Genomic DNA, 57,671 nt, shown 5'->3' with positions numbered 1-57,671 from the left:
ATGTGGAACTGCGTGTCCTGCGAGATGTGGAGTGCCTACAAGATGAAGATGAAGGGCCTGATCACCGCGGTGAAACGGGTGCTCAAGGTCGATGGCCGGTTCGTGGCGAACCCCCTGGTGATCACCGATCGCTACGTGGACGAGGGCGAGATCGTCTACGGTGAGTTCAAAGCCGGCGACGCGGCCCGCCAGGCCAAGACCCTGCTCAAGCAGGGGGAGATCGACTTCGAACTGCTCGACCGGGAGGTCGACTCGGTGGTCTGGCGACTGGCGAATCTCTTCCCCGGCTGCCTGATCAAGTCCATCGACGGTATCCGTTCGAAAAAGCGTTTCTTCTGGGACATGATGAAGGTCCCCAACCGTCACTGGCTGTCGGCGAACATGGCCAACGAAGCCCTGCTCGGGTTCAACGCCTTCAACACCCGTAAGCTCACCGGTACCGACACCATCGATTTCATCCGTTACCGTCAGCTCATCGCCGAGGGTCGCGAGATGGACGATGCGGTGTTCGCCGAGGTTCTGGGCAAGCCCCGCGAATAGCAGGCATCATCGAGGAAAAATCGAGGGAAAGAAAATGACTGCACGCCTGTCGGACAGGCAGATTCGGGAAATCGACGCCGTCATGGCCGATGCGATGGCGGAGGGGCGCGAGCGACTGCTGGAGCCCGAGGTCTACCGGATCCTCCAGGCCCTCGGTTTGCAGGTTCCGACCTGGCTTTTCCTGCGTGAGCCGGACGCCCTCCAGCCCGGCATGCTGGCCGAGTTCGGCACCGAGCGGCTGGTACTCAAGGTCGTCTCCTCGGATATCGCCCACAAGACCCGCGTGGGTGGCGTGCGCATCGTGCTGCGGGACCGGGAGCGTATCCGCGGAGCGATGCGCCGGATGCGGGAAGAGGTCGAAGCCCACCCTCACTTCGCCGGGGCGACGCCGCGCATCGAGGGCTTCCTGCTGACCTCATTCGTCGAGTACTCCAAGGACCTGGGCAACGAGGTGCTGATCGGCGCCAAGGTCTCGATGGCCTTCGGCCCGGTGATCTCCTTCAGCAAGGGAGGCACCGACGCCGAACACTTCGCCAAGTACTTCTCGGCGCCCAACGTGCGCCTGCTGCCCCTGGAGGAGGCGGCTTGCCGTGAGCTGCTCGAGACCACGGCCATCGCCCGCAAGTACCGGGAAGAGGGCAACAGCGGCCACATCGACCTGATCGCCGAGGCGATCTGTGCGATCAGCGCGCTCTTCGAGCATTATTCGAGCCTCAACCCGGCCCCGCCCCGGTTGTTGCTGTCGGAGTTCGAGGTCAATCCCTTCGTGGTCGATCACCAGGGTGAGCTGGTTGCCATCGACGGGCTGGCCCAGGTCTTCTCCGCCGAGCAGCGGCTGGACCTGCTCTCCGGTCCCCGTCCCGAGGGTCTCGACGCGCTGTTCTGGCCCGAGGGCATCGCCGTGGTGGGCGTTTCGGCCACCGACACCACCAAGACGGGCAACAACATCGCCACCCTGCTGCACAACCTGGGCCGGGAGGATCTCTACCTGGTCAACGTCAAGGGGGGCCGGGCGGTGATCGGCGGCAAGAGCTATCCGCTCCACAAGAGCCTCAAGGCGATAGGCAAGCCGGTGGACCTGGTGGTGGTCTGCGTGCCCGCGCCACTGGCCCCCGCGGTGGCCGAGGAGGCGCGCAAGATCGGGGCCCGGGGCCTGGTACTGATCCCCGGCGGCTTTTCGGAAGTGCAGACCGGCGCCACCCTCGAGCGGCAGATCCTCGACGTGGTCGCCGGGAGCGGGATGCGCATCGTGGGACCCAACTGCCTGGGCATTTTCCGCGCGCCGGTGAAAGACCGGCCCGGCCTGAACACCCTCTTCATCCCCGAAGAAAAGCTCGAGTATCGTCCGCGCAAACAGTCCAACGTGGCCCTGCTGACCCAGAGTGGGGCCCTGGGCGTCTCCGAGCTGGACAAGCTCAAGAGCGCGATCTACCCGCGGGTGGTGGTGAGCTACGGCAACCAGCTCGACGTGGATCCCGGCGACCTGGTGGCCTACTTCGACCGGGATCCCGCGATCGACGTGATCGGGGTTTACATCGAGGGGTTCAAGCCCTCGGGAGGGCGCAAATTCTTCGACGCGGTGCGCCGATCGGCCAAGCCCGTGATCGTCTACAAGGCCGGGCGCACCGACGCCGGCTCCCGCGCCGCGGCCTCCCACACGGCGTCGATGACCGGCGACTACAAGGTGGCCCTGGCGGCCATGGAGCAGGCCGGCGCCATCGTGGCCGACCACATTCTCGATCACAAGGATCTGCTCAAGACCTTCTCGCTGATGGGCGGCAAGAAGATCGGCGGAAGGCGGGTGGCAGGAGTCGTCAACGCGGGCTTCGAGAGCACCTACGCGGCGGACAACATCGGTCGGCTCGAACTGGTGGAGTTTTCCGGGGCCACCGCCCGGCAGCTCCGCCAGGCCCTGCCCCCCTTCGTCTCGGTCCAGCCCTTTCTCGACCTGACGCCGATGGCCGACGACGCCACCTTCGAGCGCTGTATCGAACTGACCCTCGAGGATCCCGGTGTGCATGCCCTGTTCATCTCGGTGGTACCTCACACCGTGGCCCTGCACACCAAGCCCGAGGAGATGGAGCGCGATCGCGAAAACCTGGCGATCCGCATCGTCCGCCAGGCCGGCCGGCACGACAAGCCCGTGGTGGTCTCGGTCAACGCCGGAACCATGTACAACGCCTTTGTCGAGGCCCTCGAGGAGGGGGGCGTGCCGACCTTCACCACCGCCGAGCGGGCCATGACCGCGTTGGGTCGACTGGTGGACCATCGGTTGCAGCGTATGGATGTCCAGGCGGAGTGAGAGCGGACTTCTTGGTCCGCCGGACCCATGATTGAGGTGGCCCGGGTGGGTCGGTACCGTTCTCGGTAGCGGCCTCCCGTGCCGCGCCGATGACTTCCGCCGTTCCCCGCACCGCGATCCCTCACGGTCCTGCGCGGGATGCATCTTCAGCAGCCCAGCGTCCCCGATCAAGCCCATCGTGATGTCATCGCACGGGGGGAAGTGTCCTGACCGAGAGACAAGTCTGTCTCAACCTAGAGGCGGCCGCAGGTTCCGACCGGGCTGAAGAAAGTGTCACCAGCCATCCCCCGGGGCCTGGCGGGAGTCGCGCGGGGGGGCGACTCGTGGCACGAGGCTTGCTCACCTGCTGCGTGACCGTTCTCGGCACGACCGGGCGGTGGCGGGGCCGTTGGGGGTTCCAGCCGTTGGTGGTTCACCGTCCGGGTCGTGGAGGCCAACCCCGTGCGAGCTGATGAGGGCGGGTGGTGGAGCCGGGCTCCGCACGAAGACACCGTCGCGTTTGCGACCGGAGGCATGGAGGGTGATATGAGGCAGTGCTCGAGGTTTTGGTTGGTGTTGTGGATCGGGGCCGCCATGGTCGGGGGATCGGTCTACGGGTTCCCTATCGCTGTGCATGGTACGGAGTGTCTTCGGATCAGTGTCGGCGGGACCGAGCCGATCATCGCGACGTATAGGGGCAACTCCGCCAGTTACAGCAACGACCTCTACCTGATGCTGGACGATGCCGGGAATCCTGCCGATGACGGCAACCCCGCCAACGATCGCTTCATTTTCAACAACCACACGTCACGAGTCGGGAGCGAAGTCAACCTTGGATCCTTTCCGGTTGGAACGGAACTCATTTTCCGCCTGCATGTTCGAAACACGAGCAAGGATTACTTGACGGGGCCAGCCAATCGCAATCCGGACGGCCGCTGTCATGCGCGCGCGCAAGCCGACTGGAAACCCGGCACGACGCTGGTGAGCTTTGAAGATCTCTACAACGGCCCTTTTCGCTACAATGACCTCAGTTTCTCATTCACCAACACGACCATTTCCTTGATCACGCTCTTGCCCGCCTCGGCGTCGAGTCCCGTCGGAACATCGCACAGCGTCACGGCGACGGTGCAGGATTCAGATGGTGTCGGCGTCGCCGGCCGGATCGTACAGTTCAATATCCTGTCCGGGCCGAACGCCGGGGCCGGGGGCACCTGCTCGATCCATGCGGATTGCACCACCGACTGGAATGGCGAGGTGACGTTCACCTATACCGGCGGTGACGCGGTGGGCATCGATGAAATCGTGGCTTGTTTCATGGACGATGACGGTGAGCAGCGGTGTTCCCAGACCGTGACGAAGGAGTGGTCTGGCTGCGGCCAGGACGGGGACCCCTGCGACGATGGAGACGCCTGTACCGCCGACGATGTCTGTCGGGATTCGGTTTGCGTCGGGGGGCCGCCTCCCGATTGCGACGACGGTGATGAGTGCACCGCGGATAGCTGCGAGAGTGAAGAGGGATGCGTCCATGTTTTTGAAGACCTTCAACCTCCGGTGGGCGGGATCACGTACCCCGAAGACGGATTCTGCACGCATGCCGGCGTGACGATCGTGGACGATTTCACCGATGCGTGCGATGAGAACCTGGAGAGGATCTATGATCCCGCCGGCGGGCCGCTGTACAGTGAACATGGCGATTATGCCGTGACGTTGACTGCTACAGACTCTTCGGGGAACTCCGCCTCGTCGCAACGCTTTTTCACAATCGACAGGGTTCCGCCGGTGGTGACGATCCTTGGGCCTGCGGCTCAATCCGCTTTCCCGCGGCTCGTCCCCTTTTCGAGCCTCTTCGACGCGTCCGATGCGGATGGGGCGACGGGAGGTGTCGTGTATGAGCGGGTTTCTGTCGATGGCTGCGTCGTGTATGACGGATTGGAATTCGGCAACGGCGATGGCCTGCTGTCGGATGAAAATGTGGAAGCTTCGGAGGACGAGTTGTGTCGTCTCGTCAGGCGCTGCGGCGTACGCGAGTGGCACTCTCCGGTGATCATGGTGGAAGTCAGCGACTGCGCGGGCAACACCCATGTTGCGACAAGGGTCGTGCCGGGCGATTTTCAGTTGACGCAGGAACGCTGTCCTTGAAGGGTGCTTGAAGGCCGGGAGCGGCGGAGAGGCCTCTCTTCGCCGCTCCCGCGCCAGTCCCGAGTCGCGAGGCGACGGGTGGTCCCTCGGCGAAAAGGGGGGCGCCCCGGAGGGCACCGGGTCGAGTCACGGCTACTTGTTGTGGCAGTGGAAGCAGAGTTCGGACTTGAGCATCGACTTGCGGAGCATGAAGCGGTCGCCGGTTTGAGTGTTGAGGGGGATGTCGTTGTGGGGCTCGTGGCAGCTTGGGCACTCGACCCGCCCGTCGAAAAAGGGGAGGGGCGAATCGAACATCTTGCCGCTGTGGGTGTTGTGGCAGTTGCTGCAGTTCAGGCCCGGTTCGTGACTCCAGGCGATGCTGATCGGGTGCGTGGCGCGGAGATCGGTGCCGATCAGGGCGCCGCCTTCCATGAAATGGGACCCCGTGTCGCCGTCGAAGGCGTCGACGGCGACGGTGCCGTCGTGACAGCACAGGCACTGCTTGGAAGCTGCGCGGGGCTGCTCCGGGGTGTTCTCCAGCAAGTTGCTGGAGTAGAGCTGGTAGGTGGCCTCGGAAAGCTGATGGTTCCAGAGCAGGCCGATCCGGCCCGTGTCGCGGCCATGGTCGTGGGGAATGTGGCAGATCCGGCAAATCTCGCCCCCCGGGTTCCAGGATTCGCTGGAAAAGTCGTGCTTGGAACCGCGGATCTTGTCGGCCAGCGGTACGGACAGCATCAGGGCACAGGCCGTGACGGCGGCGAGCATGCGCGCCGCGCGACGGACGTGGTTGCCTCTTGCTTTCGTGAACATGGCCACAAGATCCCCTGAGGACCGGGAATACACAAGGCGCAGAGAAAATTAATAGCTTGTTAATCTCGTCGCGTAATACACTTCTCCACCGGCATGGAACGCCGGTTTCTGCGGAATCGCCCCCGGTTTTAGGTAAGGTGTTCGGGATCCAACACTTAAGTCGATCTTCGGCGGCCGCGAAAAAAGGGGAGCGGGCCGGGCCCGCTCCCCTCGGGGTTCGTCGGTCGTGACGCTCAGGCGCGGCTGGAAGCGTCGGCTGTGCCGGGGGCGTCACTCTTGGCCGCCAACTCGCCGGCGAAGCTGTGGCCGGTGGCGATGCCGGTGATGAACCAGGCCATGGCCACGATGCCCACCGAAAAGATCACGTCCCCGAACACCCGCATCCAGCGCAGGTTGTCCATCAGGCCGGTCTGCATGAACTCGGCGCTGCGGGCCATCCACATGCCGTGGGAAATGCTGGCCCAGGTCTGGAGCAGGCCGATGGGCAACAGGCTCAGCAGCACCATCGCCGCCAGCCCGATGTTCAGCGACCAGAAGGCGATGGACAGCAGCTTTTCCTTCCACACGTAGCGGATGGTCATCGCCCGCAGGCTGAACAGCAGCAAGCCAAAGCCCAGCATGCCGTAGACGCCGAAGAGGGCGGAGTGCCCGTGGACCGGGGTGGTGTTCAGGCCCTGCACGTAGTAGAGGGCGATGGGCGGGTTGATCAGGAAGCCGAAGACTCCCGCACCCACCAGGTTCCAGAAGGAAACCGCGACGAAGAAGTAGATCGGCCAGCGGTAGTGAGTGACCCACGGCCGGCTCGTCGACAGGCGCAGGTTGCCCATCGCCTCGAAGCCGACGAAGACCAGCGGGACGATCTCGAGGGCCGAGAAGGTCGCGCCCAGGGCCATCACCGCGGTGGGTGTGCCGGCGAAATAGAGGTGATGCATGGTGCCGATGATCCCGCCGGTGAGGTAGATCGTGCTGGTGAAGAACGCGGCCGCCGTCGCGGTGCGGGCACGGATCAGGCCCATGCGGGAGAAGAGGAAGGCGATGGCCACGGTGGCGAAGACCTCGAAGAATCCCTCGACCCACAGGTGGACCACCCACCAGCGCCAGTACTCGGCGATGGAGAGGTGCGTGTGCTGACCCCACATCAGCCCCGCGCCGTAAAACAGGCCGATGGCGCCGGCGGCGATGGTGAACAGGCCCAGCAGCGGCCGACCTTCCTTCTCGCGGAAGGCCGGCGCCAGGGCCCGGACCACCAGGCCGAACCAGATCAGCAGTCCGACGAAGAGGAACAGCTGCCAGAAGCGCCCCAGGTCGACGTACTCGTAGCCCTGGTGGCCGAACCAGAAGTTCGTGGCATAGCCCAGCTTCTGGTGGATGCCGAGCCACTCGCCCAGCATGGAGCCGCCCACGATGGTCAGGATGCAGACGTAGAGGAAGTTGACCAGGAAACGCTGACCCTTGGGTTCGCGACCACCGATGGCCGGCGCGATGAACAGGCCGGTGGCCAGCCAGGCGGTGGCGATCCAGAAGATCCCGGCCTGGGTGTGCCAGGTGCGCACCACCGAGTAGGGCAGGAAGGACTGGATATCGATGCCGTAGAAGCCGTCACCTTCCACGCCGTAGTGGGCGGCGATGATGCCGAGCACCACCTGCACCACGGCCAGCAGGCCCACGGTCCAGAAGTATTTGTACGTGGCCTTCATCGAGGGCGTCGGCTGCAGGCCGAGGAAGGGATCCTTCGTGGGAGCGTCGGTGTTCTCTTCCTCGCCGCCTTTCCGGGCGAAGTGCCAGGCCAGCGCGCCGATGCCGAGAATCAGCACGAGGATGCTGATCAGCGACCAGCCCACGATGGAGGCGCTGGGCTGATTGCCCACCAGGGGTTCGGCGGGCCAGTTGTTGGTGTAGCTGACGGCCGCGCCGGGGCGCTCGGCGGCACAGGTCCAGCTCGCCCAGAAGAAGAAGGCCGTGAGCTTGTGGCGGCGCTCGGGGTCGGGGACCGCGCCGGGGGGAATGGCGTAGGCTTCGCGGAGTTCGGCCAGCGAAGCGTCGTCCGAGAACAGGGCGTCGTAGTGGGATGCGACCGCGGCGACCGCCCGGGCGCGAAGATCGGAAATCACCAGGACGTCTCGGTCCGGGTCATAACCGTTGTGCCGCATTTCAGCCTGCGTCTCGGCCCTGACCGCCGCCTGTTCCCCAAGGTCCAGGGCGTCGTAGGCCCGGCCGTAGCGCTGTCGAGCCAGGAGGTCGAGCAGGGTCGTGGCTTCCCGGTGGAGCCAGTCCGCACTCCAGTCCGGGGCGACGTAGGCGCCATGGCCCCAGATCGATCCCACCTGTTGACCGCCCATGGACTGCCAGACGTTCTGGCCGTCGAGCAGGTCCTGGTGGGTGAAGAGCACTTCACCGCTCTGGTTGACGATTTGCCGGGGACGGGGCGGTGCCTTCTGGTAGATCTCGAAGCCGAAACCGCCGAGTACGGCGAACGAGAGGACGATCACGAGCCCGAAGGCCCAGAAATACTTGCGGTAACTCACGGCCCGTTCCTCCTGTATCGAAGAACCGTCTGAATTCAGGATATGAAGGTCTTTTTATCCTTCACCAGGACGATACTGCGGCTATTCTGGACGTCAAGGTCTTCTATTGACTTGAGTCAACACAAAGGGATAAACTTGTCCGGAATTGCCGAGGAGGGCTCCCTCCGATGATTTCCCAGACCGCCGAGTACGCTCTTCGGGCGGTTGTCTGCCTGGCCGGGGACCCGGCCGGCCCCCTGACGACCCAGGAGATTGCGCTCCGCACCCAGGTTCCCGCGGGTTACCTGGCCAAGGTGTTGCAAGGGCTTGCAAAAGCGGGGCTTGTATCAGGCCAACGGGGGCCCTCGGGGGGCTTTACGCTCTCTCGGCCGCTGACAGAGATCACCGTTCTCGACGTGCTGGACGCGGTGGATCCTCTCAAGCGCATCCGTTCCTGCCCGCTGGGCATCCCCGCCCACCGGGAACACCTCTGCAGCCTCCACCGGCGCCTCGACGCGGCCATGGCCAGCGCGGAGGAGTCCTTCCGCAAGACCACCATCGCCGATCTGCTGGGCGACAGTGAGTCCCCCGTGCCCCTCCAGGGGTGAGTCCCGCTTTCGCCTGACTTGTCGCGATGACCCGGGGGCCGAGGGTGCCGACCCTCTTGACTCCGGGGCCTGTCCGCGTAATCTATCGAACGTTCGTTCGTCTCTTGGCGGCGTCGTCGCCGGGAAGGAGGACCCGTGGACCGTGCGAGCATCGTGGATTGGGCGACCGGGATCTATGAGGACCTGGAATTCGGTGCCGCGCGCCGCTGGCTCGAAGCCGAGCCCGGACGCAAGGCCGTGGGTTATCTGCCGGTTTACGTGCCGCGGGAGATCATCCATGCCTGCGGGATGCTTCCGGTGGGCATCCACGGGGGCGGTGATCGGCTGGAGATCATCCGCGGGGACGCCTTCTACCAGTCCTACATCTGCCACCTGCCCCGGTCGGTGATCGAACTCGGGCAGTCCGGTCGGCTGGACATGCTCGCGGCGACCCTCTTCCCCTCCACCTGCGACGTGATCCGCAACCTGTCGGGCATGTGGAAATTGCTCTACCCCGGGCAATACGTGCGTTACATCGACGTGCCCCAGGTGGCCGAGCCGGACCTGGCCATCGCCTTCTGGCGCCGGGAACTCCAGCAGCTCGCCCGGGACCTCGGCGAGCTGACCGGTGGCATGCCCGGTGACGATGCCCTGCGGGCGTCGATCGCCCTTTACAACAAGGCCCGGCGCGTGATCGCCGAACTCTTCGAACAGCGGCGCCGCGCTCCCTGGTCGGTCCCCACCGAGGAACTCTACGTTTTGATGCGGGCCGGTGAGGTGATCCCGGTGGAGCAGTTCATCGAGAAGGCCGCCGCCTACCTGCGCCTGGCCCGAGACAACCCGGGCCGCCGGCGGGACAACAGCCGGGTGGTGGTGGTGGGAGCTTTCTGCGAGCAGCCGCCCCTGGGCCTGATCAAGACCATCGAGCGGGCCGGCTGCTACATCGTCGAGGACGATTTCCTGCTCGGCAATCGTTTCATCGAAGACGATGTCAGTCTCGAGGGCGATCCCCTGACGGCCCTGGCGGCCGCCTTCACGCGCTCGGCGGTGCGTTCCTCGGTGGTCTATGAGCCGGACCCGCAGGGCAAGCGCCGCCTGATGAAGGAAAAAGTCGAAGCCGCGGGGGCCGATGGGATCATTTTCGCCGCTCCGAGTTTCTGCGACCCGGCCTTGCTGGACCGGCCGATGCTTCGCGCGGGGGCCGAGCAGGCCGGCATCCCCTGCATTGCCTTCAAGTACGCCGAGAACAGCGGCCAGTTCCAGCAGTTCCGCGAGCAGGCGGGGACCTTTTCCGATTCGATCAAGCTCTGGGGAGGTGTGGAGTGAGCGACAGGAAGACAGCCGACGGCGCGAGCAAGGATCGCTCGATGCTGCTGCAGAAGCAGATGATCGCCGAACACTACAAACGCCTCGAGCAGGCCCCCGAAACCGGCGAGCCGGTGGTCTACACCTTCGTTCCCGGCAACCTCACCGAGCTGGTGCGTTCTTTCGGCGCCCTGCCCCTGCTTCCGGAGATCAACGCCCTGCAGTCGGGGATGCGTCGGCGCAGCGGAGACTTCATCGCGGAGGCGGAGCGGGCGGGCCACTCCGAAGACGTCTGCACCTACGTCAAGTGCGACATCGGCATGATCAAGGCCGGGAACATCGGCCCTACCGGCACCCGCCTGCCCAAGCCGGACCTGCTGCTGCTCTCTTACACGGGTTGTTACACCTTCATGAAATGGTTCGAGTTGCTGCGGGAGGAGTACGACTGCCCAACGGTGTTCTTCCACGTGCCCTACCAGGGTGACGGGAAGATCGAACCGGAACATCGCGAGTACATGACCCGGCAGCTCGAGGAGAGCGTCATTCCGGCCCTCGAGAAGGTCACCGGCCGCAAGTACGACGAGGACCGGTTGCGCGAGCACCTGGTCCATGCGGCCCGGGCCGAGGAAGACCTGGTGGCCGTGCTGCAGGCGGCCAAGAATCGCCCCAGTCCCATCGACGCCTACTTCGGCGCCGTCTACTACGTGGGACCGATCTTCAGCGCCTTCCGCGGCACCCCCGAAGGGGTCGAGTACTACAAGGCTCTGCGCGCGGAAGTGGAGGCGCGGACGGCGGCGGGTCTCGGACCGGTGACCCCGGACGGCCCCCTCGAGCACGAAAAGTACCGGCTGGTGGTCGAGGGTCCCCCCAACTGGACCAGCTTCCGCGAGTTCTGGCGGATGTTCGCGGAGGAGGGGGCCGTGGTGGTGGCCTCGACCTACACCAAGGTGGGAGGCACCTATGATTTTGGTTTCCGCCACGACCCGGACGATCCGCTGGGCACCCAGGCCGACTACTGCGCCGGTTGCTACACCAACATCAACCTGCCCGGCCGGATCGACATGATGTGCGACTATCTCGAAGAGTACGGGGCCGATGGTTTCGTGATCAATTCGGTCAAATCCTGCAACTCTTTTTCCGCGGGGCAGCTGATGATGTTGCGGGAAGTGGAGAAACGCACCGGGATACCAGGGGCCTTCATCGAGTCGGACCTGGTGGATCCGCGTTACTTCTCCGCCGCCAACATCAAGAACCGCCTCGAGAGTTACCTGCAAATGATCGACGCCAGGCGGGCGGGGATGACGGCATGAAGTGCGTGATCGGCATCGACCTGGGCTCCACCACCACCAAGGCTGTGATTCTCGACGAGTCGGGGGGCATCCTCGGCCGGGGCATCACCAACTCGCGATCCAACTACGATCTGGCCGCCGCGGTGGCACGCTCGGAAGCCTACACCAGTGCCCGTTTCGACCTCCTCTCCCGCGCCGCCGAAGAGGACCAGGTCAAGCCTACCCTGATCGAGCGGCTGCTGCGCGCGTTTCGCCTCGAGCAGCGTTTGCATCAGCTCCGCAGGTTACGGGAACTGGTACTGGAGGAAGTGCACTCCGGTCGCCTCGGCGACCTGGCCGGACCCACCGAACAGAAGGTGGACATCATCTTCGAGCGTATCGAAAAGGAAGAAGAGCAGCGTTTCAGGGAACTCGATCCACCTCGACGCTCAGCCTTCTTTCGTGACGCCGCCGGCTCGGCTTACACCCGCATCGCCGAGGAGATCGGCGAGCCCGGTGGCGTGAGTTTCGACATTCTCGTGGGCCTCTACGACAAGTGCATCATCCGCGTCGAGAACGAGCCGCTCGAGTTGAGTTTCGAAGGGCACATTCGCTCGGCTCTCGGTCGGGTCGGCAAGCGGGAGACTCTCGAGCGGGCGGTGGAGGTGGCGGCCTCGACCGGGATCGAGGAGGTGGCCAGCGTGGGCACCGGCTATGGCCGGGCGCGGCTGCCCTTTCCCAGGGAGCAGATCCGCTCCGAAATCCTCTGCCACGGCCTGGGGGCCCACGCCATGTTCCCCGGTACCCGCACGGTCCTCGACATCGGGGGACAGGATACCAAGGCGATCCAGGTCGATGACCAGGGCATCGTCACCAGCTTCCAGATGAACGATCGCTGCGCGGCAGGCTGTGGGCGCTATCTCGGCTACATCGCCGACGAGATGAACATCGGCTTGCACGAGCTGGGACCGATGGCCGAGAAGTCCACCCGCTGCGTGAAGATCAATTCGACCTGTACGGTCTTCGCCGGTGCCGAGCTGCGGGAACGGCTGAGCCTGGGGGAAAAGCGTGAAGACATCCTCGCCGGTCTCCACCGGGCGATCATCCTGCGGGCGATGAGCCTGCTGGCCCGGTCCGGTGGCGTGGATGATGAATTCACCTTCACCGGGGGCGTGGCCAACAACCGGGCGGCGGTGACGGCGCTTCGCGACCTGGTGCGCGAGAACTACGGCCGGAAGACCCTCAACATCTCTCCGGACAGCATCTACACCGGCGCCCTGGGCGCGGCCCTCTTCGCTCACAGGATGGTGAACTGATGTGCATCACCGCAGGTATCGATGTCGGCAGCGGCGCCGTCAAGGGCGTGATCATGCATTGTCCCGCGCAGGGCGAAAGCGACATCCTGGCCAAGGTCTCGGCGCGGATCCGGCGCCGGGACATGGTCCAGGTGGTGGAGGAGGTGTGGACCACGGCGATCGCCGAGTCGGGGGTCCGTCGCATCCACTACGTGGCCAGCACCGGTGAAGGGGAGGACATTCCCTTCGCCACCGGCCATTTCTACGGTATGACCACCCATGCCCGGGGCGCGCTCTACCTCGAGCCTCGGGCTCGGGCGGTGTTGGACGTGGGCGCGCTGCACTCCCGGGCGGTGGCGATGGATCATCGGGGCAAGGTGCTGGGCTACAAGATGACCAGCCAGTGCGCCTCGGGATCGGGGCAATTCCTCGAGAATATCGCGCGCTACCTCGGAGTCTCCCAGGCCGAAGTGGGTTCGCTTTCCCTCGGCGCCAAGTCCCCGGAGAAGGTTTCCTCCATCTGCGCGGTGCTGGCGGAGACCGACGTGATCAACATGGTCTCCCGGGGCATCGCCACGGAGGACATCTTGCGCGGCATTCATGAGAGCATGGCGGGACGTTTCGCCCGGCTGCTACGCTCGCTGGAATTCGACGGCGCGGTTTTCGTCAGTGGAGGCCTGTCGGCGGACGAAGGGCTGCTCGGTGCCCTGCGGGACGAACTGGACAGGGCGGCGGCCAAAAACGGCCGGAAGATGGAGGTCACGACCCACCCCCTGGGTATCTTCGCGGGAGCCCTGGGGGCAGCCTTGTGGGGCGCGTTCCGGCACCGGAAGATCGGTGGAGGAGAGGCGGCATGGACGGCGTGAGGGAAAACGAGGAGTACTTGATTCGCTTCTTGCGGGCCGAGGACCTGCCGCGGCTGGTGAAGATGGACCAGGCCGCCAGCGGCCGCAACCGTCGGGCCTGGTACGAAGGCAAGCTGCGCCGGGCCCTCGAAGAGTCCGATGTGCGGATTTCCCTGGGAGCCGAGGTGGACGGCGTCCTGGTCGGTGCCCTGATGGGCTCGGTACAATACGGCGAGTTCGGACAGCCGGAGCCGGTGGCGATCCTCGACACGGTACTCGTCGACCGGAGCTTCGGCAGGCGAGGCATAGCCACGGCCATGCTCGGCCAGCTGCTGCAGAACCTGCGGGGGTTGCGCCTGGCCACCTTGCGCACCGAGCTGGCCTGGGACGAACTGGACCTGTTGGCCTTTTTCGGCAAGTCGGGTTTCCGCCCCGTGCCTCGCCTGGTGCTCGAGAAGAACGTGATGCAGGAAGGGGAGGAGTGATGGGCATTCCGGCCACTGGCAGCCGTTCCCGCGGCGTGGACTTCCTCGATCTGGGGGCGACCTACACCGAAGAAGAGCGGATGATCCGCGACAGCGTGCGGGCCTTCGTCAACGACAAGGTGCTGCCCATCATCGGCGACGCCTACCAGGAAGACCGCTTTCCCATGGAACTGGTGCCCCAGATGGCCGAGATGGGGCTCTTCGGGTCCTACCTCGAGGGTTATGGCTGTGCGGGAGCCAGCCGCACGGCCTACGGCCTGATCTGCCAGGAACTCGAACGGGGTGACAGCGGCGTGCGCTCCTTCGTTTCAGTGCAGACCTCCCTGGTGATGTTTCCGATCCACGCCTACGGTTCCGAGGAGCAGAAGCAGAAGTGGCTGCCCCGCCTGGCGTCCGGCGAGGCCATCGGCTGTTTCGGCCTGACCGAGCCGGACTACGGCTCGGATCCGGGGCGGATGATCACTCGTGCCGAGCGCACCGGGTCGGGATGGCGCCTGAATGGCGCGAAGATGTGGATCACCAACGGCTCGATCGCCGACGTGGCGGTGGTCTGGGCCCGTACCGAGGATGGCATTCGCGGATTCCTGGTGGAGAAAGACACGCCGGGCTACGAGACCCGCAAGCAGACCGGCAAGGCCTCCCTGCGCGCTTCGGTGACCTCCGAGCTGTACTTCGACAACTGCGAGCTGGGTGAAGACGCCCTGCTGCCCGGCAGTGGTGGACTCAAAAGCCCCCTGTCCTGCCTGAGTTCGGCCCGCTTCGGTATCGCCTGGGGGACGGTGGGCCTGGCCGCGGCCTGTTACGAGGAGGCCCTGGCCTATGCCGGCGAGCGACTCGTTTTCGGTAAGCCCATCGCCGCCCACCAGCTTCAGCAGGCCAAGTTCGCCGACATGCTGGCCGAGATCACCAAGTGCCAGGCTCTCAACCTGCGGGTCTCCCGCCTGCTCGAAGAAGGCAAGGCGGACTTCGCCCACGTTTCCCTGGCCAAACGCGAAGGCTGTCGCCTGGCCCGGCGGGCCGCCAGGGTCGCCCGTGAGATCTACGGCGCCAACGGCATCATGCACGAGTATCCCATCGCCCGGCACATGGCCAACGTGGAGTCGGTCTACACCTATGAAGGCACCGACGACATTCACACCCTGATTCTCGGCCAGCGCATCACGGGGCACTCGGCGTTCGAGTAGGTCGGCGGCTTCCGCCATTCCCGGATCACCGGGCGGACCGACCCGCGGAGACTGCCGGCCTTCGAGAGTACGGCCCGGATGGCGCCGATGATCGCCGCCCCGGGGCCCCGACGAGCGTGGTTTTCAGCGACCTTGGCGGCGTGCTGGCGGGTTCCTTCAGTCAGGCCGATGCCAAGCGCGCTGGAGCGCCAGCCACCGGGCGGAGTTCCCGGCCGACGGTTCGTGGAGGGGGCGACCGCTTCGCGAGCGCAGCCGCCAGGCAGGGCCATGCCGGCTCGCTCGTAGGGGTCGTGACTTCCAGCGTCACCCCTCGCGCGGTGAGCCGGGCGCCCGGACGCCGCCTGCCACGACGGAGCTGCGTCAGAGCGCCGTGCCCCCTTCGGTGTCGATCCTGGCGTCTTCGATCAGCACCGGGAAGAAGTATCCGGCGCCGAGGTCCACGTCGGTCTTCACCGTTCCGCTGACGACGACGGTGGTGCCTGCGAGGACCGGGCTTCGGGTCGTGACCACCAGGTCGTCGCTTCCCTTCGACCCGGTGCCGTCGGCCAGGTGGACCCAGGTCTTGCCCATGATGTTGGGGGAGACCTTCATCACCCGTCCGCGGATCTTGAGCGCCTTGCCCTTGTACTTGGAGGCGTTGCGGAACAGCTCCTCGACGGTCACGTCGGCCTTGGCTATCGAGCCGGCCTTGGGCGGCTCGACCTTGCCCGCCAACTTGGGCGCGCCGGGGACCCCGGCATGGGGGTCGTGAGCCAGGGGCCGGCTGCTTTTGGAGCCGAACCGACTGACGAAGAAGATACGCTCGAACTTGCGTTTCAGGCTCGGTGACTCGAATTCGCCCATTTCCATGCCCTGGCGGCACTCGAGGGTATCGCCCACCTTGAGCTGGGTTTGCGGGCCGGCCAGCCAGATCTTGCCTTCGTCGGCGGTGTCGAGCAGGACATAGGTGTATCCCCCGGAATTCATCGTCTCGATGATCTTGCCCTTGTGGTCGGCCAGGGCGGGGAGGGAGAGCATCAACAGGGCGCAGGCCGCGCCGACGGTCCAGGTTGTCTTGGCCATGGTGGTGTCCTTGGGGTAGGGGACGAGGCCGGGGGAGGGACCGCCCACGTCCAGCGCGGAAATCATACCCCGGATTCCACGTACCGCCCCCCGGGCGCGGTATGCTGATGCCTCAGCCGCCCGTGCACCGGGAAGGAGGCCCTCCGTCATGGTCCGGATTGCGTCAGCCGTCCTTGCATTTCTCCTGTTCGGCGCGAGCCTTGCGGCCGCCCCCTCGCACCTGATGCGCCATGCCGACGTCCACGGCGTGAAGATCGTCTTCACCTACGAGGGGGACCTGTGGCGGGTGTCGACGGAGGGCGGGGCCGCGCGGCGCATCACCCGCCACGCCGGGGTGGAGCGCTACGCCAGCTTCAGCCCGGACGGCGAGCGCCTGGCCTTCACCGCCGGTTACGACGGCGGGGTCGACGTTTACGTGATGCCCGCCGAGGGCGGCGAGCCCCGGCGCCTGACCTGGCACCCGGCGGCCGACCGGGTGATCGGCTGGACGCCTGCGGGAGACGAAGTGCTCTTCCGCTCACGGCGCGAGTACCCCTTCCGTGGTGAGCAGGTCTACGCGGTCAGCATCCGGGGCGGTCTGCCCCGCAAGCTGCCCGTGGACCGGGCGGGGTTGGCCTCCCTTTCACCCGACGGCACGAAGATCGCCTACAACCGCATCAGCCGGGAGGATCGCACCTGGAAGCGTCACCAGGGCGGCACGGCCCAGGAGATCTGGGTCGGTTCGCTCGATGAGCGGGACTACCGGCCGGTCACCGACTGGGAAGGCACCGACAACTACCCGATGTGGCACGGTCGCTTCATTTACTTTACGTCCGATCGTCGTCACGGGACGATGAACATTTTTCGTTATGACACGGAAAGCCGTGTGATCGAGGCGGTGACCGACTACGCCGACTATGACGTGAAATATCCTGCCTTGGGGCCGGAGAAGATCATCTTCCAGTATGCCGAGTCCCTGTGGCTGCTCGACCTGGCCACCGGTCAGGTGCGAGCGGTGCCCGTGGTACTGCCCAGCGATCGTACTCCCGTCCGCCGCTTTTGGACCGACGCTTCCCGGCGAACCGGCGCGTTCCGTCTCTCGCCGGACGGTTCCCGGCTGTTGCTCGATACCCGGGGCGAGATCGTCACCGTGCCCGTGGAAGAAGGCGAGGCGACCTTCCTCGCCATCGATTCCGGCAGCCGGGAGAAGAACCCCGCCTGGTCACCCGACGGGAAGCATGTCGCTTTCGTCTCCGACCGCAGCGGCGAAGAGGAGATCTATCTCGTACCCGCCGAAGGTGGCGAGGCGCGGCGCATCACCAGCCGCGGCGGAGGCTTCCTGTTGCCTCCCCTGTGGTCTCCCGACTCGCGTTACCTGCTCTTTGCCGACAAGCAGATGCGCCTGAACCTGCTCGAGGTGGCCAGCGGCGAGACGACCCTGGTCGACCAGGGAGACTATGATGACGCGTGGGAGCGCTGGGGAATTCAAGACTACGTCTTCTCTCCGGACAGTCGGTGGATCGCCTACTCGAAGATGGAGGCTTCGCTCAACGAGTCGATCTTTCTCTACTCGATCGAGGCCGGGCGAAGCTATCGTCTGACGGGTCCTGAGACCCCGGACTGGAGCCCCGTCTTCGACCCGGCGGGTCGTTACCTGTACTTCCTTTCCCAGCGTAGCTTCCACCCCATCATGGGGCGGGTGGATCAGAACCACGTCTTCCTCGATATGACCCTGCCCTACCTGGTGGTTCTCGAGTCCGGTCGGCCTTCTCCCTTCGTTCCGGCGGCGACCGAAGACCGGGAAGAAGACGCGGACGCAACGACCGTGAAGATCGATCTCGAGGGGCTGTCCGGGCGGATTCTGGCCGTGGATGGCGTGGATCCGGGCAACTACTTCCGCCTCGAAGCCCTCGAAGACGGTCTGCTGTTCCTCTCCCGTCCGAAGCCCGCCTTTCTCAAGTACCAGAACGTCACCGACGCCAGCCGGGAAGGCCTCGACCTGCTGTATTACGACTTGGAGGAGCAGAAAACCGAAAAGGTACTCGAGGGAGTGTACAACTATCACCTTTCGGCGAATGGGGAGAAGCTGGTCTACCAGGGTGCGAACGGCTTTGCGGTGGTCGACGCCGGCGCCGGGGCGCAGTCCGGTGAAGGTGCGGTGAACCTCGAGTCGGTTCGCTTCCAGGTCGACCGGGTCGCCGAATTCGAGCAGATTTTCGATGAGGCCTGGCGTGTCCAGAGAGATTGGTTCTTCGATCCGGGGCTCCATGGCGTCGATTGGGAAAAAATCCGCCGGAAATACCGGCGTTTTCTTCCCGACTGCGGCAACCGGGCGGATCTGAACTACCTGATCGGGGAGATGATCGGTGAACTGAACATCGGCCACACTTACATTTTCGGCGGTGACCTGGGAGCGGCGCCGCCCGCGGTGCCGGTGGGTCTTCTGGGCGTCGACTGGGAACGACCCGAGGGTGCGCGGCACCTTCGACTGGCCCATATCGTGGAGGGCTGGAACTGGGACCCGGCCCAGCGCTCGCCGCTGCGCGAGCCCGGCTGCGCGGCGCGTGACGGCCAGTGGCTGGTGGCCATCGACGGCCGGGCCGTCAGTGCCGACGACAACGTCCACCGCTTCCTCGAGAACAAGGTGGGACACCGGGTGGAGATCACCCTCGCCGCGGACGACTCCGGCCGCGATCCCCACACCTGCCGGATCGAACCCCTGGCCAGCGAGCGAACCCTGCGTTACCGGCAGTGGGTGGAAGAGAACCGTCGCCGGGTCGAGAGGCTCTCGGGCGGTCGGGTGGGCTATGTCCACATTCCCGACATGATGGAAGGAGGGTTGATCGAATTCGCCCGGTCCTGGTATCCCCAGTACGGTAAACGGGCGATGGTGATCGACGAGCGCTACAACGGCGGCGGATTCGTCGGCGACATGATCATCGACCGCCTCGAGCGGAAGCTGTGGGCGATGACCCAACCCCGGGAGGGCCGGCCGATTCCCGACCCGGAACGGGTCTTCCATGGTCACCTGGCCGTGCTGATCAACGAAGATACGGGTTCCAACGGCGAGTACTTCGCCCAGGCGATCAAGACCCGGGAGCTGGCGACCCTGATCGGCCGTCGCACCTGGGGAGGCGCCGTGGGTATCGAGCCGCACCAGGATCTGCTCGACGGCGCCACGACGACGCCGCCCCAGTTCGCGCCCTACGGCGCGGAAGGCTGGTTGATCGAGGGGCGGGGGGTCGAGCCCCACATCGACGTGCAGAACTGGCCGGAGGAGGTCCTGGCGGGCCAGGATCGCCAACTGGAAACCGCGGTGCGTTTTCTCCTCGGCCTGGTCGAAGAGGTGCCGCTGTCCGTGCCGGAACGGCCTTCCTTCCCGGACAGGAGCAAGCCCGGCGAGGGGCGCCGGCGGCGGGAGCGATAGGCCCCCGGCAGCGGGTGGCTCAATCCTCCGTCTCGAGCCAGGCGCGCACCATCGCCTGGGCCGTGATGCCGAGCTTGTCCTGGACCACCGGCCCCGGGGCCGACGCCCCGAAGCGATCCACCCCCAGGGCCCGGCCGCCCTCGCCGACGAGGCGATGCCAGCCGATGGTGCGGCCCGCCTCGATGGACACCCGCCGCCGCAGCCGCGGAGGCAGGACCTGGTCGCGGTACGCGGTGGGCTGCTCGTCGAAGAGTTCCAGGCAGGGCATGGAGACCACCCTCAGGCGATGGCCCTGTTCGGCCAGCAGGCGGCGGGCCTCGACGGCCAGGTGCACTTCGGAACCGCTGGCCATCAGCACCCCCTCGGGTTCGCCCCCTTCCGCCTCCGCCAGCACGTAGGCCCCTCGGGCCACTCCCTCCGCGGCGGCCTCGGCGGTGGACTCGAGTACCGGCAGCGCCTGGCGCGAGAGGATCAGCGCGGTGGGCCGGGCGCTCTCGAGGGCCCAGGCCCAGGCCGCGGCGGTCTCGTTGGCGTCAGCGGGTCGGATCACGGCCAGGTCGGGAATCGCCCGCAGGCAGAGCACCTGTTCGACGGGCTGGTGGGTGGGGCCATCCTCCCCCACGCCGATGGAATCGTGGGTCCAGACGAAAATCACCGGCAGCCGGTCGAGAGCCGCCAGGCGCACGGGTGTGCGCATGTAGTCACTGAAAGCCAGAAAGGTGGAGACGAAGGGCCGCAGTCCGCCGTGGCAGGCGATCCCGTTGGCGATCGCTCCCATGGCGTGCTCGCGGACCCCGTAGTGGATGTTGCGCCCCGTCCCTTCCCGGCCGTCGAAAGAGCCGCCACCGGGGATCGTCGTCTTGGTCGAGCAGGAAAGGTCGGCGTCGCCTCCGATCAGCTCCGGCAGATGGGCTGCCAGCGCGCCGATCACCTCGCCGCCGGCGGCCCGGGTCGCCAGGGCCTGTCCCGGCTGCCAGCGGGGAAGGGCGGCTTTCCAGCCTTCGGTCAGCGAGTTCTCCATCGCCCGCTCCAGGGCCCCGGCCGGCTCCGGGTGGGCCTGGCGATAGTCCTCGAGCATGCGCTGCCACTTTTCGTGGGCCCGGCGTCCCCGGCCGGCGGCCTGGGCGCAATGGGCCGTGACCCGCCGGGACACGTGAAACAGGGCCTTGGGGTCGAGCCCCAGGGCCTGCTTGGTCAGCACGGCCTCTTCGGGGCCCAGGGGGGAGCCGTGGGCGGCGGCTTTTCCCGCCTTGTTCGGCGAACCCCAGCCGATGGTGGTGTGGCAGACGACCAGGGTCGGGCGCTCGGTCTCGTCCCGGGCGGAGGCGAGGGCCCGCAGCAGGGCCGCCAGGTCCGTGTCCGCCCGCTCCACCTGCAAAACCTGCCAGCCGGCGGCCTCGAAACGGGCGGCCACATTTTCGCTGAAAGACAGGGAGAGCGGGCCATCGAGGGTGATGTCGTTGGCGTCGTAGACGAAGTTCAGCCGCCCCAGGCCCAGGTGTCCGGCCAGGGAGACGGCCTCCGCGGCGATGCCCTCCATCAGGTCACCGTCGGAGACCAGGGCCCAGGTGCGGTGATCGAAGACCGGAAAGCCGGGCCGGTTGAAGCGCCGGGCCAGGTGCCGCTCGGCGATGGCCATGCCCACGGCCAGGGCCGTCCCCTGGCCCAGGGGACCGGTGGTGGCCTCCACCCCGGGGGTGACCAGGCGCTCCGGATGGCCGGGGGTACGGCTGCCCCACTGCCGGAAGGCGCGCAGGTCGTCCTGCCCCAGGTCGTAGCCGTAGACATGGAGCAGCCCGTAGAGCAGCGCCGAGCCATGGCCGGGGGAGAGCACGAAACGGTCCCGGTCGGGCCATCGGGGCGCCGCGGGATCGAAGCGGAGCTGCGTTTGCCACAGGGCGTAGGCCACGGGCGCCGCGCCGAGGGGCAGCCCGGGGTGGCCCGAGCCGGCGGCCTCGACCGCGTCGATGGCCAGCCCCCGCAGGGTGTTGATCGTCAGCCAGGCTTCCTCGTAGGAGGTGCTCATCTCGTTCCCTCGCTCCGGATCGCGGATCCATCGGGTGCATATCCACCCGGGGCGCATGATATCCCCGAAGGGGGTTGCCTGAGGGCCGCCGGGCGCGGATCATTGTCGTGTGCGGCCCGGTTCGGGCCCGGTGGAGATTCCAGCGATGAGCGAACCCAAGCCCCTGTTCCGCACCTTTCACCAGGAGATCTGGGAGCAACTAGCGACCCATCTCGATGAATCCGGCGAGAAGTGGGACGGCACGAAGGTCACCGTGCAGCACGGGCCCTTCGCGGTCAGCCTCGATCTCCACGCGGAACTCGCCGGCTACGCCAGCCGCCTGGTGACCCGCCTGCGAGCCGCCTACATCAACAAGGACGGCTTCCGCTTCCGCCTCCGGCGTTCCGACTGGCTGTCCGACCTGGCGGTCATGCTGGGCACCCAGGACATCCAGCTCGGTGACGAGGCCTTCGACGAGGCTTTCGTGATTTCTGCGAACAACGAAGAAAAGGCCCGCTTCCTGCTGGCCGACCCGGCCCTCCGCCAGGCTCTGCTGGAGTCTCCCGCAGACCTGGTGGAGGTGCGGGACGACGAGGGAGACTTCGGTCCGGCCTTCCCCGAGGAGGTGGACGAACTCTATCTCCACTCTCGCCGCCGCATCACCGTCTGCTCGGAGCTGGAGCAGCTCTACGGCGTGTTCGCCGAACTGCTCAACCGGCTCTGCCACGCGGGTTCCGCCTACGAGGACGACCCGCACTTGCAGCTCTGAGCCGGTTCTCGCCGGGTGGAGCTGGCGCCCGGGGCCGGAGACGGTAGCCTTGAACCCCATGAAGAGCCTACCCCGCTACCAGCCCCGCCCCGACTCGCCCGCCGGCCGCGCCAGGCATGGCGGCCAGGAGGGTCCCAAGCCCTCCTGGCTCAAGATCCGTGTGCAGAGCGGGCCCACCTACAACCGGGTTCGTGGCCTGATGCGGCGGATGAAGCTGAACACCGTCTGCGAGGAGGCTCGTTGCCCCAACGTCTTCGAATGCTGGTCGGCGGGGACGGCCACCTTCATGATCCTGGGTGATGTCTGCACCCGGCGTTGCGGTTTCTGCGCGGTGAAAACCGGCCTGCCGCCCGCTCCGCCGGATCCCGGGGAGCCCGACCGCCTCGCCGCCTCGGTGGCGGAACTGGGCCTGCGGCACGTGGTGGTGACCTCCGTCGACCGGGACGACTTGCCCGACGGTGGCGCCGGACATTTCCGCAAGGTGATCGAGGCGATCCACCAGCGCTGCCCGAAGACGGCGGTGGAGGTGCTGACTCCCGACTTCAAGCAGGACCCCGAGGGAAGCCTCGATCTGGTGCTCGGTGCCCGGCCCGAGGTCTTTTCCCACAACATCGAGACGGTGCCCGAACTCTATCGGGTGGCCCGGCCCGGGTCGCGTTTCGAATCCTCCCTCGAGCTGTTGCGCCGGGCTTCGGCTCGCAAGGCCGACTTTGGGGGCAGGACGAAGACCGCCATGATGCTCGGGCTGGGGGAGACCGACGCGCAGGTGGAGGCGGTGCTGGCCCGGCTCGTGGAAGCCCGCGTCGACGTGCTGGCCCTCGGGCAGTACTTGCGGCCCTCGCCGGAGCAGATGGCCGTCGCGCGTTTCGTCGAACCCGCCGAATTCGAGCGCTGGCGCCGGCGGGGCCTCGAGATGGGCTTCGTCCACGTGGAGGCCGGGCCTCTCGTGCGCTCCTCCTACCACGCCCATGATCACCTCCCCGGGAGCCGGTAGCGTCCGTTTCCCGCGCCTCCCCCGCCTTCCCCGCTCAAACCGCAGCCGATCCGCAGTCTTTCCCCCCGGCGGGCCGTAACCCCGCTGACGCCGAGGGGGGGGGGCGGACGGCCCCTGGCGACGGGTTCTTCGACAATTCGTTCAACGAGAGGTGGCACGGGAGGCCTCATCGGCGGACCTTTCCGGCGGTTGCTCGGGCGCGGCGGGAGAAGGCCTTCTCACGCACTCGGACGCCGGGGAGAGAGAACGTGGGAAGCCGCCGCCATGCGCCTCGCGCGCTCGTGGTCGGGGCCGGTCTGACCGGCGCCGCCCTGGCCTGGACCGCCACCCGGGCGGGGCTGGAGGTCCACGTGGTTTCCGCCGAACGGCCCGCGAGCCAGGGCACCTCCCTGGCCCCCGGCATCGTTCACGGTCTCGGCCCCCCGGGGGGGATCCTGCGCTGGGCCGGTCTTTCCGACGCCGAACTGGAGGGCGAAGCCCGTCGCGTTCGCCAGGGCCACGAGATCCTGCGCGAAGTCTTGCTGGCGGCGCGAGCCCACTGTGGCTACCGCCGCCTGGGCCACCGCATGCTCCTGCCCCCGGGCCTCGAGCAGCGGGCGGGGGACCTGGCCGGCCGCCTTCGGCGCGCCGGTTTCGAGGTGGATGTGGAGTCGACGGAGCGGTCGGTGGTCCTCAGCAGCCGGCGGGAGGCGCTGGTCTCGCCGCGGCGACTGGTTTTCGAGCTGCTGGCCCAGGCCCGCGCGGGGGGAGCCGTGCTGCGCCAGGGGGGCGTTCGCCCCGCGCAACAGGCGGGAGACGGTGGCCAGGTGATCATCGGCGGGCGGATCGAGACCTTCGACAGGGTGTACTGGGCCACCGGGGGGCCGCCGCCGGGCGGAACGGGCGCCCAGGCGGCGTGCACGGGGCGCATGGTGCTCCGGCAGTCCTTCGCCGCCGGCGAGGCGGCCCTGGACGAGGTCCTGGTCGCCGAGGACGGTGACCTGGCCCTGGTTCCCGATCCCCAGGGGCGGTCGCGGGTGGTTCTCCTGCGTCGCGGCGTGGAGAGTCGCGATGCGGGGCTGTGCTGGCCCCAGCCTCCGGAGGCCTGGGGGCGCTGGATGGGGCCGGTGGTGCACCAGCGTCTGGCCGAGGCCTGGGCCCTCCCGATGGACCGCCTGGCCGGGGGCGCTCGCCCCCAGAACACGCTGACGGGTCTCGACGGGTGGCCGGTCTGCGCCGTCCTGGGGGCGGCCGGACAGCTCGTGGAGGGCGACTTACCCGTCCCTTCTGCTACTTAGCTGTCGATCGGGTATGCTGCGCAGCGCTTTGTGTCGCCGGAGCGGCAGCAAGCTAGAGGAGGAGTTCATGCACGTTCGTCTTCGTTTTGTCCTTTGTGTTCTGGCGGCGGCCTTGTTGTTCGCCGCGCCGTCCGCCCTGGCTTCGGGATTCGCGGTTTCCGAACAGGGGGCCAAGGCTTCCGGCCAGGCCGTGGCCTTCGTGGCCCGCGCGGACGATGCCTCGGCGGTCTGGTACAACCCCGCCGCCATCACCAAGCTGGAGGGCAACGCGGCCTCCCTGGGTTTCTCGCTGGTTTTTCTCGGGGACACGACCTTCACCTCCCGGATGGACGACGTCGACCCGGTTCTCTTTGAGGGCGGCAGGTTCGACATGATCGACAACACCGCCACGCCGGCCCACGCCTTTTTCGTCTATCACTTCGAGGACTCGCCCTGGTCGCTGGGTTTCGGTGTGACGACTCCTTTCGGCCTGGTGACCGAGTGGGGCGAGAGCTTCGACGGCCGCTTCTCGGCCCGGAAGTCGGATCTCGCGGTGCTGGTCTACAATCTCAACGCGGCGGTGGACGTGGGCGGTGGCTGGTCGCTGGCCTTCGGTCTCGACTACTACGACGCCACTCTCGAGGAGTTCTCTCGCAACATCTCTCTCGCCGAGCTCTATGAGTTCACCGAGCCGTTCGCCAACCTCAGCGGTGACGGCGATACGACGACCTGGAATGTGGCGGCCCACTTCCGCAACGATGACTGGGCCTTCGGCCTGAGCTATCGCAACGATGCCAGCATCGATATCGATGGCCGTTTCGCGGTGAGCAACGTGCCGGCGGGCGACTTGCCCTCGCCGCCATTTCCTGCCGGGGTGTCCTGGGCTTCCCAGCTCGCCACCATGCCGGCCGCGGGCGTGCTCGACCTGCCTGCGATCTGGCAGGTGGGCTTCGCCTGGCTCGGGACCGAGAACTGGGAGTTCGAGCTGGATTTCCAGATGATCTCCTGGTCCGATTTCCAGCGGCTGCCCGTCGATCTTGCCGACCGGACGTTATTGATGGATGACTTCGTCGTGCGTGAGGACTGGAAGGACACGACCACCGTCCGCCTGGGCGGCTCCTACACCTTCAACGAGCAGCACCAGCTGCGCTTCGGGATCTATACCGACGAGACCGCGGTGCCGACCCATCGCTTGCGCCCGTCGATTCCCGACTCCGATCGAGTCGGCTACACCCTGGGCTACGGATTCACCAGCGCTTCGAAAAAGTTCGGCCTCGACTTCTACTGGCTGCGTATCGAAGCGGATACCGTCTCGACGGGCCCCTCTGACTTTGACGGCGATGTGAGTGCCATGCTCGACGAGGGTGTGCTGTGGGGCACCTACGAGACCTCCATCGACCTGGTCGGCCTGACGGCCAACTGGCGTTTCGGCGACTGATCCGGCGACTGTAGCGACGACTCCGAGGGGCGGCCCGCTGGCCGCCCCTTTGCTTCGCCCGTCTGGAGATGGGGTGTTACGGGCCGGAACCGCGGACCTCGCGGGTCGTGACGCGGATCTGCCGGACACCTCGCGGGATGCGGTAGACGAAGGCCTTGGGCAGGGTGAAGAGTTGGGTGCACATCTGCCCCTTGCCCGGGTAGATCTCCTCCACCGTGACCGTGGCCTCGGCACCCGTGACGTCGACCTCCACCACCCGGGTTTTGCGGCAGCCGTTCTGCCGCGGGCGGCCGGTGACCACCAGGACCTGGTGCGTGTTGAAATCGACCTCCGGGCCACGCTTGCCGGCGCCCAGGCGGGCGAGGGCGGCCCGGTAGGTTTTCGCGTCGTCGAGGATCTCTCCCCCCGGGTCGTGATCCCACGAGCCTTGAAGGAGCAGGGCCGGCCCGTCGGGCTCGGCGGTCTGACGGGCTTCCGAGCAAGGCACCACCACGTCGGTGATCTGGGTACGGGCTCGGCGCACGACCCGGGCCACGGTCAGCAGCCAGGCGCGGGGCGGGCGGGCGGGCCCCGAACAGGGGCAGTCCGCGGCGGGGACGCGCTGCTCGAGTTCCACGGTGGCGGTGAGATTGCGGGTCGACACCGACTTGAGCACCGTGTCGTGACAGGCGTCGGGACGTGGACGGCCGACGATCCGGAGCACCGTGAGCTTGCGCATGTCCGGCCGCTGCGCGCCGAAGCCCGGGTCGAGGAGATCGATGGCCCGGTCGAAGTCTTCGGCGCGGCGGATGACGAGCACGCCCTCCCCCAGGCCGGGGGCGGACCCCTCGTAGATCAACTGCGGCTCGGGGACATCGAAAAGGCCGGCGTCGGCGGCGGGCAGGAGCAGGGTGCAGGCAACGACGCACGAGAGCAGGCGGGGCAGGGCCATGGTTTCCTCCGTGACGATTGTGCCATGTTCGGGCGGATTCGCGCCGGTGTGTCAGAATCTCCTTCCATGCTGAAGAAGTTCTTGCAGGACACCCTGGACCTGGTGCTCGACCTGCTGGCCGCCCTGGGCCTGTTGCGGGGTGGATCGACCTGGTACAAGGCGCGCCTGGCCAGGCGACTTCAAAACACCGGTCGCCGGGCCGAGAACCTGCGCCGCGCGGCGAGCACACCGCACCGCATGTGCCCGGCTTGCCGGTCCCTGGTCGCCGCCCGCGAGTCGATCTGCCCGACCTGCGGCGAGAGCCTGCGCGCGGTGCCCCGTCCGGGAGTGGGCCGCGTCCTGCGGTCGGTCGTCCCGAGCTTCGGCTCGGTGTCCACCACCCTGATGGGGCTGATCGCCGCGATCTACCTCGCGGGCGCCGTGGTCGCTCCCGCGCCGGGGTCGATGCTGGCGCCCTCGGGGGAGATGCTCAATCGCCTGGGGGCGATGCATCCCTACTGGCTGATCTACGAGGGGCAGTGGTGGCGCCTGGTCAACCCGATCTTCCTTCACGGTGGCCTGCTGCACGTGGGTTTCAACTGCTACGTGCTGTCGGCCATCGGACCGTTGATCGAGGCGGCCACCGGCCGGCGCCGCTTTCTGGTGCTTTTCGTGGGGACGGGGATCGCCTCCTTCGTCTTCTCCGCGGCCTGGGCCCTGGTGTCCCGGCACTGGAGCCTGGGGGCCTCGGGGGCGCTCTTCGGCCTGATCGGCTACGGCATCGTGGCGGGTTTTCGCGCCCGCGGGGGCTTTCTCCGGCAGGTGGCTCCACGCCTGGCCATGTGGGCCCTGATCAACTTCCTGCTCGGCCTGGGGCTCGGCTTCGTCGACAACGCCGCGCACCTCGGCGGCTTGCTGGCGGGAGCGGTGGCGGGGCTGGTGGTCGAGGGCGAGCCCTCCCGCTCACCCCTCGTCGATCGCCTGTGGACCCTGGCCGCCTGGTTCGCCGGCGTGCTGCCCGTGGTGGGCTTCGCCCTGGCCCTGCTGGTGACCGTTCCGGCCTGACCCGGCATCCATCAGCCGCTGGAGTTCCCGCCTGGCCTCGGCCCATCGGGCGGGGTCGAGCGGGCAGGTGGCCTCCTCGAGAATGTCGAAGGGCAGGCCCCGGCGGCTCAACCCGCGGGCGGCAGCGGCCACGCTCAGCTCGGCCGGCACACCGCAAAGCAGCACCCGGAGAGGAGCGATCGCCTCGAGCACCGTCCCGAGCTGGGGGTGTTCCCAGGGGTCGTATCCCGGAACCTCCACCAGCACTTCCTGGTGCTGGAAGTTCAGGCTCTCCCTGACGCCGCGGCGGGAGCGGACCCGGCGGGGAATCTCGGGGCCGTAGTGGTGGGCCGCCTGGGGGATTTCCCGCTGTCCCTCGCTGCCTTCCATCAAGGCGTGGACGGCGCTTGCCGGCGCGGGAGCGAGAGGCGGGTCGTCGGGCTGGCGGAGGATCACCGTGCGGAGGATCGGACGGCCGGTGCGCCGGGCGTCTTCCACCAGGCGGCCGAGGACCGGGGGCAGCGCTTTCGCCGCAGGTATGGCCAGCGCTCCGCCCGGCAGAAAGTCCTTCTGGGCCGAGCAGATCCAGAGCAGGTGGCGGGTCACGGGAGTTTCTCCGGGAAAACCGAACCCGTCCGGGAATTCCGCCGGTCGGGCTCCAGGCGCCAGGCAGCCGGGTTATCATACGCCTTCTATGAGCGGCGCCGCAGAAAGCTCCCTACACCCGGGCATTGCCCTGCCCCTGGCCTTGTTTCTCGTCTTCGCCAACGCGGTCTTCGTGGCCTCGGAGTTCGCTCTCGTCCAGGTGCGGCCGGGGCAGCTCGAGTCGATGGCCAAGGAGGGCTCCTCCTCGGCCCGGCGCGCCCTGCGCCTGCTCGAGCATCTCGACGAGACCCTCGCCGTCTGCCAGGTGGGCGTCACGCTGGCCAGTCTCGGCCTGGGCTGGTTGGGCGAGCCGGCGTTCGCCGCCATCTTCCACTGGATTTTCTCGCCGACGGAGGCCTGGATCGGCCCCCTTTCCCTCACCCTGAGCCTGGGGGCCTCCTTCCTGCTGATCACCGTGATGCATATCGTCTTCGGTGAACAGGTGCCGAAGTACGCCGCCATTGCCGACGCGGGCAGGCTGGCCTGTTGGACCGCCTGGCCGACCCAGATCATGGGCCTGGTCTCCCGGCCCCTGGTGGTGGGGCTCAACGGGATGGTGCAAATGACCCTGCGTCCCTTCGGCCTGGCGGGGGTCAACGACGCGGGGACCCACGGGGCGGAGGAAATCCACCAGATCCTGGCCCACTCGGTGCGCCAGGGGCGCATTCGTCGTCTCGACGCCGAGTTGATCGACAACCTGTTGCGTTTTTCCCGCCGGCGGGTGCGCGAGATCATGGTGCCCCGTTCGCGGACGGTGATGCTCGACCTGGAGGACTCGCCCGACGCCTGGCGGCGGGTGGTCGCCGAGGAGGGTTTCAGCCGCTACCCGGTGGCGGTGGGGGACCTGGACCGGGTCGTGGGTGTGGTTCATGTCAAGGATCTGCTCCCGGCTCTCTCCGAGGGGCAGGACGAAGTCGATCTGCGGCGGCTGGTCCGGGAGGTGCTGCTGGTGCCCGAGACGCTTCCCATCCAGGAGCTGCTGCGGCGCTTTCAGCGTTTTCGGGGGCACCTGGCCCTGGTGGTCGACGAGTACGGCGGCATCGCCGGCATCGTGACCCTCGAGGACGTGATCGAGGAACTGGTGGGCGAGGTGCGGGACGAATTCGACGAGGAAGAGCGGGATCCGGTCCGCCCACGTCCCGGGGGCGGCTACCTGCTCGACCCCCTGCTCCCCGTCGACCTGGCGGCGGAACTCGTGGACGACCCTCCCGAGCCTCCCGAGGGCATCACCTCGGTCGCGGGGTTGATCCACCAGGGGCTCGGGCGCCTGCCCCGGAAGGGCGATCGGGTGCCTTTCGGGGTGGCCCACCTGCTGGTGGCTTCCCAGGTCGAGGGTCCCCGGATCGTTCAGGTCGAACTGGTGCCCGAGGCTCTCGCCGGCGAGGCCGCGACCGAGAACTGACACCGATTCCGCCCGGGAGCCTCGGGGAATCCGTCGCCGAAGGCCGCGTGTCTTCCCGCCCCCGGGGTGTTCAGTTTCGATACACCTTCTGACGCTTCGGTAGTGCCGCTGACGAAAGGGCCGGCGCCGCGATCGGTGGGGCTCGCCGGGGCCGGATTTTCCCGCCGGGAGAGCCGTCAAAGGGCTTGCTCCCCGCGGCTCGGGATCCATATTGACCCGGGGGAGCCCTAGTTAGAGGAGACGCGGAAGTGCGAGTCCTGTCGATCCTTCTGGCCATCGTCGCGGTGGCCATCGTTCCGCTGGCCGCCCTCGGCGGTCAGTCACCCGTCGAAGAGAACAAGAAGCCGCTCTTCGATACCTCGATGTTCCGGCCGATCGTGGCGTTTCACGAGATCTCGCCGGTCGTCGACGCGGAGTTCATCACCCTCACCGGGGTGGTCTTCTCCCGTGCTCCCATCGACCGGGTCACCGTCGGCGAGCGGGTGGCCATGATTCGGCCCGCCGAGCCGAAGGACCTGGTCAAGCTGCAGAAGGTCCCGCCGGGCGCCTCCGACGCGCCTTTCCGCACCTATTTCGAGGTGCCGGACGCGGGCCTGCCGCGGCTGGGAGCCAACGACCTGGACGTCCGGGCGTTGAGTGCCGACGGTCGGTTGTCGGACCTGCATCGAATCACGATCATCAAGACGGTTTCCCGGGCCGCCGCCGAGTAGCGCCCGGCAAGCCAGGCAGAGCTGCGTCGGAATCACCGGGAATTCACTCACCAGGGAAGGGGTGATGCAATGGATCGTTCTTACAAGCAGAAGGGGAGCGCGCGGACTGTATTCATTCTCGCGGTCATGCTCAGCGCCCTGACCCTGCTGGGCATAGCCTTCATTCGCGGCGAAAACATGATCGACCTGCTGGCGCGGGTCCTGACCCAGTACGTGGTGCCGGTCAACGCGGTGATCATGTTTTCTTTCGCCGTGCTGCTTTCGTTGACCTTGGGCGTGTTCGTCCACTACTACCTCTTCGAGCTGCGGGATGCGTTCATGTACGACGCCGAGGCGGCGCGCAAGATGTCCCAGGCGATCCATGCCCCCGGCAAGAGCGCCGACGAGCGGATGGCCGAGGTGCGTGGATTGCTGGACAAGGACACGACCCTGTTCGGACAGGTCTTCCGCCGTTTTCTCCATGAAAACGGTTTCGCCGCCCCGCGCCCGGGAAAGGTGTGGCAGGCCCTCCAGGACGAGGAGTTCGAGCGGGTCAAGCGGAACATGATGTACTTTTCGCTGGCCTCGGTACTCTCTCCCGCGATGGGCTTTCTCGGTACGGCGGTGGGCATGGTCGCTGCGTTCTACGAGATCTCGATTCAGGACACGGTGACGCCGGCGGATCTCGCCATGTCGATCCAGATCGCGTTGATCACCACGGTGATCGGCCTGACGATCAAGACCATCGCCATGTTGCTGAAGACGGCCGTGGTGCACAGCATCGGCCGTCGGGAAGATCAGCTCACCGTGGCCTATCAGCGCCTGATCGAGCGCTGAGGAGGCTGCCGTGAGAGGCTCGAGCCGGTACAGTTTCGACCTTGAGGACGGTTTCGAGGGGGCGGTCGACGTCGTCTTCCTGCTGATCATTTTCTTCCTCGTGGCGTCCTCCTTCGACAAGACCGTACGGGAGAAGCTCGCCCTGCCCACCCGCGATCCGGACAAGGCTGTGGCCACCAGCCCCCAGACCCGGGAGCGACTCGACATCACCATCTACCATGACTCCCGAATCGCCCTCGATCACAAGGAGATCGACGTCGGTGACCCGAACTCGGTGGAAGCCTACCGGCTGGTAGGGGATGCCATCGAGGGCTGGCTGGCCGAGCACAAACCCGGCCTGCCGCTCGAGAAGGCGCTCGAGGGAGTGGACGTTTTCGTCACCACCGACAAAGAGTCCTATGCGGGAGCGACGCTCAATGTGATCATGGCCTGCCTCGACCGGGGGGTGACGCCCCAGGTCATCTTCGAGGAAGCGAGAGTGGCCAGCCGATGACACCGCGAGCGCAGCTTTCCCGGGACCGTTTCTACCGCTACATGAGCATCTGCCTGGCGGTGGTGACGGCCCTGCTGCTGATTCCGCCGGACTGGGTCCAGTTGCGCCGCCATCCGGAAAAGCCCGCCGAGCCCCAGCCGCGGCCGGTGACCATCGTACGTTTGCCGCCCGAGACCCTTCCTCCCCCCCCGCCCCTGCCGCCGAGGCCCAAGCCCAAGCCCAAGCCGCAGCCGCGCCAGGAGGAACCACCGCCGAAGGTGCAGGAAATCGTCGAACTCGAGCCCCAGCTCGAGGTGCCCGAGATCGAGATTCCCAAGCCGCGCGAGGTGGAAAAGCGTCTCGAACTCCAGGCCCAGCAGACCCGGGAGGTCTTCAATCGGCAGCTCGAGACGCCGGCCATCGAAACTCCGCGGGAGAAGGTCGACGCGCCTCGTCCCACGAAGGTGGTCGTGGATACCCGGCCGGTGGAACTCAAGCCGTTGGACCAGCAGGTGGAAGTGACCGTCCCCCAGGCGGTGCCGCGGCAGGCGCGGGCGGCGGAGATCCAGGTGGCCGCGGCGACCCGGGAATCGTTCCACGACACGCTGGCTCCGGACGTCGAGGTCGTCACGCCCCGGCCTTCGGCTCGCGCGAGCGACCGGCCTTCGCTGCAGCCGGTTTCCCAGCAGTTGCGGACCGGTCTGGCGGTGACCCAGGCGGCGGATGCGCCCGCCGTGGACGTACCCCGGGGCAATACTGCGCGGCCCTCGCGGTCGGCCCCCGTGGCGATTTCCGGCGCGGTGACGGGGACCCGCGTGGTCTATGACGCCAACCCGGGCCATGCTCCCGAGGTGGCCGTGGCCAGCCCCAAAAAGGCCAGCCGCCGGGGCGCTGCGCCACAGCTCGCGGCGACCAGCGGCGGGACACCGGGGCTCAAGTATTCGGCGGCTCCGGCCGATGTGGCAGTTGGGGCGAACACCGGCCCCCGGGAGCGCTCGGCTGCGGCAGGAAAGCTCGAGGCGGTCCGCTCGGCGCTGGCCCGGAAGTACGGGCTGCCGCTGGTGTCGGTCAACAGCCTCGGGCAGCGTTCCACGGAGGCGGCGCGGTGGAACATGCTCCTGCCCCAGATCAGTGACCTGCTGCGGCAGGGAAGGGGCAAGGGTGACTGGCAAGGTGGTCCGGGAGGGAAGGTGGTTTCGGTGACTCGCGATGGTAATGCCTTCATCATTCGTTACCGCGACGGCATCGTCCACGTTCTCGTCCCCACGGAAGACGGGCTGGCGAACATCTTTGTCGCCCGGACAAAGGGTTCCCGGGAAGTGGTTTCGAAGGTTCAGGAAGCGGAACAGGCGTTGCCCGCCCTGACCCAATACCTCCGAGGTGCATCGTGATAGTCAGAACAAACCGTCGACCTCTTCTCGCGGCCGCTCTCTCGCTGCTGCTGGTGGGTCTCCTGTTCTCCGGTCCCCTGCTGGCCCAGGAGAGCGTGGTGGCGAATCTCGAATCGATTCGCACTGCCGCCGTGGCGGCCTACAACGCCCGCGACTGGCAGGCGGCCGCGGACGCCGCGGACAACTATTTTTCGACTCTCGACGGGGCCGGTCTGCCCCGTGCGGGCGCGGATTTCGCCCTGGTTTCCTTCATCGGCGGTCATTCGCGCTTCGAGTTGTGGAAGGCCGATCCCGACAGCTTCAAGTACGACTTCGATCGGGATGTGCTCGGGGCCATGCTCAGCTCCCTCCGCATTTTGCAGGACGACCCCTTCTTCAAGCACAACGTGCTGGGGACGGCCTACTACGAGAAGCTCAAACATGAGCAGTTCCGCAACCTGGAACTGGAGAACGCGGCCAACTGGCACATGTACAAGGCCCTGCTGGCCCGCGCCGAGGAACTGGCCGACAAGGATCGCGACAGCGAGGAATACACGGCTTTCGCCAAGTACGTCCTGCTCTATATCAATCGCGCCTTCGAAATGGCTCGTCACTCGGAAGTGCCCGATATCTACCTCGTCCGCGTACGGGAGGCCTGTCGACTCGGTTTCGGCACCAAGTACGACGACCGTTTCGCCCAGCTCTACCAGGTGGTGGGCTTCGACGAGGGCAACGTGCGGGCCGGTGTGTTGTGGCAGATCGGCCTCGACCTGATGAACAGTGACGGCTCGGATCCGAAGGAGGTGATGGAGGTCTTTGCCGAGGCCGCCCAGGCGACGCGGGGCTATCCGCAGCGGGCGGAGATCTACCGGCAAATGGCGGACTACGCCAGTCGCCAGGACGGCCACGCCTTCAAGCTCAAGGCGGTGGAGTACGGGCGCCTGGCCTTCAAGCTCGATCCTAGAAACCCGGACATCCAGGTGCAGTACGGCACCAGTTTGCACGTGATCTCCTACGCCCACTACAACCAGGGGCGCTACGAGGACGCGCTGAAGACCGCATCCGAGGCGACCTCGTTCGAGTGGGACGGGGACGAGGTGGCCTACTTCGACCTGAGCCGGGCGCAGGCCAACTTCGGTGACAAGATCCAGGCCCTGATCCATGCGGAGAAGGCCTACGACAAGGCCCGCAAGAAGTACACCGGAGCCGAACTCCAGCCCTTCCGTCAGAACTACGCCAACATCCTTCGCCAGTTCGGCCTGAGTCAGAAGGCCAAGGACATCGAAGCGGAAGGCCAGGGGAGCTGAAATGAAGAAGATCGAGACGACCCTTCGCGCCCTGTTGCCCCTCGTCCTCGTGCTGGTGCCGCTCGCCCCGGTGCTGGCCGAGACCTCCCCCGAGCGGGAGCTGGAGCAGATTCAGAACATCTACCGCGCCATCACTTCCTATCACACCCTCCTGCAAGGTGAGGGCGTGACCAAGGAAATGGTGGATGCCGCGCTCTACGACGTGGAGCACTACGTCGAAGAGATCGACGGCCGCTACGCGACGGACAAACTCTTCGTCGAAGATCGCCGCATTCTCGGAGAGATCACCAAGACCGTGGCCAAGGCGCACTTCCAGGCCGCGCTGCTGCATGCCCGGGGCGTCGACCTGGAAGGTTCCATCGTGCAGTACGAGAAGGTCCTCGATCTGCTGGGCTATGATCCGGCGGACTGGGACGTGGACATCGAGCGTTCCGGCCGTCCGGGCCTGCTCTCCGGTGTCAGCGAGGTGGTTTTCCAGATGGCCAGCCCGCGGGAGGCCGTGGAGGATCTCAAGCATTTCTGGTCGGCCGGTGTGGTGACCCGTTTCCGGGTTCGGGAGTTCAGCCCCGGCCAGCTCGAGGGCATGACCCTCGAGCGCATCGGGGGCCGCAACGATGCCTTCTCCCAGGCCTCCTTCGAACTGGCCCAGGAACGGTTCGCCGAGCGGGTCAAGGCGGGTCTCGAGGAGTTTCGCGTGGTCTTGCCGCCGGGACGTTACCGGGCGACGGCCAAGGGTACGGGCGTCGAGCCGCTGGAGTTCTACCTGCGGCAGGGCGGCGTTCCCGACCCCATCGTGCTCAACCCCAATACCTTCTCCTTCGCTTTCGCCAACGAGGAGGGGCCCTGCACGCCGGAACTCTATCTCAACGGTTTGCCGGTCAAGAACCTGGTGGGGTTGCAGTATGGAACCTACAAGGTGAAGGTGCCGCCGAGCTGTGACCGCCGGTTGCCCGACAAGATCACCGTCGAGCAGAAGGCCGAGGTCACCCTGCGTACCGAGCCCGAGCGCCTGGACTACGTCAAGGAGGGGCAGCCCATCTTCCTCTTCATCACCACGCCTCCGGAGAGCACCTACACCCTGCGCTTCTGAAGGGCCGAGTCAACCGGGTTCCCGGCGCGGCGCGCGGTCCTCGGGGACGGCGCGCCGCTTGCCGTTTTCGGGTCGGAGCCGGGTTTTCTGTACGGTTTCACGCGCAAGGACCCGGTGCCGGGCCACCCTGTCGAGGGTCCATCTGTCGGGGGGGAAGCCTGTCCGTCGAGCGCGGGGCGCGACTCGGAACCGGCGGGGGCGGGGTTCCCGGCAGGCAGTAGACGAAAACGAGCCCGGTGCTATCCTCGCCCCATGAGCGGTCTCGATATCGGCATGGCGGTGATTCTCGCGGTTTGTTCGGTCTACGGGCTGTGGAAAGGCTTTGTGAGGATCGCCATCGGCATGGCGGGACTCGGGGTCTCTTTGGCCCTGGCCCTGCGACTGGCGGCTCGCGGACCCCAGTGGTTCGCGGGGGTCTTCGCCTCCGGCCAGATCGCACGGGTCGTGGCCTTCGTCCTGGTGCTGGTGTGCGGTTTGCTGCTGACGGGGCTGGCGGCCTGGTTGGCTCGCAAACTGGTGGCCTCGGCCGAGCTGGGCTGGGTCGATCGGCTGGTGGGGGCCACAGTGGGCCTGGCGGGGGGCTGCCTGGGCATCTGCGGTCTGCTGGTGGGACTGACGGCCTTCCTGCCGCCGGGTTCGGCGGTGCTGGGAGAGTCGGTGCTTCTGCCCTATGCCATCACCGTCAGCGACCTGGCGGCGCGAATCCTGCCGCCGGACGTGGCCCGGCTCTACTACGAGCGTCGCCGCGCTCTCGAGGAGCGGCGGCGGGAGGTGCTGCCCCCGGCGTCGATGGAAAGCCGCCGGCGTGGCGGGCGGGAGCGACATCCGTCGTGACGCGAGCAGTGGGTCTGCCGTGGGTGTTGGGCCTGTTGACGCTGGTCGCGATCCTGCCGCCGGGCCCTTACGGCCGTGCTGCAAGCGAGCGTGGACAGGACCTGGCCCGGGTCATGAGCGAGGTGGAAAAGGTCCGGGGTCTGCCTTTCTTGCGCCAGGTTCCCGTGGAGACTCCCGCGGGCGACGAGGGGCGGGCGCTGCTGGCCCGGCTGGTCGCCCGCGAGCTTCCCGATGACGTGGCGCGGAGCCAGGCGCGCATTCTCGAAGGTCTGCAACTCCTCCCAGGCGGCTACGACCTGCGCGGCGAGCTGGAAAAGATCCTGCGCCGGCAGGCCCTGGGCCTCTACGACGGGGAGCGGGGTGTGATGGTGATCTTCGGCGGTCACGTCGCGACGGGCGGCCCCCACCCGCGCACCGTATGGATCCACGAATACGATCACGCGCTGATCGATCAGCACTTCGGCTTCGAACGGCGCCGAGCGGCCTTCGACCGTCCCGGCCGGGAAGACCGGCAACTCGCGTGGTTGGCCCTGGCCGAGGGAGACGCGGTGCTGACCATGCTCCTGGCCACGGCCGCGAGCGGCGATCCCGACGTGGAGAGCTTCCTGCGGGGCCTGGACGAGCCGACCGCCGGGGGAGCTTCCGCGCTGGATCGGGCCCCGGCGTGGGTCCGCACGCTGTTGCTCGAGCCCTACCGTCTCGGCACCCGGCTGGTGGCCGGGGCCTGGAGGCGGGGCGGCTGGGAGGCGGTCAACGCCTTGTGGCGCGAGCCTCCCCTGTCCACCGAGCAGTTGCTTCACGCCGATCGCCGCGGAGAGCTTCCCGGCGAGCCTGCCATGCCGCCCCCGCCCGACGGCTGGCGACGGGCCGGGGTCCTGCAACTCGGCGAGTTGGGTATCGGCGCGTGGCTCGGTACCCGCCTGGACCGTGCTTGGGCCACGAGAGCCGCGGCGGGCTGGGACGGCGACCGGGTCGAACTGCTCGAAGCGGTGGCCGGGGGACGGCCCGGGGGGGAGGCTCCCCGCCAACGACTGCGCGTTCTGACGGCTTGGGACAGCGGCCGGGATGTCGCCGAATTCGTCGACGCGGTCGTGGATTGGCTCGACCAGGCCCAGGAGACCGTCGCCCGGTGGACCCTGCGGCAAAGTGGGCGCAACGTGGAGATCGATATCGACCTGCGGGCCTCCCCGGCCGGCGGCGTGGAAGTCCTCGACGACGATCCCTGGTCCGGTGTCGCATTCACCGGCCCCCCCGGCGGAGGTTGATGGTGGGCGGCGGGACGCTTGCCGGCATCGAAGTGCTCTGCGAGCAACGTGCCCACCTGGTGGCCGGCTCGCGCGTCGCCTTGCTCTGTCACGCCGCGTCGGTGGACAGCAGGCTGCGCCACGCGGCCGAAGTGCTGAACGCGGCCGGGGCTCGGGTGATGCGTGAGTTCGCCCCCGAGCACGGCGTGGCCGCCGGCCTGCAGGACATGGAGGCCGTGGACGAGACCCTCGACCCCCTGACCGGCATTCCGGTGATCAGCCTCTACGGTGAGGACGAGGCTTCCCTGACTCCTTCCATCGCGTCCCTCGACGGCGTGGACGCGGTGGTCGTCGACCTGATGGACGTGGGGGCGCGCTACTACACTTTCGTGGCCACGGCGGTGCGTCTGCTCGAGGTCGCGGCCCGGGCCGGGGTCCGGGTCCTCGTCGCCGATCGCCCCAATCCGATCGACGGGGTCACTGTCGAGGGCAACCGGGTCGACCCGCGTTACCGCTCCTTCGTCTCGGAACTCGACGTGCCCAACCGCCATGGCATGACCCTGGGCGAACTCTGCCGCTGGGCCCGGCGGCAGCGCGGCATCGACGTGGAACTGGATGTCGTCCCCGTCCGGGGTTGGCGACGTGAGCAGTACTGGGACGCTTCGGGACTGCCCTGGGTCCAGCCCTCTCCCAACATGCCGACCCTGGACACCGCCCTGGTCTATCCCGGCGCCTGCCTGGTGGAGGCCACCAATCTCTCCGAGGGGCGGGGCACCACCCGCCCCTTCGAATGGATCGGCGCTCCCTTCCTCGAGGGGCGGACCCTGGCCCGGCATCTGGCCGCCCGGAACCTGCCCGGTGTGGTGTTCCGGCCGATCAGCTTCGTGCCGGCCTTTCACAAGCATGCCGGGCGGGCTTGCGGGGGCGTGCAGATCCATGTCACCGACCGCCGGGCCTTCCGTCCCCTGCGCACCGGGCTCGAAATCCTGGCGGCCTGCCGCTCCCTCGGGGGTGACGCTTTCGCGTGGCGTGAGGAGCCCTACGAATTCGTCTCGGACCGTCCGGCCCTCGATTTGCTGGGGGGTGGCCCCCAGTGGCGCCAAGCCCTCGAGGCAGGCGCCGACCCCGCGGAGATGGAGGCCGCATGGCAGGCCGAGCAGGCGGAGTTCCTCGAAAGGCGCCGGCCGGCCCTGCTTTACTAGTGGCAGCGAAAAGTAGGCGAAAGCCCTGTTCGATATCCTTGAACAGGCTCCGAATTGTTCCGCCTGGGTACCGGGAGCACCGGTTTTTCAGGGGCATGACGAAAGCATGACAATCGGCGGGCACACTCGTCTTCCCACCGGGATCGACGCTGATGGGGACCGGCTGCGGCGATGAAGGCGCCGCGCCAGGAGGAAGCGACAATGGGTGCCAGGATTCTCGGTATTGCCTCGGCGGTTCCTTCGAAGGTGGTGACCAACCACGATCTGGAGCGTCTTGTAGACACCTCCGACGAGTGGATCACGACTCGGACGGGTATCAGGGAGCGCCGTCACCTGGAGCCGGGTGAAGATTGCAGCGACATGGTGGCCCGGGCCGCGAGCCGGGCCATCGAGCGGGCGGGGCTGACGCCCGCCGATATCGATGTGATGATCGTCGGCACCGCCACGCCGGACACGGTCTTCCCTTCCACCGCCTGCTGGGCCCAGCCCAAGGTCGGCCTGGGGACGATTCCCGTGCTCGACATCTCCGCCGCCTGCTCGGGCTTTCTCTACGGCTACCAGTTGGCCGACTCACTGATCACCTCGGGTCGGGCGCGCCATGTCCTGGTGGTCGGCGCCGAGGCCCTGAGCCGGGTGATGAACTGGAGCGACCGCACCACCTGTGTCCTCTTCGGCGACGGTGCCGGTGCCGCGGTGATCGGTCCCGGCGAACACGAGAAGGACGGCCTGCTGGCCTCGAGCTGGGGGGCCGACGGACGCCTGGCGTCGTTGCTCTGGCAGCCTGCGGGAGGCACCCGCCATCCCGCCACGGAGGCCACCGTCGCCGAGCGGATGCACACGGTGCACATGGCGGGCAACGAGGTCTTCAAGCACGCGGTGCGGGCGATGAAGCAGGCCGTGGGCGAGGTGCTCGAGCAGGCGGGGTTGACCAACGGCGAGATCGATCTCTTCGTGCCCCACCAGGCCAACGTGCGGATCATCAAGGCCACCGCGGATCGAGCGCGGGTGCCGATGGAAAAGACCTACCTGGTGATCCACAAGTACGGCAACGTCTCCGCGGCGTCGATTCCCATGGCCCTGGCGGATGCCGCCGGAGAAGGCCGTCTCAAGCGCGGCGACCTGGTGCTCAGCGCCTCCTTCGGCGCAGGTTTCACCTGGGCCGCGGCGCTCTATCGCTGGTAAACCTTGCCGGGGCGGCTGCGCCGGTTTGGAAGGGGTCGACCTCTGTCGAATCCTTTCCGGGACTTTTCGCGCCTGTTCCCGGCTCCCGCCGAGCCTTGCCTGGTCTTCAAAGCGCAGTAGGTTCAGCCACAGGCAAGTAGGGTCACCCATCACGAGTGGGTCCGTCCAACGTAAGGAGGATCAGATGTACGTCACCACTCGGCGCCGCTCGGGGCGCAAAGGGTTGGGGTTGCTGGCCTTGGGGGGGGCGGTATTGGTTCCTGTCGCCGGGCTTCTGCTCGCCGCCATGTCCGCCGACCAGCCGGCGGCGCCGGCTATTCTTGGCGGTGGTGGGACGATGATCGGGATCTTCCTCGGACGCTGGGGGCTGCGGGAAATGCAGGCGAGCCGTCGGATTCGCGTCCGCTGAAGAGATCTGGAACCAGGAAGTAGAGAGGGGCACCCCGCGGGGTGCCCCTTTTCCGTGCCGTCGGTCGAACGCCGGCGGCGGTTCAGCTCCGCGCCTTGCGACCGGCTTCGAAGCCCGCGGTGATCGCCTTGCGGTTGAGGTCGATCAGCGCCTTGCGCTTGATCAGGGTGTCGAGCGCGGCCAGGCAGGTCTCCAGGTTCAGGGCGCCGGTATAGCCGGCAAACGCACCGAGCATCACCATGTTCGCGGCACGAGCGTTGCCCAGCTCTTCGGCCATCTCCGTCGCGCGCACCCGCACCACGTCCACGTCCTTGCGGGAAGGCTCGCCGGGAACCATCGAGTCGTTGAGGAGCAGCACCGCTCCGGGCTCCAGTTCGCCCTCGAACTTTTCCATCGAAGGTTGGTTCATGGCCACCAGCACCGTGGGACGGGAAACCAGGGGCGAGCCGATTTCCTCTTCGCTGATGTTGACATGGCAGTGGGCGGTGCCGCCGCGCATCTCGGGGCCGTAGGAGGGAAGCCAGGCCACCTTGCGGCCTTCCATCATGCCGCACTGGGCGAGGCCCAGCCCCAGCAGCAGGACGCCCTGGCCGCCGAAACCCGCCACCTTGATGCGGGGATTGGCGTAGGCCGGGTCGGGAGTCGCCGCCGGCATCAGCCTGGTGTCCGCGGCGATGCCGAGCACCTCGTGCAACTTTTCCGCGGGAGGGGGCTCCGGCGTGACGTATTCCAGTCGTTCCTGGTCGGTCTTGTCGACGAAGATCTCGAGGGGGAACTGGGGCATCAACTTGTCTTCGATCCACTGCTGGGCGTCGACGGGGGTCATGCCCCAGCCGGTGGGGCAGGCCGAGAGCACTTCCACGAAGCAGAAGCCCTTTCCCTCCACCTGCATCTCCATGGCCTTGCGCACGAGCTTGCGGGTGCGCTTCATCTCCTTGGGGGAGGCCAGCGACCCGCGGGCGACGAAGATCGGTGCCTCGAGTTGAGCGACCAACTCGCACATCCGCATCGGGTTGCCGGCCAGGCGGGGGTCCCGGCCCAGGGGAGTCGTGGTGGTGCGCATGCCGGGAAGAGTGGTGGGGGCCATCTGGCCGCCGGTCATCCCGTAGATCGCGTTGTTGACGAAGAAGACCACCATCTTCTCGCCCCGATTGGCGGCCTGGAGAATTTCGTTGAGCCCGATCGCCGCCAGGTCGCCATCGCCCTGGTAGGAGATGACGATGGAGTGGGGGCGCGAACGCTGCACGCCCGTGCCCACCGCCGGCGCCCGTCCGTGGGCTGCCTGCACATTGCCCACGTCGAAGTAGTAGTAGGCGAAGACCGAGCAGCCCACCGGGCTGATCAGCACCGTGCGGTCACGGATGCCCAGGTCGTCGATCGCCTCGGCCATCATCTTGTGCAATTCGCCATGACCGCAGCCGGGGCAATAGTGGGTGACTTCCTGGTTGCCCGACTTGCGCTGGAAGGTGTCGTAGAAGCTATCGGCCCGCTGGAGAAAGGGCTTGTAGACCGGCGCGCTGCTCATGCTATTTCCCTCCTTCGGCCGCGTAGCGCCGGATCACGTCGAGGCACTCTTCGGCGGAGGGAACGTTGCCGCCCATCCGTCCGTAGAAGTGGACCGGAACGTTGTCGTGAACCGACAGGCGCACGTCCTCGACCATCTGGCCGTTGCTCAACTCGAAGGTGATGATGCGATCGACCCTTCCCGCCAGGTTTTCGAGGTGCGCCTTGGGGAAGGGCCAGAGGCTGATCGGCCGCACCAGGCCCACTTTCAGGCCTTCTTCCCGCGCCGCCCGCACCGCCGAGCGCAGCACCCGGGACATGATGCCGTAGCCCACCACCAGGATCGTCGCGTCGTCCACCAGGAAGTCTTCGACCCTCACCTCGGCGGCTTCGATCTCCTTGTACTTGCGCTGCAGTTTGCGGTTGTGCTCTTCGAGCTGGTCATGCTCGAGGAAGATGGACGAAACCAGGTTCTCCCGGGTCTCGGCGTCGGCCCGCACCGCCCACTCTTTTTCCGGCAGGGCGGGTACCGGGTCGGGGAAGGAAACCGGCTCCATCATCTGGCCGGTGAAGCCGTCCGCCATCAGGTAGACCGGCGTGCGATAGCGATCGGCGACCTCGAAGGCGTGCATGGTCAGATCGCACATTTCCTGGCCCGTGGCCGGTGCGAAGACCGGGTTGCGGTAGTTGCCGTGACCGCCGATGCGCACGATCTGGTTGTAGTCGCTCTGCTCGGGGCCGATATTGCCCAGTCCCGGTCCGCCGCGGACGATGCTGACGATGACCGCGGGCAGCTCCGCACCGGCGAGGTAGGAGATGCCCTCCTGCATCAGGCTGATGCCCGGCCCCGACGAGGCGGTCATGGTGCGGACTCCGGTGCTGGCGGCGCCATAGACCATGTTGATCGAAGCCGTTTCGGACTCCGCCTGGATGAAGGTGCCGCCGGCGGCAGGGAAGTCCCGGGCCGCGGCCTCGGCGATTTCGCTGGCCGGCGTGATGGGATAGCCGAAGAAGGTTTTGCAGCCGGCCAGGATCGCACCCTTGATGATGGCCTCGTTCCCCTTGATCAGAAGGGGCGGCCGCCTAAGGCTCACAGACATGTTTCACCTCTCGTGTTCAGGCCGATTTCTCGAGACGGAAGACGGTGATCGCTCCGGGCTCCGGGCAGGCGTAGAAACAAAAGCCGCAGCCGGTACAGCCGGAGCCGGTGTAGGCCACCGGGAAATAGCCCTGTTTGTTGAGGGTTTTGGTGCGAACGAGAACATGGACCGGACAAACCGCGGTGCAGAGCAGACAGCCTTTGCACTCGTCGGTACCGATCTCCACCCGACCCCGGTCTGGACGCGTCGCCATGGTGCGCTCCTGTGGAAAAACTGGTGCCGAAGCTGGAAAGGGAGTAGGAACTAACGTGTTAGTCATTAATATCTTAAGCTCATCCTCCGGCTACGTCAAAAAGCGTCCGCCTGGGAGTCTAACAGAAGCATCTAAGTCGTTATGGAGCAATCCGTTATAGGTTTTCCGGGCCCGGGGTCGGGCCTCTCCGGGAGAGGTGGGGCGATGGTTTGACGAAGGCCGGCGGAGTCACCATATTGCCCGTATCGGGCTTCTCCGCCGGCCGGAGGCTCACCGGGAAGGTCGTCCCCATGTCGTCACGGTCCAGCACCCGGAGTCGAACCGCCGAATCCACCGGCTCGGGGGCTCCCTTGCGCTGGAGCCTGGATTTGCACCAGGGCTGGAGCGCCATCGACGACCTTCAGGACGAGTGGAACTGGCTGCTCGGCGCGCAGCGCTGGCCTCTGCCCGGTTCAGGCCCCGCCGGCGCCCGGATCCTCGGCCAGGTTCGGCCCTCGGGACCCGTGCCCCTGATCGCCGCCCTGCGACTGAACTCCCGCATCGAGGGCATCATCGCCCTCGAGACCTACCGCTGGATGGGGGGGCTGGTGGCCCGCTTCCTCGGCCAGGGGCTCTTCTATCGTCATCAACCCCTGCTCTCGGTGGAAGGCCGGAGGGTGGGGGCCGCCGACCTGCTGCGGGCGCTCTCCCGGCGGCTGGGCAAGGCGGTCGTTTTCCACCTCGAAGGTATCGGTCCGTCGGGTCCCGCCATCGAGTGGCTGCGCGAGGGGCTGCGTGGGGTACCGGGCTGGACCGAGTTCCGCGTCGCCCGCCGGGAAACCGAACTCGATCTGCGCGGTGGCTGGGAGCGAGTGCTCTCGTCGATCCCCCAGACCCTGCGGCGGGCGGCGGCGGCGCCGGGGGGAGGCTCGTGGCGGTTCCACATCGAGTCACCTGCCCGGGTGGGACGCCTGGCGGAGTTGCGGGAGCGGATGGACTCCACCCTGCCGGAGACCAGTGACCGCTGGCGGGTGATGGCGGGGATCTTCGACGCGGCTCCCGAGGAGGCTCGGCGGCTGGCGGTCCTCGCATGCGACGGCCGGCCGGTGGCGGCGTGCGCCCTTTGGGTCATGCGGCGCCGAGCGATCGAGATCGCCGTGATGAAGGACCCCGCACTCCCGGCGGCCCGGCTGGTCGCCGCCCTGCGGCTCGGTGTGATCGAGTCGCTGGCCCGCCAGGGTGAGACCGAGTCCATGTTGCTGGTTCCCGCGGCTCCGGGAGCGGGTTGCGGGGTGGGGCTCCTGGTACGGCATCAGCGCGCGCTGATCGGGGCCCCCTACCCGGGCCTGGCGCGGATCGGGGCCCGGATCCTGGCCTGGGCCGCGACCCGCGAAGGCGGGACATCCTGGCTGCCCGCGGGTTTGCGGGGCCCCGCAGGCACAATCGGCAGCCTCGGGGGGGCGGAGCAGGGTAGACTCTTGCCTCCATCAGAGCGAGGCCAGGGTCGTGAGCACAACCACCCGCATAGAGATCGGCATCAGGCCGGGGCAGGTCGATAGCCGCGGCGTCTCCGTCGCCCACCGAATCCGCACCCTGCTGGGGATTCCCGTCGGAGAGGTGCGCACGCGAGACGTCTATCACATTCAGCCGGCCCTCTCCGCCCGGCAGGCCGAGCAGGTAGCCCGGGCCTTCGCCGGGCCTGTTCTGCGGCGGGGGGCGGTCGGTCGGCTCGAGGGACGGGACTTCGACATGGTGGTGGCGGTGGGTTTCCGCCCCGGCGTGACCGATCCCGTCGCCCACTCGGCCAGGGTCGCGATCGAGGATCTCCTGGGCCTGTCACCGGGCCGGTGCGAGGCCGTGTTCACCTCCCGGCTCTACCTGCTTGCCGGAGTCGACCGCGCCCAGGCCGAGCGTATCGCCCGGGAACTCCTGGCCAATGAAGTGATCGAGAGGATCACCATCCAGAGTCGGGAAGAGTGGGAGGCCTCCGAGCCGGACCTGGAGGTGCCCCGGGTGCGGGAGAGCCGGGTTCCCGAGACGCGGACGATCTCCCTCGAAGTGGAGGACGCTGCACTCGATCGCCTGAGTCGCGAGATGCTCCTGGCCTTGAGCACCGACGAGATGCGGGTGATTCGGGACTTCTTTCGCCGGGCCGGCGAGGATCCCGGCCGCCGGGCGGCGGGGCTCGGCGCGGAGCCCACGGATGCCGAGCTGGAATGCCTGGCCCAGACCTGGTCGGAGCACTGCAAGCACAAGATCATGAGCGCCACCATCCGCTATCGCGGTCCGGGTGAGGAGGAGGAGATCATCGATTCCCTCTTCGGCACCTACATCAAGGGCGCCACGCGTGCCGTGGACGCGGCGATCCGGCAGCGGGAAGGGCGGAGTTGGCTGGTCTCGGTCTTCCACGACAACGCGGGCGTGATCGCGGCCACGGACCGGCATCACCTGGTCTACAAGGTGGAGACCCACAACAGTCCCTCGGCGCTCGATCCCTACGGTGGGGCGATCACCGGCATCGTCGGTGTCAACCGGGATCCCTTCGGGACGGGCCTGGGCGCCGAGTTGCTGGCCAACGTCTGGGGCTACTGCTTTGCCGACCCCGACTGGGAAGGGGATCTGCCGGCGGGCCTGCTCCATCCCCGTCGCATCCGGGAAGGCGTCCACCGCGGTGTGATCGATGGGGGTAACCAGTCGGGCATCCCCTATGGTCGGGGTTTCGAGTTCTTCGACCCGCGCTTCCTGGGCAAGCCCCTGGTCTACTGCGGGACCGTGGGCCGCATGCCGGTGCAGGTCGCCGGTCGACCGGCTCACGAGAAGGCGGCCCGGCCGGGAGATCGCATCGTGATGGTCGGCGGACGTATCGGTAAGGACGGGATCCACGGCGCGACGTTCTCCAGTGCGGAGCTGACCGAGGAGAGTCCGGTCCAGGCGGTGCAAATCGGGGATCCGATCACCGAGAAGATGATGTTCGACTTCCTGGTCGAGGCTCGGGACCTGGGGCTGTACTCCGCGATCACCGACAACGGCGCCGGCGGCCTTTCCTCCTCGGTGGGGGAGATGGCCCAGGCCCCCGGCGGCGCACGGATGGATCTGGCCCGGGCGCCACTGAAATACCAGGGCCTGGCTCCCTGGGAGGTGCTGGTCTCCGAGGCCCAGGAGCGGATGACCGTCGCCGTGCCCCCGGAGAACCTGGAGCGCTTCATCGAACTGGCCCGACGGCGGGAGGTGGAAGCGACGGACCTGGGGGAGTTCACAGACAGCGGCGTTTTCCACTGCCTGTGGGGCGAACGAACGGTGACCTACCTGCCGATGGAGTTTCTGCACGAAGGGCTGCCCCCCATGCGCCTCGAGGCTCGCTTCGACCCGCCCGAGATCGCCGATCCCCAGCGCTTGCCGTTGCCGGCGGCTCGGGGCCTGGGAGAGCAGGCGCGGGCCTTCATCGCCCGCCACAACCTGGCTTCCAACGAGGCGCTCTGCCGGGTTTACGATCACGAGGTCAAGGCGTTGACGGTGGTCAAGCCCTGGGTGGGCGTTCACCGGGACGTGCCCTCCGACGCCACCGTCTTCCAGGTCGACCACCAGGGCTGGGAGGGTTATGCCCTGGCGGAGGGGATCTTTCCCACCTACTCGGACATCGACGCTCACGCCATGGCCCAGGCGGCGATGGATCTGGCCCTGCGGCGCCTGCTGGCCGCCGGGGCGAGGCCGGACCGGATCGCGGCCCTCGACAACTTCTGCTGGCCGGATCCCCTGCCCGGGCCGACCAACCCGGACGCCGAACACAAACTGGCCCAGCTCGTACGCACCTGTCGCGGACTCTACGAGTCCTGCACGGCCTACGGTGTGCCGCTGATCTCCGGCAAAGACTCGATGAAGAACGACGCGGTGATCGGCGGCAAGAGGATCAGCATCCCTCCCACCCTGCTGGTTTCCGCCATCGGCCTGGTACCCGACGTGCGGCAGGCGATGACCCTCGAGGTCCCGGAGCACCGGCTGGAGATCCTGATGCTCGGGGTCACGGCCGACGAGTTGGGAGGCAGCCAGTGGGCGGCCCACCGCGGCGTGGACTTCCCCCGGGTGCCCCGTTGTCGGCCCAGGGCCTGGGCGCCCCGCTACCGGGCCCTGGCCGGTGTGATCCGCGACCGCCTGGTGCAGGCCGTTCACGCGCCGGCCCTGGGCGGTCTGCTGCCCGCCCTGCTGCGCCTGGCCCGGGCCGGCGATGCCGGCGTGGAGGTGGACCTGGAAGCCTTGCCGGTGGAGGGAGACGTAGGCTGGGAGGCCCGGCTTTTCGGCGAGTCCTGCGGGCGCATGCTCCTGTGTTGTCGACCCGAAGACAGGGAAGAGGTTTGCCGGCGGCTGGCGGGTGAACCCCTGGCCCGCATCGGTCGCTTCGGTGACGACGGGCGGCTGCGCGTCTCACTGGGCCGGCGGCTGTTGCTGGACGAGAGCGTGGAGACACTGGTGTCCTGCTGGCGGCGCGAGGCCGCCGGGGAGGAAAGTTAGATGGGCGCGGGCGACAACGCGGGCCTGAGGGTGCTGATTCCCGTCGGGCTGGGGCTCAACTGCGAGGCGGAGACGGCCCACGCCTTTCGTTCCCTCGGCGTGGAGCCCGACAGGGTGCACCTGACCGACCTCTTCGCTCACCGGGGGCCGCGGCCCCTGGCCGATTACCACGTGATCGCCTTCATCGGAGGATTCTCCTACGGTGACCACGTGGCGGGCGGCCTGGTGCTCGCCACGCGCCTGAGAGCGCACCTCGAAGACGACTTGCGGCGCTTCCTCGAAAGGGGGGGGCTGGCCATCGGGATCTGCAATGGTTTTCAGACCCTCGTGCGCCTGGGCCTGCTGCCGGGGCCCGAGGAGGGAGCCCACGATTTCGTGCAGCGGGCGGACCTGGGGCCCAACGATCGTCTCGGCTACCGTAACGCCTGGGTGCGCCTGCGGGTCGAGCCGGGCACGCGCTGCCTTTGGACCCGGGGGATGGATTCATTCGAACTGCCCGCCCGCCACGGCGAGGGCAAGTTTCTCACCGAGCCCGCCGGCCTGGTCCGGCGTCTTGCCGAGGACGGCCGGGTGGCGGTGCGCTACGTGGACGAGGCGGGCCGGCCCACGGAGCGGTGGCCGTGGAACCCCAACGGCTCGACGGGCGGAATCGCCGGGATCTGTGATCACTCGGGAAGGGTTTTCGGCCTGATGCCTCATCCCGACGCTTTCCTGCATCCCTGGCACCATCCCGACTGGCGCCGACAGCCGGCTCCCGAAACCCGGGAGCCGGCGGGACTGGCCCTGTTCCGCTCGGGCCTCGACGCCGCCCGGGAGCTGGTGTAGGTCCATGGGTGCGGAGTCCTCCCCGGTCCGAGGCGCGTTTCTTTTTCTCGCCGTGCTGATCGCCGCGTTCAGCGTGCAGGCCTACAGCCAGCGCTGGTACAACGACGACACCTTCATCACCTTCCGCTACTCCCGCAACCTGGTGGAGGGTGCGGGGATCGCCTGGAACACGGTGGACGGTGTGCCGGTGGAGGGCAGCACTTCCCTGGGCTGGATGCTGCTCGCCGCTTTGGGGATGGTCGTCGGTCTCGACCCGGTGGGGTTTACCCATTTCCTGGGGATCCTCGCCGGGGCGGCCGCGATGGTGGTCAGTTGGCGCGTCGCCCGGGATCGGCTCGGACTGTCTCCCCTGCGGGCCCTCGCCGCGCCTTTGGTGCTCGCTCTCGGGCGCCAGTGGCTGGTGTGGGCGGTGGCCGGTCTCGAGACCCGGGCCGCCACCCTGCTGGTGCTCGTGGCCACCGCGCGCCTGGCGCTGGAGATCGAGGATCCCGGGCGTCGGGCCTGGATCAGCGGCCTGCTGTTTTTCCTCGCCACGGTCTTTCGTCCGGAAGTGCCCCTGCTGCATCTCGCCGCGGGAGCGGGCCTGGCCGTGGCGGCCGGCGGCAGGGACTCGCTCAAGAGGATCGCGCTGTCCGGCCTGGTCCACGGCGCCTGGCTCCTCGGACTCTGCGGCTGGCGTATGGCGCTGTTCGGCAAGCCCCTGCCCAACACCTTCTACGCCAAGGTGGGCGGGGTGCAGCTTTCGCTGGGCCTGACTTACGTGGGGCAATTCCTGGCGCAGAACTTCGCCTGGATCTGGCTGCCGTTGATCGTGGCGGGGGTGTGGTGGGCTCGCCGCCGCCTGCCGCTCCTGGTGCCCGCCCTGCTGGCCCAGGCTCTGTTCTGGACGACCTGGGTCGCGGTGGAGGGCGGGGGCGCCTGGGAGTTTCGTTTTTTCGACATGCTGCTGCCCGGTCTGGCCCTGCTGGCGGCCTTCTCCCTCGACCGCCTGGCGCCCGCGGAGGCCGGGCGTCGTCGGCTATTCGCCGTGGGGGCGTGGGTCGTGGCGGCCGCCTTCGCCGTGCCCACCTTCAGGCCCTTCCAGGAGTTCTTCCCGACGGTCTCGTGGCGCTCACTCAAGCACTCGGCGGACGAGATGCTGCGGGAAGGCCGCTTGCTGGCGCCCTACCTGGGTCCCACTGACCGGATCTGCATCGGCTGGGCCGGGGCTCTGCCCTGGGTGACGGGTGCGTGGCACTTCGACCCCTTCGGGCTGAACGACCCCGAGATCGCCACCCGGCCGTTCCAGAAGCAGAGCGTGCTCTTCCACCAGCGGCATGCCACCTGGGACGACGTGGTGCGCCGCCGGGTGATGTTCTGCGATATCTTCAACCAGTTTCTCTATGACCGGCCTTACGCCCCCAACCAGGTGCCTCGGAGCTTGATGCCCTGGGCCCGGGATGGGGTGATGGTGCACTGCCTGGAATTGCCGATCCGCGAGCGCTGGCGCTACTGGATCTTCGCCTCTCCCGCGCCGGTGAGCGAGGTCCGTGCCTGGGCCGGGAGGAAGGGGCTCAAGGTGCACTACTCGGCGCCGCTGATCGTCTCCCGCCCCGGAGTGCGTCGGTGAGGGGCCTGCCTGCCGGCGCGGTCTCCTGGGTGGAGATCGACCTGGACGCTCTCCGGCGCAACCTGGGGGCGTTTCGCAGCCGGTTGGGGCGCGGCACTCGCCTGGCGGCGGTGGTCAAGGCCAACGCCTACGGTCACGGGGTGGAGCTGGTGGCGCCGGCGGCTCTCGAGGCCGGCGCCGACGTGCTGGCGGTGATCAACCTGGCCGAGGGGGTCGCATTGCGGAGGCTGGTGGGGCGGGACGTTCCCATCGTCGTGCTCGGCCGCGTGCCCCCCGGCGATTGCCCCCCGGCGGTGGAAGCCGGCCTCGAGCTGACTCTCTACGACCGGGCCGCCGCCGAGGCCCTGGCCGTGGCGGCGCGGCGGTTGGGGAGGGTGGCCCGGGTGCACCTGAAGGTCGAGACGGGAACCCACCGGCAAGGCCTGGCCGGCGAGGCGTTGCTCGACCTGGCGCGCCATGTCGCGGGTCGTGAAAGCCTCCGCCTGGCCGGGATCTCGACCCACTTCGCGGACATCGAAGACACCACCGATCACGACTTCGCCCGTCGGCAGTTGGAGACTTTCCTGTCCTGCTCCGAGCAGGTCCGTGCGCTCCATCCATCGTCGACGCCGCTGCGCCACGTGGCCTGTTCGGCGGCGGCGATCCTGTTTCCCGAAACCCATCTGGACATGGCGCGTGTGGGCATCGCCCTCTACGGTCTGTGGCCTTCCCGGGAAACCCTGGTCTCGGCCCGGGAGCGAAGCCTGGCCGATTTCCAACTCGAACCCGTGCTGAGCTGGAAGGCCGCCATCGCCCAGGTGAAGGTGGTGCCACGGGGCGCCTGGGTCGGTTACGGGCGGTCGTGGCGCGCGGGCCGGGAGAGCCGGATCGCCGTCGTGCCCGTGGGCTACTACGAGGGCTACGACCGCTCCCTTTCGGGTCGGGCCCACGTGTTGTGTCATGGAAGCCGGGCTCCGGTGGTCGGTCGGGTATGCATGAACATGTTCATGATCGATGTCACCGACGCCGGGCCGGTACAGGCCGGAGACGAGGTGGTCCTGATCGGTGCGTCGGGAGGGGAGCGGATCCGTGCGGAGGATCTGGCGGGCTGGGCCGGGACGATCCACTACGAGATCGTCTCCCGCATCCACCCCTCCTTGCCCCGGATCGCCGTCAGCCGAGACCGAAGCGCTTGAGCTTGCGATAGAGGGTGGTGCGGCCGATGCCCAGTCGTCGCGCCGCCTGGCTGAGATTGCCCCGGCAGGCCTCCACCGCTCGCCGCACGTGCTGGCGCTCGACTTCCTCGAGGGGAGCGATGCTCTCTCCGGAGAGGGCCGGCGGCAGGGAAGAGCGTCCCGCGGTGAGGGACCGGGCGCCGCCGATCCCGGGGGGCAGGTGCTCGGGGAGAATCGTCTCCCCGCCGGCGAGGACCAGCGCCCGCCGAATCACGTTCTGCAGTTCACGGACGTTGCCCGGCCAGTCGTGGCTCTCGAGGCATTCGAGGGCTGCGGCGGAGATGCCCTGGGTCGGGGCTTTGCCCGCGCGGGCGATGACGTGGTCGACCAGCGCGGGAATGTCTTCCTTGCGGTCCCGCAGGGGCGGGATGTGGACCGGAAAGACCGCCAGGCGGTAGTAGAGGTCCTCCCGAAATCGTCCTTCCGCCACCGCGCGCTCGAGATCCTGGTGGGTCGCGCAGATCACCCGCACATCCACCCGGATCGCCGTGTTGCCGCCGAGGCGGAACACCGTCCGGTCCTGGAGCACCCGGAGCAGCTTGGCCTGCACCGCGGGAGCCATGTCGGCGATCTCGTCGAGGAAGAGGGTGCCCCCGTCTGCCTGCTCGAATTTTCCGATGTGCCGGCTGGTGGCGCCGGTGAAGGCTCCCTTTTCATGCCCGAAGAGTTCGCTTTCCAGCAGTCCTTCAGGTAGAGCCGCGCAATTGACCGGCAGGAAGGGGCCGTTCGAGCGGGGGCCCTCGGCGTGGATCACCCGGGCGAAGAGATCCTTGCCGGTACCGGAGGCACCGGTGAGAAGAACGGTCAGATCGCTGGGAAGCACTTTCTCCACCAGGGCCAGGCATTCTCGGAGGCCACCTTCGGCGCCGATGATCTCGGAGAAGCGTTCCGTGGCGGCAAGGCGGCACCGCAGCCGCCGGACTTCCCGGGCCAGGTGACGGATTTCGAGCCCATTGCGCAGCGCGATTTCGAGGCGCTCCAACTCGAAGGGCTTGGCGAGGAAGTCGTGGGCGCCGAGTTTCATCGCCTCCACGGCCGTGTCCACCGATCCATGGGCGGTGAGAACGATCACCGGCAGATCGCGATCGATGCGACGGAGGTGGCGCAACACCTCGAGACCCGCCATGTCGGGCAGTTTCAGGTCCAGCAGGACGAGATCCGCGCCGCTTTTCTCGAAGGTCTCGATGGCTTGTCCCCCGCTGCCGGCGGTGGAGACGGTGTAGCCGGCCCGGCCCAGGTTATGGGCCAGCAGGCGGCAGATGTTCGGCTCGTCGTCCACCACGAGGATCCGTGCGGTGGTTTCCCGCGCGCTCGGAGAGGACGGCTGGGGCGGGGTGAGGATCGCGCTCATGGGTTCCACTCCTGGCGTCCTTCCCGGGTGCCGGGTGGCAGAGCGTGGCGAATCGGTGCGGACCTCCTGGAGTCAATATGGTGACGGCGGCCGCCTTGTGCCAGCGTGAAACACCTTCCCGCGTATCGAAATGGAACGTTCCGCCCGCGGGAGCGCGCCGCCAAGGAGACCGGTGGCGGACCGGTGGCGGAGAAGGTCTTTGATCTTGACGGAAAAGGTCCATATTATCCCGCAATCGGGTGTGAGTCGGTGCTGGTGTGATCCTTGCATCTGCACTTCGGCGCGAGCGGGAAGGAGCGAGGAAGAGCGAGGTCTCTCTTGGCTTCCGACAAGCAGCAGGGTATTGACTCTCGTGCGGGGAGGACGCCCGGGGCCCGATACCCCGAAAGTTTCGCCGATCCGGCGGCCCCGTCTTCCGAGTGGGCCGTGTCGATCTTCGACGCGTTGCCCGACGCGGTGCTGGTCACCGACGCGGAGGGCCGCATTCAGTGGGTCAGCCACGTCTTCTCGCGGCTTTTCGGCTATTCCGAGGCCCTGCTTCGTGGGGAAAGGGCCAGTCTGATCGTCGGGCCCTACGCATCCGAAGCGGAAGGTCGTGCCCTGTCCGAGCTGGTGGCCCGGGGCGAGGGGGACATCGATCTGACGGCTTTCAACCAGGAAGGCATCTCGTTCCCCGCCTGGATCCGCGTGCGGATACCCGACAAGCATCCTGAACTGCGGCTGGTCGTGGTGACCGATGGAAGCGAACGGGAACGTTTGCGCGCCGAACTGGTGGTCAAGGCGGAGGCGGCCCAGCGCGAAAAGGAAATCTTGCGCTCCACCGCGGAATCCATCGCGGAAGGCTTGCTGGTCGCCGACGATTCCGAGCGCATCGTTCTGGTCAACAGTGCGGCGAGCCGGCTGCTGGGCGTCTCGGCGACGGAGATCAACGGCCGCCCACTGGCCTCGGTGGAACTTCCCGGCACCCTGCGCGGGCACTGGCTGGCGTTTCTCGCGGGGGCGCGCCAGATCGACGCCCGTGGTCTCGAAGTTGAGGTCGGGGACGAAACGCGCCATGTGCAGGTGCAGTTGGCCAAGGTCTGCAGCGTTCGAGGACTGCCCCTGGGTTCGGTGGTCGTCCTGGCCGAGGAGGCCGTGGGCGGCAAAGACGCCGGGGATGGTGCGGCCCTCCTCGAGGTCTTCTTCCACCAGTTGCGCACACCACTGGCCTCGATTCAAGGATTCGCGGCGACGCTGACCGGCGACGAGAATCTCGCCCCGGAACTGCAGCGGGAGTTCTGCGGCATCATCCGCAAGGATGCCGCCCGCCTTGCGCGACGGCTCGAGACATGGCTCGAGATCTTCCGCCTTCATGCCGGCCTCCCGGTTCTCGAGCGGGACCTGGTGGATCTCAATGGACTTTTGCTGGAATCGGTGGACCAGGTCTGCGAAGAAGCGTCCGTCGATCCCTCTCGATTCCAGGTGGATCTTCCCGGAAACCCCGTCATCGCGTCGGTCGATCGCAGGCGAGTTCAGAACGCGCTCAAGGAACTCGTGCGCAATGCCGTGGAGCACGGTTGGTCGGAGCGGGGAGTGTCGATCAGCCTGAGGGGCGACTCGGGGGCGGCGACGGCGGAAGTGCGCGACTGGGGCCAGGGGTTGCCTCCGGGCGCGGAAGAAGCCTTCGCGCGGGTTGCGAGTGCTTTCCCCCATCGTGCCGACGGCGGGACCGCGGTGGGCCTGGGTCTCGCATTTTGCCGCAAGGTGGCAGAGCGGCACGCGGGAGATCTGCGCGTGGAGACGGCCGAAGGCGGGGGCGTGCGGGTCGCCTTGAGGCTGCCCCTGTAGACTTGGGACCCGGTGCCGCAGCAAAAAAGGGACGCCCGGGAGGGCGTCCCTTTTCCCTGACGGGATGTGTTTGGTATCTACCTTTTCTTGGTCGTGCGACGGGTCTTGCGCCGGGTGGTCTTGCGCTTGGTCGCCTTGCGCGCCGTCTTCTTTTTGGTGGCCTTCTTCTTGGCCGTCTTCTTTTTGGTGGTCTTGCGCTTGGTGGCCTTCTTCTTCGCGGCCTTCTTCCTGGTCACCTTCTTTTTGGTGGCCTTCTTCTTGGTCGCCTTCTTCTTCGTGGCCTTCTTTCTGGTGGCCTTCTTCTTGGCGACCTTCCGCTTGGTGGCTTTTCTCGCCACCTTCTTCTTGGTGGCCTTGCGCATCGCCATGGGCCTGGTGCCTCCTTTCTCGGACGAGAGCTTCGTCCGGTGTCGCGTGACGGGAAGTCACGCAGTATTCAGAACTTCGTCGTGAATATGGTTGAACTGTTTCGCACTTGTCAAGAGCTGTCCGAAGGAAAGTCTCATTCCACGGGGGACTTGGTCTCTTCGGGAGAGCCGGGGGCGGAGCGTCGGGGGCGTCCTGGACGCGGAGGCATGAGTTGCTGGAGGCCCAGTTCCCGGATCCGTCGGCGCAGAGTGCGAACACTGATGCCGAGCATCTCGGCAGCTCGAGTTCTCGAACCACCGGTTGCGCTGAGGGTGGCGCGAATCGCCTCGGCCTCGATGTCCCGCAGCGAGCGGCCGGCCATGTCTCGGAGCGGGACGGCCGGAGACAGGCCGCCACGAATCGCAGCGGGTAGATGTTCGACGTCGATGGTTTCCGCCGCCGTGGAGACCACCACCGCTTCGAGAGTGTTGATCAGCTCCCGCACATTGCCTGGCCATGGGTAGCGACGAAGGGTGTCCAGGGCTTTGTCCGTGATGCGGCGCAGTCGGAGGTGGTTGGTTCGGCAGAGTTCCTCGAGAGTCGTAGTGACCAGTTCCGGGATGTCCTCGCGGCGTTGGCGGAGAGGCGGTACTTCAAGAGTCACGACTTTGAGGCGGTAGTAGAGGTCTTCGCGAAAGCGGCCTTCGCGCACCATCCGCTCGAGATCCGCGTTGGTGGCGGCGACCAGGCGCACGTCCACCCTGAGGGTGCGCGATCCACCGACTCGCATGAACTCCTGGGTTTCGATCACCCGCAGCAGCTTGGCCTGGGTCGCCACGTCGGTCTCACCGATCTCGTCGAGGAAAAGGGTCCCGGAGTGGGCCAGTTCGAACTTGCCGGCCCGACGGCTGACCGCGCCGGTGAACGCGCCTCGCTCATGACCGAAGAGCTCGGTTTCGATCAGGTGCGGCGGCAGCGCGGCGCAATTGATGGCGACGAAGGGAGCCTGGGCCCGCGGTGAACGGAAATGCAGACTGCGGGAGACGAGTTCCTTGCCTACCCCGCTCTCCCCCCTGATCAACACCGTGGTCCTCAGCCGCGCCACCCTGTCCAGGGTCTCCTGGAGCTTGCGCATGGCCGCCGAGTGGGCGACCACCGTGCGGGCCTTGAATGAGCGGCGGGAGCGCTCGGTGATGGCGTCTTCGAGACTCGCCAGGTGCGCCCCCAGGTCCCGGGCCTCGAGCAGGCGACCCACCCTCAGGCGCAGTTCGAGGGGATGAGCGGGGCTGTGCACCACATCGTGGGCCCCGGCTTCGAGAAGGGTGTAGGCCGGAGACGGGTCGCCCGGGGGAGCGATGACGATGATGATGGGGGGGTCGGGGGGGCGGCGTAGCCGAACGAGTGCTTCTTCGGGTTGGGGGCCGAGGAGGCCGTAGTCCACCAGCAGCACGTCGCAGGGCTCGATCTCGATTTCGCCGAGGATGGCCTCGAGATCGGTCGCTGTTCGCAGGTGGGGGCAGAGGTCGGGACAGCCCTGGCGGATACGTGACGCTTCCGAAGGATTTTGGACAGCGACGATGGCGCGGCGCTGGGGGGAGACAGGGAAGCTGGGAGGGGCAGTGGCCATGGTCAGGCTACTCCGCCAAGGGGTGTCGCGGTGATGCGACCAGGGCTATTCTCGGCCATCGTGGCCTAGAATACAAGGCGAAATGGGTCAGAATCGCCGTGTTATTCCCCGCCACCGCGCGCCGGCTCGCTGTCTCAGTACTATAACGCTTTGTTAAACAGCATGTTAGATCTTTCTTCCGGAAGGCGATGAGCTGGCAGAGTTATTGCTTCCCAATAAAGGGCGATGGCGGCTGCACCCCCGCAGCGCAACTCGAAAACGCGAAGGGGACGACTCATATGGCGACGATGGCGACGAAAAAGCTGGGCACGAAGACCACCACGCGGCGCAAGACCACCCGCAAGCCGAAGGAACTGGTGAACTACAGCTTCAACGGCGAGAACTACGTGCTGGACCTGCACCGGGACCGGGTCTACCGCAACTGGATGGCGATCGAGACCAACAAGGGCGTTTCCATCATCGGCGCGTACAAGGCCTCCCTCGGGCTCTGATCGCGCTGGTCCGACGGCGGCCCGGTGGTGGGGCTGCCGGCCCGAACACGAGATCATCAGGAAAGGGACGACCCGCGGGTCGTCCCTTTCTCGTCTCTGCTTCGTCATGTTCTTGCGGCGACGGCCTTCGCCGGCTTCGACGGTAACGGAGATCTCGACGTCCGCCTCGAGGCCCGGGAGGGCAAGACCTGGGTCGTCTGGGAGGACTCGGCAGCCCACCTGGCATGGTGCGAGCTGCTCCCCGGCGGG

Annotated in this window: 48 protein-coding genes (1 of these 48 running past the window's edge); 36 read left to right on the top strand and 12 right to left on the bottom strand. The window is 67.3% G+C overall.

What is annotated here, in order from left to right:
- The 3 genes from oah to Q9Q40_08940 all read left to right on the top strand — a co-directional run.
- Positions 1-540 carry the 3' portion of a 6-oxocyclohex-1-ene-1-carbonyl-CoA hydratase gene (oah, locus tag Q9Q40_08950; GenBank protein ID MDQ7007348.1) on the top strand. It extends 591 nt beyond the left edge of the window, so only the last 540 of its 1,131 coding nucleotides appear in the window; the start codon falls outside the window, past its left edge; it ends in the stop codon at positions 538-540.
- 34 nt (positions 541-574) lie between these two features.
- On the top strand, positions 575-2,842 hold the full coding sequence (locus tag Q9Q40_08945; protein ID MDQ7007347.1) for an acetate--CoA ligase family protein: 2,268 nt from the start codon (positions 575-577) through the stop codon (positions 2,840-2,842).
- 549 nt (positions 2,843-3,391) lie between these two features.
- Complete coding sequence (locus Q9Q40_08940; protein MDQ7007346.1) at positions 3,392-4,960, top strand: hypothetical protein; 1,569 nt, start codon at positions 3,392-3,394, stop codon at positions 4,958-4,960.
- Positions 4,961-5,092: 132 nt separating this feature from the next.
- Here Q9Q40_08940 and Q9Q40_08935 read toward each other — a convergent pair whose 3' ends face one another.
- Positions 5,093-5,749 carry a cytochrome C gene (locus Q9Q40_08935; GenBank protein ID MDQ7007345.1) on the bottom strand — a complete coding sequence of 219 codons (657 nt, stop codon included), beginning with the start codon at positions 5,747-5,749 and terminating at the stop codon, positions 5,093-5,095.
- A gap of 233 nt (positions 5,750-5,982) precedes the next feature.
- Complete coding sequence (locus tag Q9Q40_08930) at positions 5,983-8,274, bottom strand: nitric-oxide reductase large subunit (GenBank protein ID MDQ7007344.1); 2,292 nt, start codon at positions 8,272-8,274, stop codon at positions 5,983-5,985.
- A gap of 167 nt (positions 8,275-8,441) precedes the next feature.
- Here Q9Q40_08930 and Q9Q40_08925 point away from each other — a divergent pair, with 167 nt between their 5' ends.
- The 7 genes from Q9Q40_08925 (at position 8,442) to Q9Q40_08895 (ending at position 15,222) form a co-directional block, all read left to right on the top strand.
- Positions 8,442-8,861, top strand: coding sequence for an Rrf2 family transcriptional regulator (locus tag Q9Q40_08925; protein MDQ7007343.1), 420 nt, complete (start codon positions 8,442-8,444; stop codon positions 8,859-8,861).
- 135 nt (positions 8,862-8,996) lie between these two features.
- Positions 8,997-10,166 (top strand): benzoyl-CoA reductase subunit C, encoded by a 1,170-nt coding sequence (bcrC, locus tag Q9Q40_08920; protein MDQ7007342.1) that lies wholly within the window; start codon positions 8,997-8,999, stop codon positions 10,164-10,166.
- Positions 10,163-11,455 (top strand): benzoyl-CoA reductase subunit B, encoded by a 1,293-nt coding sequence (gene bcrB / locus Q9Q40_08915; protein MDQ7007341.1) that lies wholly within the window; start codon positions 10,163-10,165, stop codon positions 11,453-11,455. The genes bcrC and bcrB overlap by 4 nt, the downstream gene beginning before the upstream one ends.
- On the top strand, positions 11,452-12,729 hold the full coding sequence (locus Q9Q40_08910; GenBank protein ID MDQ7007340.1) for a BadF/BadG/BcrA/BcrD ATPase family protein: 1,278 nt from the start codon (positions 11,452-11,454) through the stop codon (positions 12,727-12,729). Before bcrB ends, Q9Q40_08910 begins: the two co-directional genes overlap by 4 nt.
- Positions 12,729-13,574 (top strand): benzoyl-CoA reductase subunit D, encoded by an 846-nt coding sequence (gene bcrD / locus Q9Q40_08905; protein ID MDQ7007339.1) that lies wholly within the window; start codon positions 12,729-12,731, stop codon positions 13,572-13,574. Before Q9Q40_08910 ends, bcrD begins: the two co-directional genes overlap by 1 nt.
- The gene (locus tag Q9Q40_08900; protein ID MDQ7007338.1) at positions 13,562-14,038 is read left to right on the top strand and encodes a GNAT family N-acetyltransferase; all 477 of its coding nucleotides are present in this window, start codon (positions 13,562-13,564) and stop codon (positions 14,036-14,038) included. Before bcrD ends, Q9Q40_08900 begins: the two co-directional genes overlap by 13 nt.
- Complete coding sequence (locus tag Q9Q40_08895; protein MDQ7007337.1) at positions 14,038-15,222, top strand: acyl-CoA dehydrogenase family protein; 1,185 nt, start codon at positions 14,038-14,040, stop codon at positions 15,220-15,222. Before Q9Q40_08900 ends, Q9Q40_08895 begins: the two co-directional genes overlap by 1 nt.
- Positions 15,223-15,582: 360 nt before the next feature.
- Here the strand turns inward: Q9Q40_08895 and Q9Q40_08890 are convergent, their stop codons facing one another.
- Positions 15,583-16,350 carry a DNA-binding protein gene (locus Q9Q40_08890; protein ID MDQ7007336.1) on the bottom strand — a complete coding sequence of 256 codons (768 nt, stop codon included), beginning with the start codon at positions 16,348-16,350 and terminating at the stop codon, positions 15,583-15,585.
- 82 nt (positions 16,351-16,432) lie between these two features.
- On the opposite strand from Q9Q40_08890, the gene Q9Q40_08885 reads away from it, so the two are divergent.
- Positions 16,433-19,690, top strand: coding sequence for a PDZ domain-containing protein (locus Q9Q40_08885; GenBank protein ID MDQ7007335.1), 3,258 nt, complete (start codon positions 16,433-16,435; stop codon positions 19,688-19,690).
- 19 nt (positions 19,691-19,709) lie between these two features.
- Here the strand turns inward: Q9Q40_08885 and tkt are convergent, their stop codons facing one another.
- On the bottom strand, positions 19,710-21,716 hold the full coding sequence (gene tkt, locus Q9Q40_08880) for a transketolase (protein MDQ7007334.1): 2,007 nt from the start codon (positions 21,714-21,716) through the stop codon (positions 19,710-19,712).
- A gap of 145 nt (positions 21,717-21,861) precedes the next feature.
- On the opposite strand from tkt, the gene Q9Q40_08875 reads away from it, so the two are divergent.
- The 4 genes from Q9Q40_08875 to Q9Q40_08860 all read left to right on the top strand — a co-directional run bounded on the left by Q9Q40_08875 (position 21,862) and on the right by Q9Q40_08860 (position 26,152).
- On the top strand, positions 21,862-22,464 hold the full coding sequence (locus Q9Q40_08875) for a DUF3137 domain-containing protein (protein MDQ7007333.1): 603 nt from the start codon (positions 21,862-21,864) through the stop codon (positions 22,462-22,464).
- A 58-nt stretch (positions 22,465-22,522) separates the two neighbouring features.
- Positions 22,523-23,458 (top strand): lipoyl synthase, encoded by a 936-nt coding sequence (gene lipA, locus Q9Q40_08870; protein ID MDQ7007332.1) that lies wholly within the window; start codon positions 22,523-22,525, stop codon positions 23,456-23,458.
- A 248-nt stretch (positions 23,459-23,706) separates the two neighbouring features.
- Positions 23,707-24,735 (top strand): FAD-dependent oxidoreductase, encoded by a 1,029-nt coding sequence (locus Q9Q40_08865; GenBank protein MDQ7007331.1) that lies wholly within the window; start codon positions 23,707-23,709, stop codon positions 24,733-24,735.
- A 67-nt stretch (positions 24,736-24,802) separates the two neighbouring features.
- Positions 24,803-26,152 carry an outer membrane protein transport protein gene (locus tag Q9Q40_08860; protein ID MDQ7007330.1) on the top strand — a complete coding sequence of 450 codons (1,350 nt, stop codon included), beginning with the start codon at positions 24,803-24,805 and terminating at the stop codon, positions 26,150-26,152.
- A 76-nt stretch (positions 26,153-26,228) separates the two neighbouring features.
- Here the strand turns inward: Q9Q40_08860 and Q9Q40_08855 are convergent, their stop codons facing one another.
- Positions 26,229-27,083: a hypothetical protein gene (locus tag Q9Q40_08855; protein MDQ7007329.1), complete on the bottom strand. Its 855-nt coding sequence runs from the start codon at positions 27,081-27,083 to the stop codon at positions 26,229-26,231.
- Positions 27,084-27,149: 66 nt separating this feature from the next.
- On the opposite strand from Q9Q40_08855, the gene Q9Q40_08850 reads away from it, so the two are divergent.
- The gene (locus Q9Q40_08850; protein ID MDQ7007328.1) at positions 27,150-28,127 is read left to right on the top strand and encodes a rhomboid family intramembrane serine protease; all 978 of its coding nucleotides are present in this window, start codon (positions 27,150-27,152) and stop codon (positions 28,125-28,127) included.
- On the opposite strand, the gene Q9Q40_08845 is transcribed toward Q9Q40_08850, so the two are convergent.
- The gene (locus Q9Q40_08845; GenBank protein ID MDQ7007327.1) at positions 28,026-28,712 is read right to left on the bottom strand and encodes an isochorismatase family protein; all 687 of its coding nucleotides are present in this window, start codon (positions 28,710-28,712) and stop codon (positions 28,026-28,028) included. The genes Q9Q40_08850 and Q9Q40_08845 overlap by 102 nt on opposite strands.
- Before the next feature lie 88 nt (positions 28,713-28,800).
- Between Q9Q40_08845 and Q9Q40_08840 the strand changes: the two genes are divergently transcribed.
- The 12 genes from Q9Q40_08840 to Q9Q40_08785 all read left to right on the top strand — a co-directional run bounded on the left by Q9Q40_08840 (position 28,801) and on the right by Q9Q40_08785 (position 40,789).
- Positions 28,801-30,153 (top strand): hemolysin family protein, encoded by a 1,353-nt coding sequence (locus Q9Q40_08840; protein ID MDQ7007326.1) that lies wholly within the window; start codon positions 28,801-28,803, stop codon positions 30,151-30,153.
- 248 nt (positions 30,154-30,401) lie between these two features.
- On the top strand, positions 30,402-30,863 hold the full coding sequence (locus Q9Q40_08835) for a hypothetical protein (protein ID MDQ7007325.1): 462 nt from the start codon (positions 30,402-30,404) through the stop codon (positions 30,861-30,863).
- Between the two features lie 69 nt (positions 30,864-30,932).
- Positions 30,933-31,679 (top strand): MotA/TolQ/ExbB proton channel family protein, encoded by a 747-nt coding sequence (locus Q9Q40_08830; GenBank protein ID MDQ7007324.1) that lies wholly within the window; start codon positions 30,933-30,935, stop codon positions 31,677-31,679.
- A gap of 10 nt (positions 31,680-31,689) precedes the next feature.
- Positions 31,690-32,172, top strand: coding sequence for a biopolymer transporter ExbD (locus Q9Q40_08825; protein ID MDQ7007323.1), 483 nt, complete (start codon positions 31,690-31,692; stop codon positions 32,170-32,172).
- Positions 32,169-33,542, top strand: coding sequence for a hypothetical protein (locus Q9Q40_08820; GenBank protein ID MDQ7007322.1), 1,374 nt, complete (start codon positions 32,169-32,171; stop codon positions 33,540-33,542). Before Q9Q40_08825 ends, Q9Q40_08820 begins: the two co-directional genes overlap by 4 nt.
- On the top strand, positions 33,539-34,828 hold the full coding sequence (locus Q9Q40_08815; protein MDQ7007321.1) for a hypothetical protein: 1,290 nt from the start codon (positions 33,539-33,541) through the stop codon (positions 34,826-34,828). Before Q9Q40_08820 ends, Q9Q40_08815 begins: the two co-directional genes overlap by 4 nt.
- 1 nt (position 34,829) lies before the next feature.
- Positions 34,830-35,918, top strand: coding sequence for a hypothetical protein (locus tag Q9Q40_08810; GenBank protein MDQ7007320.1), 1,089 nt, complete (start codon positions 34,830-34,832; stop codon positions 35,916-35,918).
- Between the two features lie 252 nt (positions 35,919-36,170).
- Positions 36,171-36,752, top strand: coding sequence for a CvpA family protein (locus Q9Q40_08805; GenBank protein ID MDQ7007319.1), 582 nt, complete (start codon positions 36,171-36,173; stop codon positions 36,750-36,752).
- Positions 36,749-38,017, top strand: a complete 1,269-nt coding sequence (locus Q9Q40_08800; GenBank protein ID MDQ7007318.1) for a hypothetical protein — start codon at positions 36,749-36,751, stop codon at positions 38,015-38,017. Before Q9Q40_08805 ends, Q9Q40_08800 begins: the two co-directional genes overlap by 4 nt.
- Positions 38,018-38,019: 2 nt before the next feature.
- The gene (locus Q9Q40_08795; GenBank protein MDQ7007317.1) at positions 38,020-39,198 is read left to right on the top strand and encodes a DUF1343 domain-containing protein; all 1,179 of its coding nucleotides are present in this window, start codon (positions 38,020-38,022) and stop codon (positions 39,196-39,198) included.
- A gap of 201 nt (positions 39,199-39,399) precedes the next feature.
- Entirely contained in the window at positions 39,400-40,380 is a 981-nt protein-coding gene (locus tag Q9Q40_08790; protein ID MDQ7007316.1) for a beta-ketoacyl-ACP synthase III, read from the top strand.
- A 184-nt stretch (positions 40,381-40,564) separates the two neighbouring features.
- Entirely contained in the window at positions 40,565-40,789 is a 225-nt protein-coding gene (locus Q9Q40_08785; protein ID MDQ7007315.1) for a hypothetical protein, read from the top strand.
- An 82-nt stretch (positions 40,790-40,871) separates the two neighbouring features.
- On the opposite strand, the gene Q9Q40_08780 is transcribed toward Q9Q40_08785, so the two are convergent.
- Genes Q9Q40_08780 through Q9Q40_08770 form a run of 3 tightly spaced genes read right to left on the bottom strand, consistent with a single transcriptional unit; the run spans position 40,872 to position 43,645 of the window.
- Positions 40,872-42,314, bottom strand: a complete 1,443-nt coding sequence (locus tag Q9Q40_08780; protein MDQ7007314.1) for a 2-oxoacid:acceptor oxidoreductase family protein — start codon at positions 42,312-42,314, stop codon at positions 40,872-40,874.
- A 1-nt stretch (position 42,315) separates the two neighbouring features.
- The gene (locus Q9Q40_08775) at positions 42,316-43,392 is read right to left on the bottom strand and encodes a 3-methyl-2-oxobutanoate dehydrogenase subunit VorB (protein ID MDQ7007313.1); all 1,077 of its coding nucleotides are present in this window, start codon (positions 43,390-43,392) and stop codon (positions 42,316-42,318) included.
- A gap of 16 nt (positions 43,393-43,408) precedes the next feature.
- A complete protein-coding gene (locus Q9Q40_08770) occupies positions 43,409-43,645 on the bottom strand; it encodes a ferredoxin family protein (protein MDQ7007312.1) in 237 nt (78 codons plus the stop codon).
- 290 nt (positions 43,646-43,935) lie between these two features.
- On the opposite strand from Q9Q40_08770, the gene Q9Q40_08765 reads away from it, so the two are divergent.
- Genes Q9Q40_08765 through alr form a run of 5 tightly spaced genes read left to right on the top strand, consistent with a single transcriptional unit; the run spans position 43,936 to position 51,739 of the window.
- A complete protein-coding gene (locus Q9Q40_08765; protein MDQ7007311.1) occupies positions 43,936-45,183 on the top strand; it encodes a GNAT family N-acetyltransferase in 1,248 nt (415 codons plus the stop codon).
- Positions 45,131-48,130: an AIR synthase-related protein gene (locus tag Q9Q40_08760; GenBank protein ID MDQ7007310.1), complete on the top strand. Its 3,000-nt coding sequence runs from the start codon at positions 45,131-45,133 to the stop codon at positions 48,128-48,130. Before Q9Q40_08765 ends, Q9Q40_08760 begins: the two co-directional genes overlap by 53 nt.
- The gene (locus tag Q9Q40_08755; GenBank protein MDQ7007309.1) at positions 48,131-48,955 is read left to right on the top strand and encodes a phosphoribosylformylglycinamidine synthase subunit PurQ; all 825 of its coding nucleotides are present in this window, start codon (positions 48,131-48,133) and stop codon (positions 48,953-48,955) included.
- 4 nt (positions 48,956-48,959) lie between these two features.
- Complete coding sequence (locus Q9Q40_08750; protein MDQ7007308.1) at positions 48,960-50,564, top strand: hypothetical protein; 1,605 nt, start codon at positions 48,960-48,962, stop codon at positions 50,562-50,564.
- A complete protein-coding gene (gene alr, locus Q9Q40_08745; GenBank protein MDQ7007307.1) occupies positions 50,561-51,739 on the top strand; it encodes an alanine racemase in 1,179 nt (392 codons plus the stop codon). Before Q9Q40_08750 ends, alr begins: the two co-directional genes overlap by 4 nt.
- Here the strand turns inward: alr and Q9Q40_08740 are convergent.
- Positions 51,717-53,129, bottom strand: coding sequence for a sigma-54 dependent transcriptional regulator (locus tag Q9Q40_08740; GenBank protein ID MDQ7007306.1), 1,413 nt, complete (start codon positions 53,127-53,129; stop codon positions 51,717-51,719). The two genes, alr and Q9Q40_08740, sit on opposite strands and share 23 nt — an antisense overlap.
- Positions 53,130-53,555: 426 nt before the next feature.
- Here Q9Q40_08740 and Q9Q40_08735 point away from each other — a divergent pair, with 426 nt between their 5' ends.
- Positions 53,556-54,956 carry a PAS domain-containing protein gene (locus Q9Q40_08735; protein ID MDQ7007305.1) on the top strand — a complete coding sequence of 467 codons (1,401 nt, stop codon included), beginning with the start codon at positions 53,556-53,558 and terminating at the stop codon, positions 54,954-54,956.
- A 77-nt stretch (positions 54,957-55,033) separates the two neighbouring features.
- On the opposite strand, the gene Q9Q40_08730 is transcribed toward Q9Q40_08735, so the two are convergent.
- Together Q9Q40_08730 and Q9Q40_08725 are read right to left on the bottom strand one after the other, a co-directional pair.
- Entirely contained in the window at positions 55,034-55,324 is a 291-nt protein-coding gene (locus tag Q9Q40_08730) for a hypothetical protein (GenBank protein ID MDQ7007304.1), read from the bottom strand.
- Positions 55,325-55,458: 134 nt separating this feature from the next.
- Positions 55,459-56,931, bottom strand: a complete 1,473-nt coding sequence (locus tag Q9Q40_08725; GenBank protein ID MDQ7007303.1) for a sigma-54 dependent transcriptional regulator — start codon at positions 56,929-56,931, stop codon at positions 55,459-55,461.
- Positions 56,932-57,209: 278 nt separating this feature from the next.
- Between Q9Q40_08725 and Q9Q40_08720 the strand changes: the two genes are divergently transcribed.
- Positions 57,210-57,422 (top strand): hypothetical protein, encoded by a 213-nt coding sequence (locus Q9Q40_08720; protein MDQ7007302.1) that lies wholly within the window; start codon positions 57,210-57,212, stop codon positions 57,420-57,422.
- Between the two features lie 27 nt (positions 57,423-57,449).
- The coding region (locus Q9Q40_08715; protein MDQ7007301.1) for a hypothetical protein at positions 57,450-57,671 on the top strand (222 nt) is incomplete at its 3' end.

The sequence above is a fragment of the Acidobacteriota bacterium genome (genome assembly GCA_030949985.1).
Lineage (GTDB): Bacteria > Acidobacteriota > Polarisedimenticolia > J045 > J045 > JALTMS01.
This window is presented reverse-complemented; position numbering and strand designations above follow the sequence as displayed.

Coding starts and splice junctions, on each gene's coding strand:
- lipA (MDQ7007332.1), top strand. CDS start 22,523: ATGAAGAGCCTACCCCGCTACCAGCCCCGCCCCGACTCGCCCGCCGGC.
- Q9Q40_08945 (MDQ7007347.1), top strand. CDS start 575: ATGACTGCACGCCTGTCGGACAGGCAGATTCGGGAAATCGACGCCGTC.
- Q9Q40_08925 (MDQ7007343.1), top strand. CDS start 8,442: ATGATTTCCCAGACCGCCGAGTACGCTCTTCGGGCGGTTGTCTGCCTG.
- Q9Q40_08775 (MDQ7007313.1), bottom strand. CDS start 43,392: ATGTCTGTGAGCCTTAGGCGGCCGCCCCTTCTGATCAAGGGGAACGAG.
- Q9Q40_08885 (MDQ7007335.1), top strand. CDS start 16,433: ATGGTCCGGATTGCGTCAGCCGTCCTTGCATTTCTCCTGTTCGGCGCG.
- Q9Q40_08850 (MDQ7007328.1), top strand. CDS start 27,150: ATGCTGAAGAAGTTCTTGCAGGACACCCTGGACCTGGTGCTCGACCTG.
- Q9Q40_08840 (MDQ7007326.1), top strand. CDS start 28,801: ATGAGCGGCGCCGCAGAAAGCTCCCTACACCCGGGCATTGCCCTGCCC.
- Q9Q40_08740 (MDQ7007306.1), bottom strand. CDS start 53,129: ATGAGCGCGATCCTCACCCCGCCCCAGCCGTCCTCTCCGAGCGCGCGG.
- tkt (MDQ7007334.1), bottom strand. CDS start 21,716: ATGAGCACCTCCTACGAGGAAGCCTGGCTGACGATCAACACCCTGCGG.
- Q9Q40_08780 (MDQ7007314.1), bottom strand. CDS start 42,314: ATGAGCAGCGCGCCGGTCTACAAGCCCTTTCTCCAGCGGGCCGATAGC.
- bcrD (MDQ7007339.1), top strand. CDS start 12,729: ATGTGCATCACCGCAGGTATCGATGTCGGCAGCGGCGCCGTCAAGGGC.
- Q9Q40_08860 (MDQ7007330.1), top strand. CDS start 24,803: ATGCACGTTCGTCTTCGTTTTGTCCTTTGTGTTCTGGCGGCGGCCTTG.
- Q9Q40_08720 (MDQ7007302.1), top strand. CDS start 57,210: ATGGCGACGATGGCGACGAAAAAGCTGGGCACGAAGACCACCACGCGG.
- Q9Q40_08755 (MDQ7007309.1), top strand. CDS start 48,131: ATGGGCGCGGGCGACAACGCGGGCCTGAGGGTGCTGATTCCCGTCGGG.
- Q9Q40_08810 (MDQ7007320.1), top strand. CDS start 34,830: ATGAAGAAGATCGAGACGACCCTTCGCGCCCTGTTGCCCCTCGTCCTC.
- Q9Q40_08770 (MDQ7007312.1), bottom strand. CDS start 43,645: ATGGCGACGCGTCCAGACCGGGGTCGGGTGGAGATCGGTACCGACGAG.
- Q9Q40_08875 (MDQ7007333.1), top strand. CDS start 21,862: ATGAGCGAACCCAAGCCCCTGTTCCGCACCTTTCACCAGGAGATCTGG.
- Q9Q40_08805 (MDQ7007319.1), top strand. CDS start 36,171: ATGAGCGGTCTCGATATCGGCATGGCGGTGATTCTCGCGGTTTGTTCG.
- Q9Q40_08910 (MDQ7007340.1), top strand. CDS start 11,452: ATGAAGTGCGTGATCGGCATCGACCTGGGCTCCACCACCACCAAGGCT.
- Q9Q40_08890 (MDQ7007336.1), bottom strand. CDS start 16,350: ATGATTTCCGCGCTGGACGTGGGCGGTCCCTCCCCCGGCCTCGTCCCC.
- Q9Q40_08750 (MDQ7007308.1), top strand. CDS start 48,960: ATGGGTGCGGAGTCCTCCCCGGTCCGAGGCGCGTTTCTTTTTCTCGCC.
- Q9Q40_08730 (MDQ7007304.1), bottom strand. CDS start 55,324: ATGGCGATGCGCAAGGCCACCAAGAAGAAGGTGGCGAGAAAAGCCACC.
- Q9Q40_08785 (MDQ7007315.1), top strand. CDS start 40,565: ATGTACGTCACCACTCGGCGCCGCTCGGGGCGCAAAGGGTTGGGGTTG.
- Q9Q40_08900 (MDQ7007338.1), top strand. CDS start 13,562: ATGGACGGCGTGAGGGAAAACGAGGAGTACTTGATTCGCTTCTTGCGG.
- Q9Q40_08820 (MDQ7007322.1), top strand. CDS start 32,169: ATGACACCGCGAGCGCAGCTTTCCCGGGACCGTTTCTACCGCTACATG.
- Q9Q40_08895 (MDQ7007337.1), top strand. CDS start 14,038: ATGGGCATTCCGGCCACTGGCAGCCGTTCCCGCGGCGTGGACTTCCTC.
- Q9Q40_08725 (MDQ7007303.1), bottom strand. CDS start 56,931: ATGGCCACTGCCCCTCCCAGCTTCCCTGTCTCCCCCCAGCGCCGCGCC.
- Q9Q40_08855 (MDQ7007329.1), bottom strand. CDS start 27,083: ATGGCCCTGCCCCGCCTGCTCTCGTGCGTCGTTGCCTGCACCCTGCTC.
- Q9Q40_08935 (MDQ7007345.1), bottom strand. CDS start 5,749: ATGTTCACGAAAGCAAGAGGCAACCACGTCCGTCGCGCGGCGCGCATG.
- Q9Q40_08765 (MDQ7007311.1), top strand. CDS start 43,936: ATGTCGTCACGGTCCAGCACCCGGAGTCGAACCGCCGAATCCACCGGC.
- Q9Q40_08790 (MDQ7007316.1), top strand. CDS start 39,400: ATGGGTGCCAGGATTCTCGGTATTGCCTCGGCGGTTCCTTCGAAGGTG.
- Q9Q40_08830 (MDQ7007324.1), top strand. CDS start 30,933: ATGGATCGTTCTTACAAGCAGAAGGGGAGCGCGCGGACTGTATTCATT.